The 56,628-nt window shown below is 57.3% G+C and carries 55 protein-coding genes and 1 other RNA gene (2 of these 56 only partly in view); 12 read left to right on the top strand and 44 right to left on the bottom strand.

Annotated features, from left to right (window positions below):
- Nucleotides 1–450 carry the beginning of a transcription termination factor NusA gene (gene nusA, locus ACWPM9_RS19270; protein ID WP_428186236.1) on the bottom strand. Its footprint begins 1,164 nt before the window's first position, so the window shows 450 of its 1,614 coding nt (coding positions 1–450); it begins with the start codon at nt 448–450; its stop codon lies beyond the left edge, outside the window.
- 54 nt (nt 451–504) lie between these two features.
- The gene (gene rimP / locus ACWPM9_RS19265; protein WP_484756185.1) at nt 505–1,104 is read right to left on the bottom strand and encodes a ribosome maturation factor RimP; all 600 of its coding nucleotides are present in this window, start codon (nt 1,102–1,104) and stop codon (nt 505–507) included.
- A gap of 288 nt (nt 1,105–1,392) precedes the next feature.
- Here rimP and ACWPM9_RS19260 point away from each other — a divergent pair, with 288 nt between their 5' ends.
- Entirely contained in the window at nt 1,393–3,021 is a 1,629-nt protein-coding gene (locus ACWPM9_RS19260; protein ID WP_428186234.1) for an MFS transporter, read from the top strand.
- Nucleotides 3,022–3,030: 9 nt separating this feature from the next.
- Here ACWPM9_RS19260 and ACWPM9_RS19255 read toward each other — a convergent pair whose 3' ends face one another.
- Genes ACWPM9_RS19255 through recR form a run of 3 tightly spaced genes read right to left on the bottom strand, consistent with a single transcriptional unit; the run spans nt 3,031 to nt 5,457 of the window.
- Nucleotides 3,031–4,242 carry a lytic murein transglycosylase gene (locus ACWPM9_RS19255; protein WP_484757687.1) on the bottom strand — a complete coding sequence of 404 codons (1,212 nt, stop codon included), beginning with the start codon at nt 4,240–4,242 and terminating at the stop codon, nt 3,031–3,033.
- 37 nt (nt 4,243–4,279) lie between these two features.
- Entirely contained in the window at nt 4,280–4,834 is a 555-nt protein-coding gene (locus ACWPM9_RS19250; RefSeq protein WP_484756184.1) for a hypothetical protein, read from the bottom strand.
- Nucleotides 4,835–4,851: 17 nt separating this feature from the next.
- Nucleotides 4,852–5,457 (bottom strand): recombination mediator RecR, encoded by a 606-nt coding sequence (gene recR / locus ACWPM9_RS19245; RefSeq protein ID WP_428186232.1) that lies wholly within the window; start codon nt 5,455–5,457, stop codon nt 4,852–4,854.
- A 57-nt stretch (nt 5,458–5,514) separates the two neighbouring features.
- On the opposite strand from recR, the gene ACWPM9_RS19240 reads away from it, so the two are divergent.
- A complete protein-coding gene (locus tag ACWPM9_RS19240; RefSeq protein ID WP_484756183.1) occupies nt 5,515–6,129 on the top strand; it encodes an MOSC domain-containing protein in 615 nt (204 codons plus the stop codon).
- 12 nt (nt 6,130–6,141) lie between these two features.
- Here the strand turns inward: ACWPM9_RS19240 and ACWPM9_RS19235 are convergent, their stop codons facing one another.
- From ACWPM9_RS19235 to ffs, 4 genes are all read right to left on the bottom strand, one after another.
- On the bottom strand, nt 6,142–6,756 hold the full coding sequence (locus tag ACWPM9_RS19235; RefSeq protein ID WP_484756182.1) for a LysE family translocator: 615 nt from the start codon (nt 6,754–6,756) through the stop codon (nt 6,142–6,144).
- Between the two features lie 24 nt (nt 6,757–6,780).
- A complete protein-coding gene (locus ACWPM9_RS19230) occupies nt 6,781–7,104 on the bottom strand; it encodes a YbaB/EbfC family nucleoid-associated protein (RefSeq protein ID WP_428186229.1) in 324 nt (107 codons plus the stop codon).
- 37 nt (nt 7,105–7,141) lie between these two features.
- Nucleotides 7,142–9,013 carry a DNA polymerase III subunit gamma/tau gene (locus tag ACWPM9_RS19225; RefSeq protein WP_484756181.1) on the bottom strand — a complete coding sequence of 624 codons (1,872 nt, stop codon included), beginning with the start codon at nt 9,011–9,013 and terminating at the stop codon, nt 7,142–7,144.
- Nucleotides 9,014–9,092: 79 nt separating this feature from the next.
- Nucleotides 9,093–9,189, bottom strand: an RNA gene (gene ffs / locus ACWPM9_RS19220) — signal recognition particle sRNA small type.
- A gap of 59 nt (nt 9,190–9,248) precedes the next feature.
- On the opposite strand from ffs, the gene ACWPM9_RS19215 reads away from it, so the two are divergent.
- Entirely contained in the window at nt 9,249–9,698 is a 450-nt protein-coding gene (locus ACWPM9_RS19215) for an HIT domain-containing protein (protein ID WP_484756180.1), read from the top strand.
- Nucleotides 9,695–10,657, top strand: a complete 963-nt coding sequence (nudC, locus tag ACWPM9_RS19210) for an NAD(+) diphosphatase (protein ID WP_484756179.1) — start codon at nt 9,695–9,697, stop codon at nt 10,655–10,657. The genes ACWPM9_RS19215 and nudC overlap by 4 nt, the downstream gene beginning before the upstream one ends.
- On the opposite strand, the gene ACWPM9_RS19205 is transcribed toward nudC, so the two are convergent.
- Both ACWPM9_RS19205 and ACWPM9_RS19200 read right to left on the bottom strand, forming a co-directional pair.
- On the bottom strand, nt 10,654–11,508 hold the full coding sequence (locus tag ACWPM9_RS19205; RefSeq protein WP_428186225.1) for a prephenate dehydratase: 855 nt from the start codon (nt 11,506–11,508) through the stop codon (nt 10,654–10,656). The genes nudC and ACWPM9_RS19205 overlap by 4 nt on opposite strands.
- Before the next feature lie 13 nt (nt 11,509–11,521).
- Complete coding sequence (locus ACWPM9_RS19200) at nt 11,522–12,277, bottom strand: 3-deoxy-manno-octulosonate cytidylyltransferase (protein ID WP_428186224.1); 756 nt, start codon at nt 12,275–12,277, stop codon at nt 11,522–11,524.
- Between the two features lie 154 nt (nt 12,278–12,431).
- Here ACWPM9_RS19200 and ACWPM9_RS19195 point away from each other — a divergent pair, with 154 nt between their 5' ends.
- On the top strand, nt 12,432–12,992 hold the full coding sequence (locus ACWPM9_RS19195; protein WP_428186223.1) for a c-type cytochrome: 561 nt from the start codon (nt 12,432–12,434) through the stop codon (nt 12,990–12,992).
- Between the two features lie 66 nt (nt 12,993–13,058).
- Here ACWPM9_RS19195 and ACWPM9_RS19190 read toward each other — a convergent pair whose 3' ends face one another.
- Entirely contained in the window at nt 13,059–14,003 is a 945-nt protein-coding gene (locus ACWPM9_RS19190; protein WP_484756178.1) for an AEC family transporter, read from the bottom strand.
- Between the two features lie 352 nt (nt 14,004–14,355).
- Between ACWPM9_RS19190 and ACWPM9_RS19185 the strand changes: the two genes are divergently transcribed.
- Complete coding sequence (locus tag ACWPM9_RS19185) at nt 14,356–15,348, top strand: adenosine kinase (protein WP_484756177.1); 993 nt, start codon at nt 14,356–14,358, stop codon at nt 15,346–15,348.
- Here ACWPM9_RS19185 and ACWPM9_RS19180 read toward each other — a convergent pair.
- The gene (locus ACWPM9_RS19180) at nt 15,341–15,883 is read right to left on the bottom strand and encodes an SH3 domain-containing protein (protein WP_428186220.1); all 543 of its coding nucleotides are present in this window, start codon (nt 15,881–15,883) and stop codon (nt 15,341–15,343) included. The genes ACWPM9_RS19185 and ACWPM9_RS19180 overlap by 8 nt on opposite strands.
- A 190-nt stretch (nt 15,884–16,073) precedes the next feature.
- Between ACWPM9_RS19180 and ACWPM9_RS19175 the strand changes: the two genes are divergently transcribed.
- Nucleotides 16,074–17,078, top strand: a complete 1,005-nt coding sequence (locus ACWPM9_RS19175; RefSeq protein WP_428186219.1) for a 2-hydroxyacid dehydrogenase — start codon at nt 16,074–16,076, stop codon at nt 17,076–17,078.
- Between the two features lie 3 nt (nt 17,079–17,081).
- Here the strand turns inward: ACWPM9_RS19175 and ACWPM9_RS19170 are convergent, their stop codons facing one another.
- Genes ACWPM9_RS19170 through recF form a run of 3 tightly spaced genes read right to left on the bottom strand, consistent with a single transcriptional unit; the run spans nt 17,082 to nt 19,485 of the window.
- Nucleotides 17,082–17,558, bottom strand: coding sequence for a GNAT family N-acetyltransferase (locus ACWPM9_RS19170; RefSeq protein WP_484756176.1), 477 nt, complete (start codon nt 17,556–17,558; stop codon nt 17,082–17,084).
- Complete coding sequence (locus ACWPM9_RS19165) at nt 17,555–18,313, bottom strand: molybdopterin-synthase adenylyltransferase MoeB (protein ID WP_484757686.1); 759 nt, start codon at nt 18,311–18,313, stop codon at nt 17,555–17,557. Before ACWPM9_RS19165 ends, ACWPM9_RS19170 begins: the two co-directional genes overlap by 4 nt.
- A gap of 44 nt (nt 18,314–18,357) precedes the next feature.
- A complete protein-coding gene (gene recF / locus ACWPM9_RS19160) occupies nt 18,358–19,485 on the bottom strand; it encodes a DNA replication/repair protein RecF (protein ID WP_484756175.1) in 1,128 nt (375 codons plus the stop codon).
- Between the two features lie 181 nt (nt 19,486–19,666).
- Between recF and ACWPM9_RS19155 the strand changes: the two genes are divergently transcribed.
- Nucleotides 19,667–19,957, top strand: coding sequence for a hypothetical protein (locus ACWPM9_RS19155; RefSeq protein WP_484756174.1), 291 nt, complete (start codon nt 19,667–19,669; stop codon nt 19,955–19,957).
- 17 nt (nt 19,958–19,974) lie between these two features.
- Nucleotides 19,975–20,184, top strand: coding sequence for a SlyX family protein (locus ACWPM9_RS19150; RefSeq protein ID WP_428186216.1), 210 nt, complete (start codon nt 19,975–19,977; stop codon nt 20,182–20,184).
- Nucleotides 20,185–20,263: 79 nt separating this feature from the next.
- On the opposite strand, the gene dnaJ is transcribed toward ACWPM9_RS19150, so the two are convergent.
- The 7 genes from dnaJ to ACWPM9_RS19115 form a co-directional block, all read right to left on the bottom strand.
- Nucleotides 20,264–21,427 carry a molecular chaperone DnaJ gene (dnaJ, locus tag ACWPM9_RS19145; RefSeq protein WP_428186215.1) on the bottom strand — a complete coding sequence of 388 codons (1,164 nt, stop codon included), beginning with the start codon at nt 21,425–21,427 and terminating at the stop codon, nt 20,264–20,266.
- A gap of 6 nt (nt 21,428–21,433) precedes the next feature.
- Nucleotides 21,434–21,901 (bottom strand): hypothetical protein, encoded by a 468-nt coding sequence (locus ACWPM9_RS19140; protein WP_484756173.1) that lies wholly within the window; start codon nt 21,899–21,901, stop codon nt 21,434–21,436.
- On the bottom strand, nt 21,901–23,814 hold the full coding sequence (gene dnaK / locus ACWPM9_RS19135; RefSeq protein WP_428186213.1) for a molecular chaperone DnaK: 1,914 nt from the start codon (nt 23,812–23,814) through the stop codon (nt 21,901–21,903). Before dnaK ends, ACWPM9_RS19140 begins: the two co-directional genes overlap by 1 nt.
- Nucleotides 23,815–24,132: 318 nt before the next feature.
- On the bottom strand, nt 24,133–26,328 hold the full coding sequence (locus ACWPM9_RS19130; protein ID WP_484756172.1) for a transglycosylase domain-containing protein: 2,196 nt from the start codon (nt 26,326–26,328) through the stop codon (nt 24,133–24,135).
- Nucleotides 26,329–26,539: 211 nt separating this feature from the next.
- Entirely contained in the window at nt 26,540–26,998 is a 459-nt protein-coding gene (locus ACWPM9_RS19125; protein ID WP_484756171.1) for a YbaK/EbsC family protein, read from the bottom strand.
- 360 nt (nt 26,999–27,358) lie between these two features.
- On the bottom strand, nt 27,359–28,750 hold the full coding sequence (locus ACWPM9_RS19120; RefSeq protein ID WP_484756170.1) for a dipeptidase: 1,392 nt from the start codon (nt 28,748–28,750) through the stop codon (nt 27,359–27,361).
- A 104-nt stretch (nt 28,751–28,854) separates the two neighbouring features.
- Nucleotides 28,855–29,271, bottom strand: coding sequence for a MarR family winged helix-turn-helix transcriptional regulator (locus ACWPM9_RS19115; RefSeq protein ID WP_428186498.1), 417 nt, complete (start codon nt 29,269–29,271; stop codon nt 28,855–28,857).
- Between the two features lie 391 nt (nt 29,272–29,662).
- On the opposite strand from ACWPM9_RS19115, the gene polA reads away from it, so the two are divergent.
- Entirely contained in the window at nt 29,663–32,620 is a 2,958-nt protein-coding gene (gene polA / locus ACWPM9_RS19110; RefSeq protein WP_484756169.1) for a DNA polymerase I, read from the top strand.
- A 94-nt stretch (nt 32,621–32,714) separates the two neighbouring features.
- On the opposite strand, the gene ACWPM9_RS19105 is transcribed toward polA, so the two are convergent.
- The 19 genes from ACWPM9_RS19105 to ACWPM9_RS19015 form a co-directional block, all read right to left on the bottom strand.
- Nucleotides 32,715–33,560: an ATP-binding cassette domain-containing protein gene (locus ACWPM9_RS19105; protein WP_484756168.1), complete on the bottom strand. Its 846-nt coding sequence runs from the start codon at nt 33,558–33,560 to the stop codon at nt 32,715–32,717.
- Nucleotides 33,557–34,396, bottom strand: coding sequence for an ABC transporter ATP-binding protein (locus ACWPM9_RS19100; protein ID WP_428186207.1), 840 nt, complete (start codon nt 34,394–34,396; stop codon nt 33,557–33,559). Before ACWPM9_RS19100 ends, ACWPM9_RS19105 begins: the two co-directional genes overlap by 4 nt.
- A 3-nt stretch (nt 34,397–34,399) precedes the next feature.
- Nucleotides 34,400–35,314 carry an ABC transporter permease subunit gene (locus ACWPM9_RS19095; RefSeq protein WP_428186206.1) on the bottom strand — a complete coding sequence of 305 codons (915 nt, stop codon included), beginning with the start codon at nt 35,312–35,314 and terminating at the stop codon, nt 34,400–34,402.
- The gene (locus tag ACWPM9_RS19090; protein WP_428186205.1) at nt 35,311–36,318 is read right to left on the bottom strand and encodes an ABC transporter permease subunit; all 1,008 of its coding nucleotides are present in this window, start codon (nt 36,316–36,318) and stop codon (nt 35,311–35,313) included. Before ACWPM9_RS19090 ends, ACWPM9_RS19095 begins: the two co-directional genes overlap by 4 nt.
- A gap of 55 nt (nt 36,319–36,373) precedes the next feature.
- Entirely contained in the window at nt 36,374–37,978 is a 1,605-nt protein-coding gene (locus ACWPM9_RS19085) for an ABC transporter substrate-binding protein (protein ID WP_484756167.1), read from the bottom strand.
- A 118-nt stretch (nt 37,979–38,096) separates the two neighbouring features.
- Nucleotides 38,097–39,284: a M24 family metallopeptidase gene (locus ACWPM9_RS19080; protein ID WP_484756166.1), complete on the bottom strand. Its 1,188-nt coding sequence runs from the start codon at nt 39,282–39,284 to the stop codon at nt 38,097–38,099.
- 308 nt (nt 39,285–39,592) lie between these two features.
- Nucleotides 39,593–41,155 carry a glutamine-hydrolyzing GMP synthase gene (gene guaA / locus ACWPM9_RS19075; RefSeq protein WP_428186202.1) on the bottom strand — a complete coding sequence of 521 codons (1,563 nt, stop codon included), beginning with the start codon at nt 41,153–41,155 and terminating at the stop codon, nt 39,593–39,595.
- 71 nt (nt 41,156–41,226) lie between these two features.
- A complete protein-coding gene (locus tag ACWPM9_RS19070; protein WP_484756165.1) occupies nt 41,227–41,865 on the bottom strand; it encodes a 5'-methylthioadenosine/S-adenosylhomocysteine nucleosidase in 639 nt (212 codons plus the stop codon).
- Entirely contained in the window at nt 41,862–42,314 is a 453-nt protein-coding gene (locus ACWPM9_RS19065; protein WP_428186200.1) for a PaaI family thioesterase, read from the bottom strand. Before ACWPM9_RS19065 ends, ACWPM9_RS19070 begins: the two co-directional genes overlap by 4 nt.
- A gap of 71 nt (nt 42,315–42,385) precedes the next feature.
- Nucleotides 42,386–42,838: a TspO/MBR family protein gene (locus tag ACWPM9_RS19060; protein ID WP_428186199.1), complete on the bottom strand. Its 453-nt coding sequence runs from the start codon at nt 42,836–42,838 to the stop codon at nt 42,386–42,388.
- Nucleotides 42,839–42,880: 42 nt separating this feature from the next.
- Nucleotides 42,881–43,960, bottom strand: coding sequence for a DUF1513 domain-containing protein (locus tag ACWPM9_RS19055; RefSeq protein WP_484756164.1), 1,080 nt, complete (start codon nt 43,958–43,960; stop codon nt 42,881–42,883).
- A 4-nt stretch (nt 43,961–43,964) separates the two neighbouring features.
- Nucleotides 43,965–45,077 (bottom strand): imelysin family protein, encoded by a 1,113-nt coding sequence (locus ACWPM9_RS19050; RefSeq protein WP_484756163.1) that lies wholly within the window; start codon nt 45,075–45,077, stop codon nt 43,965–43,967.
- A complete protein-coding gene (locus ACWPM9_RS19045) occupies nt 45,077–46,609 on the bottom strand; it encodes a di-heme oxidoreductase family protein (RefSeq protein WP_484756162.1) in 1,533 nt (510 codons plus the stop codon). Before ACWPM9_RS19045 ends, ACWPM9_RS19050 begins: the two co-directional genes overlap by 1 nt.
- 46 nt (nt 46,610–46,655) lie before the next feature.
- Nucleotides 46,656–47,936: an imelysin family protein gene (locus tag ACWPM9_RS19040; RefSeq protein WP_484756161.1), complete on the bottom strand. Its 1,281-nt coding sequence runs from the start codon at nt 47,934–47,936 to the stop codon at nt 46,656–46,658.
- Between the two features lie 136 nt (nt 47,937–48,072).
- Nucleotides 48,073–49,359, bottom strand: a complete 1,287-nt coding sequence (locus ACWPM9_RS19035; RefSeq protein ID WP_484756160.1) for an RsmB/NOP family class I SAM-dependent RNA methyltransferase — start codon at nt 49,357–49,359, stop codon at nt 48,073–48,075.
- An 89-nt stretch (nt 49,360–49,448) separates the two neighbouring features.
- Entirely contained in the window at nt 49,449–49,811 is a 363-nt protein-coding gene (locus tag ACWPM9_RS19030; RefSeq protein WP_428186193.1) for a septal ring lytic transglycosylase RlpA family protein, read from the bottom strand.
- 391 nt (nt 49,812–50,202) lie between these two features.
- Complete coding sequence (locus ACWPM9_RS19025; protein ID WP_484756159.1) at nt 50,203–51,081, bottom strand: SDR family oxidoreductase; 879 nt, start codon at nt 51,079–51,081, stop codon at nt 50,203–50,205.
- A gap of 4 nt (nt 51,082–51,085) precedes the next feature.
- Nucleotides 51,086–52,237 carry a tRNA epoxyqueuosine(34) reductase QueG gene (gene queG / locus ACWPM9_RS19020; RefSeq protein WP_484756158.1) on the bottom strand — a complete coding sequence of 384 codons (1,152 nt, stop codon included), beginning with the start codon at nt 52,235–52,237 and terminating at the stop codon, nt 51,086–51,088.
- 26 nt (nt 52,238–52,263) lie between these two features.
- Nucleotides 52,264–52,956, bottom strand: coding sequence for a glutathione S-transferase family protein (locus tag ACWPM9_RS19015; RefSeq protein ID WP_428186190.1), 693 nt, complete (start codon nt 52,954–52,956; stop codon nt 52,264–52,266).
- A 153-nt stretch (nt 52,957–53,109) separates the two neighbouring features.
- On the opposite strand from ACWPM9_RS19015, the gene ACWPM9_RS19010 reads away from it, so the two are divergent.
- On the top strand, nt 53,110–53,916 hold the full coding sequence (locus ACWPM9_RS19010; RefSeq protein WP_484756157.1) for an undecaprenyl-diphosphate phosphatase: 807 nt from the start codon (nt 53,110–53,112) through the stop codon (nt 53,914–53,916).
- Nucleotides 53,917–54,309: 393 nt separating this feature from the next.
- On the opposite strand, the gene ACWPM9_RS19005 is transcribed toward ACWPM9_RS19010, so the two are convergent.
- Both ACWPM9_RS19005 and ACWPM9_RS19000 read right to left on the bottom strand, forming a co-directional pair.
- Nucleotides 54,310–55,290, bottom strand: a complete 981-nt coding sequence (locus ACWPM9_RS19005; protein ID WP_484756156.1) for a complex I NDUFA9 subunit family protein — start codon at nt 55,288–55,290, stop codon at nt 54,310–54,312.
- 101 nt (nt 55,291–55,391) lie between these two features.
- Nucleotides 55,392–55,679 (bottom strand): DUF1330 domain-containing protein, encoded by a 288-nt coding sequence (locus ACWPM9_RS19000; RefSeq protein ID WP_428186187.1) that lies wholly within the window; start codon nt 55,677–55,679, stop codon nt 55,392–55,394.
- A gap of 291 nt (nt 55,680–55,970) precedes the next feature.
- Here ACWPM9_RS19000 and ACWPM9_RS18995 point away from each other — a divergent pair, with 291 nt between their 5' ends.
- Nucleotides 55,971–56,628, top strand: the 5' portion of a protein-coding gene (locus ACWPM9_RS18995) for a right-handed parallel beta-helix repeat-containing protein (protein WP_484756155.1). 296 nt of this gene lie beyond the right edge of the window; only the first 658 of its 954 coding nucleotides appear in the window; the start codon lies at nt 55,971–55,973; its stop codon lies beyond the right edge, outside the window.

Raw genomic sequence — 56,628 nt, 5'->3', positions numbered from 1 at the left:
GACGCGCTTGACGGTGCCGTTGACGATCTCGCCGATGCGATCCTTGAACTCGTCGAACTGACGGTCACGCTCGGCTTCGCGAACTTTCTGAACGATGACCTGCTTGGCAGACTGCGCTGCGATACGGCCAAAGTCCATCGGCGGCAGCGGGTCGGCAATGAAGTCGCCGATCTTCGCTTCGATGTTACGGTCGCGCGCCAGTTCCAAAGCGATCTGCGTGGAATAGTCCTCGACGGTCTCGACCACTTCCAGCAGACGCTGGAGGCGGATCTCGCCGGTTTTGGAATTGATGTCGGCGCGAATGTTGGTTTCGCTGCCATAGCGCGAGCGGGCGGCTTTCTGAATAGCATCGGCCATTGCCGCGAGCACGATTTCGCGGTCGATTACCTTCTCGCGGGCGACCGCATCAGCGATCTGCAAGAGTTCGAGCCGATTAGCACTGACTGCCATTATCTTAAGTCTCCGTCTTCCTGCCGGGGAGCCCCCTCGGTGGTTGCTGTTCCGTTATTCGGTGTCTTCTTCGCCGTTCTGATTGGCGGCCTGCGCACGGGCAAGCTTGTCTGCCTTCAATGCGTCGCGAATGAGATCGTCGGTCAGGATCAGCTTCGCTTCCGCCAGTGCGGAAAATGGGATGCTGACCCGTGGTTCTTCGCCGTAAGCTACCTGGTCGCGTTCCAGGGTGAAGCCGTCACTGTCGACATCGGCAATCTTGCCGCGAAACCGCTTGCGGTTGTCCACCATGATCGACGTTTCACACTTGACGATGTGACCCTGCCAGCGCCTGAAGTCAGACACACGGACCATGGGCCTGTCGATGCCCGGCGAGGACACTTCCAGATGATATGCCTTGTCGACCGGATCGTCGACATCAAGAACGGGAGAAATTGCCATAGACAATTCTTCGCAGTCCTCGACGGTCATCGTTCCGTCTTCACGTTCCGCCATCACCTGAAGTGTAAGGCCGTTCTGATTCATCAGTCGCGCGCGAACGAGCTTGAAGCCCATTCCAACGACCACAGGCTCGATGATTTCAGCGATGCGCCTGTCAAGTCCGGTTTCGACGATCAGCCGTGGCTCGCCACGTGCAGGGGTTTCGTCAGACAATCGTATTCCTCCTGGACCAGAAGCCCGCTCAGTCTGTTCGCCAAATAAAAAAGAGCGGGTCCTCGCGGCCCACTCTTCATCTGGCGATCAAGAATTTATCGGGCTTATACGCCACGCTTAAATGAAATGCAAGGTTTTCGGGACCGCCCTGAAATCGAGAGTGGTCGCGGATGTCGCGCTGGAAAAGCGACCGGCAGCTGCCGGTGTTTTTGATCGAAATGCTATAGGCGCAGCCGCTTCGATCGTCGTATATCTGAAACATATTGAATCGCTTCGTCGGGAAAAGCCGTGCCAGATAGACGATCTCCCTTGGCGCCTTTGGGCAATCATGTGTTTCTCACCATATGGCTCGCCAGCATCACCTCGAATTTTGGGGCACTCATACAGGACGTCGGTGCTGCCTGGATGATGACCTCCATCTCCTCGTCAAAGGACATGGTGGCCCTGGTTCAGGCGTCGAACACAGCCCCGATCATGTTCTTTTCGCTGATCGCGGGCGCGGTCGCTGACGGGTTCAACCGGCGGCGGGTTTTGTTGTTGAGCCAGCTTTTCCTTCTGATTGTATCGGCATTGTTGGCGATCTTTGCCTTTCTGGGTCACATGACGCCCTGGCTTCTATTGGCGTTCACATTCCTGATCGGATGTGGAACGGCCATGAACAATCCGTCCTGGCAGGCGTCGGTCGGCGATATTGTCGGCAAGGAGGATGTGCCAGCAGCGGTGTCGCTGAATAGCGTCGGCTATAATATTACCCGCAGCGTCGGCCCGGCAATCGGCGGCTTCATTGTTGCGGTGGCCGGCGTTGCCGCAGCCTTTGCCGTCAACGCTGTCAGCTATATCGCGATGATCTTTGCGATATTCCGCTGGAAGCCGGAATATCCCGTAAGCCAGTTGCCCCGGGAAAGCCTCGGTCAGGCAATCGCGGCCGGACTGCGTTACGTTTCGATGTCGCCCAATCTGATGAAGGTGATGTTCCGGGGCTTTCTGTTCGGCTTTGCCGCCGTATCAATATTGTCGCTCTTGCCCATCGTCGCGAAAGATAACCTGAATGGCGGCCCGCTTGTCTTCGGTGGCCTGCTTGGCGCGTTTGGCGTCGGGGCGATCATCGGCGCCTTGTCCAACGGTCGTCTTCGAGAATATCTCTCGAGCGAGCAGATCGTCCGTTGTTCCTTTGCAGGCTTTGCGGTTGCGGCGGCTGTGTGCGGTGTCAGCACCCATTTCTGGCAGGTGGCGCCAGCCTTGGTATTGGCTGGCGGTTGCTGGGTGCTGTCGCTTTCGCTCTTCAATACCGTAGTCCAGCTCTCCACCCCGCGCTGGGTCGTTGGCCGGGCGCTTTCCCTTTATCAGACAGCCACATTTGGCGGCATGGCACTGGGAAGCTGGATCTGGGGCGTGGTTGCGGAAAATCATGGCGTCACAGAAGCGCTGTCCATATCGGCAATCGTGCTCATGGTTGGTGTAGCCGTCGGCTTCTGGCTCGCCATGCCGGCGTTTGCAACGCTGGATCTCGATCCTCTCAACAGGTTCAACGAACCTGCCCTTCGTCTTGATCTTCGACCGCGCAGCGGACCCGTCGTCGTGCAGATCGACTATGAAATTCGCGATGTGGATCTACCTGAATTTCTGCGGTTGATGGTGGAACGGCGGCGCATCCGCCTTCGCGACGGTGCACGCAACTGGACCCTGATGCGCGATCTGGAAAATCCGGATATCTGGACCGAGTCCTATCACACGGCTACCTGGGTGGAATATGTGAGGCATAACCAGAGGCGCACCAAGGCCGATGCCGATACGACAGACAGGTTGCTTGCCTTGCACAGCGGGCCGGAAAAACCGCGCGTGCACCGCATGATCGAGCGTCAGGCCATTCCCCGCGCCAATGACGTCTTTCACCAGGTTCATATCGAACCGCGCTGACGTCCAGGTTTATTTCAGCTTGGATTTCAGCGACGCATCGGGAAAGCATGTGGGCTTCAGGCCGGCCTTTGCCTGCCATTCCCCCAGCGATCGGCGCGTCTTGTAACCTGCAAGGCCGTCCACCGTGCCCACATCATAACCCTTGGCCACAAGCGCCTTCTGCATAGCCAACACATCGGATCGCAACATTTTTCCGACATCGCCCCACCGCGCAGAAAACGATCCTGATCCATAGGTGATACGGTCAGCCAGATTGCCGATGAAAAGCGCATAGAGATCGGAATTGTTATATTCCTTGATCACATAGAAATTCGGCGTGACAACGAATTCCGGGCCGTCTGTCCCGGCTGGCACGAGCATCATGCCGGATGCATTCATCTCATGCGATGGAAATGGCTTTCCTGACACGCGAGAGATTCCCGTTGCCGCCCATCCAGATATCGGCTTGGCCCTGTCAGGTCCTTCCTGCGCGCAGGTGACATGATCGGGTATGCTGACTTCGAAGCCCCAGTCCCGGCCCTTTTGCCAACCGCTCTTGGAAAGATAGTTGGCGATGGAGGCAAGACTGTCCGGCACCGAGCGCCAGATATCGCGCTTGCCGTCTCCATCGAAGTCCACGGCATATTTAAGGTAACTCGACGGCATGAATTGCGGCTGTCCCAATGCACCCGCCCACGACCCCATCATGTTTTCTGCCGCCATATCGCCGCCGCCGACAATATGCAGAGCAGAGATCAATTCCTGGCGAAACATGTCCTTGCGCGTCGACATGAAGGCCTTCGTTGCCAGAACTTCAAGCGCTGGATGAGGGAGTTTGGCACGGCCAAATCCGGACTCACGACCCCAGATCGCAACTATGATCCCCGCTGGAACCCCATAGGTCGCTTCGATCTTGCGCAAGGTCGAAGCGTGTTGCGAGGCAAGCGACCGTCCGGCTGCAGCAAGACCTTGCAGGCGCTTTTCGGAAAAATAGGCACCCGGCGAGGAAAACTCCGCCTGACTTTGTTTACGCGCTTTGGGCGCCGCACTGCCGGGCGGAACGAGATCGGGAAGATCCCAATCCAGCGCCAGGCTCTTGGTGGCCTTGTCGAAGGTTGCGCGGGAGATGCCGGACGCTTGCGCAGACGGCCAAAGGTCCTGCTGAAGCCAGGTGCGAAACTGGCTCTCGACCTCCGCCTTGGAGGCCGCATGCGCGATCGATGGCGTTATCGCCGAAAGCATCGCTATTGCCGCGATGCCGCCGAGCAAAAGCGAGTGGCTAGTCGAGCGGCAGCCACCCATATCGCGCTTCAATCGCGCGCCTGTAGTCCGTATCAGTCTGGCGAGGTGCCCTGCGGATATAGTTTTCTGCAACATCGCGCTTTTCTCCTGTCAGCCCGTCGAGATAGGCGAAGATATCGTCCAGACCGGGTTTCGGTCCGGGTGGTTCAAGTCCGGGCGGCAAACCCGTCCAGATGATGTGGTCAAAGCCGCGCGCCTCAGCCCATTGCGGCAGATGCTCGATATAGAGTGGAGCGGCGTCCCCTTGTGACCAGCGCCCGATATGCTGTTGTCCGAGCGCGGCGGGAATACCTTCCCTTTTGCGCAGGGCGTCACAGGCGGCGTCCAGATCGTTTCCGTTTTCCATCATGGCGAAGAGAGAGCGAACCCGGAAATCCGTTTCCGTCAAAGCCAATGTCAAACGTCCGTCCTTTGCCTTGCGGGCGAACTCCACCTGGATCAGTGGACCATCGGCAAACCATTGCCGACGGATGGGCAGTTCACGCGGGCTCCAGATGAGCGAACCCCAGCCAAGGCATGCAATCGAGGCCATGCGCTCCTCCGGTTCGGTCAGATTGCCGTTCTGGCCCGCAAGGCCGCCGAAAGCGTCCCCTCGTCAAGATAGTCGAGTTCGCCGCCAACAGGCACACCATGCGCAAGACGGGTAATTTTCACATCCATTTCGGCCAGATGATCGGTGATATAATGCGCTGTGGTCTGTCCCTCGACCGTGGCATTGACGGCGATGATCACTTCCTTGACCCCGCCTTCGGATACCCGATTGATCAATCCCCGGATATTCAGGTCTTCCGGTCCCACGCCATCCAGCGGGGACAGCGTTCCGCCAAGCACATGATAGGCGACATTCATGGCGCTGGCGCGCTCCAGTGCCCAGAGATCGGAGACATCCTCCACGACGATGATAGTCGATTGCTCGCGTCGCTCATCCGTGCAGACTGTGCAGGGATCGGATGTATCGACATTGCCGCAACGCGAGCAGATCTTGACCTTGTCGAAAGCCTCGCCCATTGCCGAGGCGAGTGGCCCCATCAATTGGTCTTTCTTCTTGATAAGGTGCAGGGCAGCCCGTCGCGCCGAGCGTGGGCCGAGCCCCGGCACTTTTGCCAGAAGCTGGATGAGTTTTTCAATTTCGGGACCGGTGACTCGCTTTGCCATTGCCTGCTTCTAGCCGATATCATCGACAAACGGAATCGTCGAAAGAAAGAGATCCTTATGAAAATCACCGCCGTCTGTATGGGGCATGCCCAGCGCCTGTCAGGCCTCAACTACAAGACGGGAATAGACAAGTCTCCCATCGGTGGTCCTGTGATGGTGGATTCCGAAGGACTCGTCGGAGACGCCATTTGCAATCGCAAGCACCATGGCGGTGTCGATCAGGCTATCTATCTTGAAGGCGGCGAGACGGTGGCCTGGTGGGCAACGGAATTGGGGCGAGAAATGCCGCCCGGCATCTTCGGCGAGAACCTGGTGATTGACGGTGTCGACAATCGCGATCTGGCCGCCGGTGACCGATTCCAGATCGGCGATATCATTCTTGAGGTCACGTCCGCACGCATACCCTGCAATACATTTGCGGCGCGCATGGGCGACAAGACATTTGCCAGACTCTACAGCAAGGCAGCGCGCCCCGGAGCCTATTGTCGGGTCATTGCAGGCGGCTTTGTGGAAAGCGGAATGGAAGTGTCGCTCCAGCCCTACAGAGGAGACCGGATCGGCTTGCCAGAACTCATGGTCAATTTCGGCCGTAAGCTAGAAGGCGAGGCGAGGGCGCGCTATCTGGCGGCCCCGGTTCATTACAAGATCAAGGCTCTGATTGCCTCAGGCTGACAGATAGCTCGATCAGTTTCGCGCGGCAATGGCCGCTGCCGCTCCGGCCATCAGTCCAGCACTCGTTCGATTGGCGATCCGCATTGCCGGCGTGCTTTTCAGGAAAAGCCGCGCCTTGGCGGCGAGGAACACCCAACTGAGGTCAACCACGGCAAGAACGATCACCATCGTCAGCGTCAGTTCCATCCAGCCGACAAGGCTGACATGGGCAAGGTCCACGAGTGTCGGCAGCAGGGCCACGTAAAACAGCATGATCTTCGGGTTGCCGAGCGTAACCGACATCCCGGCGAGAAACAGTCGCCGCGGCGAATGGGTATCCGGCAAGATTTCTTCTGCAGAGTGGACGGGCGCATTCCACATCTTCCATGCCAGAAACAGAAGATAGGCAACGCCTGCCCATTTGATGCCGACAAAAAGCAGATGGAAGCGCTCGGCAACGGACGAAAGACCGGCAACCGCAAGCGAAAGCCAGATTGCCTCCCCGATCCACATGGCAATTATAAACGGCAGGACATCACGGTAGCCATGGGAAAGTACGCGCGCCACCAGGGCTGCAATGCTGGGGCCCGGTGAGCCCGCAGCAACAACAAGAGCACCTGCGAAGATCAGCAGCGATGCCAGTGTCATGTCTTACCCCCTCGATGCGGGCGATCAGAACGGCAGCTTCATGCCTGGCGGAATGGGCAGGCCGGCTGTCACTTCCTTGGTCTTTTCTGCCGTTACGGCTTCGGCCTTGTCCTTGGCATCCTTGTGGGCAGCCACGATCAGGTCTTCGAGAATTTCGACGTCATCCTCCTTGAAGAGCGATGGATCGATCTTCAGGCCCTTCAACTCTCCCTTGCCGGTCATCGTGACGGTGACGAGGCCACCACCGGATTTGCCTACGACTTCGAGCTCGGCGATTTCCGCCTGCATCTTCTCCATCTTCGCTTGCATTTCCTTGACCTTGCCCATCATGCCCATGATGTCGCGCATGGCTCAATCTCCCTTGTCCTGTTATCGGATACTGATGCTAGAATTCGATGTCGTCGCCCGGCAGGATATCGCCCTCGTCGGATTCCACCACAGCGGGCGCAACGATAGTTTCCTCTTCCAACTCGGCAGCCCGGATGCGAACATCGGTGACCTTTGCACCAGGAAAGCGCGAAAGAATGGCAATGACGTCGGGATCCTGTCGTGCGTCCTGGAACTGCGCTTCGCGCCGCGAGGCTTCAACCTGTGAAAGCGTTGGCTGGCCTTCGGATTTGCTCAGCATGACCATCCAGCGAATGGAGGTCCATTCTTCCAGACGGCGCTGCAGATCATTGGCCAGAGATGCAGGAGCTTCCGGCGGCAGATTGATCTCCAGCTTGCCGGGTTCCAGTCGAACCAGTCGGACATAGCCGCGAACCAGCGCACGCAATTTGGGGTCGCGATTTTTCGAGCAAAGCTCGGATATGTCCTCAAGCGAATTGATAGGCACGCTCATGACGGGTTCTGCGGCCGGACGGGTGTCGGGACGTATCACCTCTAATGGACGCGTCTCGGGACTTGATGGAACCGCCTGAAGTCTCGCGACTGTCGCGCCACCGGAAGGTTGCCCAGCATAGCCGCCCGACGATTGGCCGACGGCTTGCGTCCGCATCATCTGCTGTCCGCCGCCATTGCCGTTTCCGCTCGGACGTTGCGGTGCGCTGGCACCGCTATCGGACGAAATTTCGGCAAGTCGACGTGCAGCATCTTCGGGCGACGGCAGGTTTGCCGCATGCGCCAGACGAATGATCACCATCTCGGCCGCGCCGGCCGGCCGCGCGGAATTTTCAGCCTCGGTAATGCCCTTCAGCAGCATCTGCCACATACGCGACAGCGTCGTGATGGCAACGCCTTCGGCAAACTCGATGCCGCGTACACGCTCCACTTCGCTCAGCGAAGGATCCTGTGCGGCAGTCGGGATATATTTGAGGCGCGTTACCAGATGGGTGAAATCGGCAAGATCTGTCAGCACCACGGTTGGGTTGGCACCGGCTTCATATTGACCCGCAAATTCTTCCAGCGCTGCCGCCGCGTCGCCGGTAATGATGTGATGAAAAAGATCGACAATGCGCGCACGGTCGGCAAGGCCCAGCATGCCGCGCACTGCATCGGCCTGAACCGATCCGCCGCCATGGGCAATGGCCTGATCGAGCAGGGACAGACCGTCGCGGGCCGAACCCTCTGCTGCACGGGCAATCATGGCCAGTGCTTCGTCCTCGACGTCGATCCCCTCCTTGGAGGAGATCGTCGAGAACAGGCCAACCAGATCGGCTGCAGATATTCGGCGAAGGTCGAACCGCTGGCAACGTGAGAGGACCGTGATCGGCACTTTGCGAATTTCGGTCGTCGCGAAAATGAACTTCACATGCTCCGGTGGTTCTTCAAGCGTCTTCAGCAGGCCGTTGAAAGCCTGTGTCGACAGCATGTGAACCTCGTCGATGATGTAGACTTTGTAGCGCGCCGACACAGGGCGATAGCGCACCTGCTCGATGATCTCACGAATATCGTCGATACCGGTATGCGAGGCAGCGTCCATCTCGATGACGTCGACATGGCGGCCTTCCATGATCGCCTGACAATGTTCGCCGGGGATTCTCAGATCGATCGTCGGCTTGTCGATTTCATCGGTTTTATAATTGAGCGCCCGCGCCAGAATTCTGGCCGTTGTCGTCTTGCCCACACCGCGAACGCCGGTCAGCATATAGGCTTGCGCAATACGTCCTGTCTCGAACGCATTGGTCAGTGTTCTGACCATCGGCTCCTGGCCGACCATCAGATCTGAGAAATCCTTTGGGCGATATTTGCGGGCAAGGACGCGGTAACCGCTGGATACGGAACTCTTGTTCGGCGCTGTCGGCTCGATTTCGCTCATGAAGCTGCCGGCATCCTCGTCCGCCCTGTGGTTCCGGGCATAATCGCCGGCGCAATACACCGGCATTCCGAAAGAAAAGGTGGGAGGCTGGCACGATGACCCGTGCCGGGCTCGTTAGGGCTGCTTCCTTCCGGACCTGACCCGGTTGGCGAGTGGCTCGTCCACCACCAACCTCCCGACAGCACATATCGTCAATAACGTTCTCAAATGCAAGCCAAGGCGTCAAAAAACTGCTATGAGAAAAAAATGCTTTAAGGGAATGCCGCCGATGCCATCAAGGTCGTTTGAAATGGATGAAAGGTTGCTGCGCGACAGCAAGCCGCTTGTGACGCTTGAGCTATGCCAGGCTAGACTGATGAATGATTGCCGCTGGCCCTGGGTAATTCTGGTGCCGCAGAGGAAGGGCATCACCGAGTTGTTCGAGCTCACGCCACTGGATCAAGCCGTCCTCACATTCGAGCAGATGACGGTTGCTGCCGCCATGAAAGAGACCACTTCGGCCACGAAGATTAATGTCGCGGCGATTGGAAATATCGTTCGTCAGCTACATATACACGTGATCGCCCGCACTGAAGGCGACGCTAACTGGCCCGGGCCGGTCTGGGGATTTGGAACTGCGGAACCCTATGCGTCAGATCAGGAAGACGAATTCAAAAACAGGTTCCTAAAAGCGCTTCACCGATGATGAAATCCATATTCGATACCGACGCACCTCACCCAGAGGCCAGCAGCCTGACGGCCTTTGCCCAGAACGCCCTGGAAACAAGGTCCGAACTTCGCGACGAGAATTCCCTTGAAGAGGCCTTCAAATTTGATGGGGTGCACGCACTGGCCTTTGCCGGCGACAAACTGATCCTCAAGCATGACCGACAGATACTTGATCCGCTTTTCGCACCTTACGAACTAACGTCACTCGATCCGGATCCCGATAACGCGGTTCTTCTTGGTTACCTGGCAAGCGGTGAGCCGAGGCTTGCGGTTCCGGTCGGCATCGATCCCGAGACACTGCCCGAACTCTACAAGGCCATCGGCGCACGCTCCCTTTATCGTGATGCATTACTGGATGACGGACTGGTGAGCGAAGCAGCCCAAGGCTTTTCCCTGCTCCACTGGAATGCAACCAACCGGTTTTGCGGCAAATGCGGTTCGCCAACGGTTTCGCAATTGGCGGGCTATCGGCGCAGTTGTAGCGCTTGCGGTCATCTGATGTTTCCGCGCACGGATCCCGTGGCGATCATGTTGGTCATTGATGAAGACGCTGATCGATGCCTGCTGGGCCGCAGCCCGCATTTTGCCGAAGGCATGTATTCCTGCCTTGCCGGTTTCGTAGAGCCCGGTGAGACAATCGAAAATGCAGTACGTCGCGAGACACTGGAGGAAGCTGGTATCCCGGTCGGAACCGTGCGCTACCATGCGTCGCAACCATGGCCCATGCCTCATTCCCTGATGATCGGTTGTTATGGCCGAGCGGAAAGCACGGACATCAACTTCGACGGCAATGAACTGGAAGATTGTCGCTGGTTTACCCGAAGCGAAACCGAGGCAATGCTTGCACGAGCTATCGGCGAGGGAAAGGTAGCGCCACCAAAGGGGGCAATCGCGCACCGGTTGATGCGCGACTGGCTGGAATGGAGCGCTTCTTAGAGGCTCTTGCGCATGGGGTGGCCCGGATAGACGCCAAGGATGTGCACCTTCTCGGAAAAGAAGCGCAACTCCTCGAGCGCACGCTTGACCGGAAGGTCGTCCGGATGGCCCTGGATGTCGGCATAGAACTGTGTCGCAATGAACTTTCCGCCAATCTGGTAGCTTTCAAGCTTCGTCATGTTGATGCCGTTGGTAGCAAAGCCCCCCATGGCTTTATAGAGCGCCGCAGGAATGTTGCGCACGTTGAATACAAATGTCGTCACGAACAATTCGTCTGCATGGGTTCTCGTGCGAGCCTGTTCCTTCGGTGAAAGAACAACAAAGCGCGTCACGTTGTTCTCTGTATCCTCGACATTCTCGGCGATGATGTCGAGGCCATAGAGGTCAGCGGCAAGGCGCGGCGCAAGCGCCCCCATCGAGCGGTCACCGATCTCTGCCACCAGTTTGGCAGCCCCCGCAGTATCGCCGGCGACGACCGGTTTCCAGCCATTCGAACGAATGATTTTGCGGCACTGGCCGAGCGCATGAATATGGCTGTGAACGGTCTCGATCTCGTCACGGCCAACGCCCGGCAAAACCATCAACTGAAAGCGGATCGGCATGAAATATTCGCCGACGATATGCAGCTTGGACTCCGGCAACAGATAGTGGATATCAGCAACGCGGCCTGCGATGGTGTTTTCGATCGGGATCATGGCCAGATCGGCATCCCCGTTCTCAACGGCGACGAAGGCGTCCTCGAAAGTGGGGCAGGGCAGGGGCTCCATATCGGGAAACATGTCTCTGCAAGCCATGTCTGAGTTTGCACCATATTCGCCTTGAAAGGCAATTCTGTTCGTCTTGCTGGTCATGTGGGGTTTTCCGTTATTGGGCTTGTGTGCCTAGAACGCGCCGTGCCTTTTCCAGGTCTTCAGCAGTATCGACGCCGAGCGGAATGGAGCGAATGATTTCTGCATCGATCCGCATGCCGGCTTCCAGAGCTCGCAACTGCTCGAGTGATTCGCGTCGTTCAAGCACAGATGGCGAAAGAGACACGAATTTCTCCAGCGCAGAACGGCGATAGGCATAAAGTCCAATATGGTGAAAGAGCGGACCTTTACCATGGGGCGCAGTGGCGCGCGTAAAGTAGAGTGCCTTGAGACGCGTGTCCGAAATGGGGGAACCGACCACCTTCACCACATTGGGGTTGGTCTTTTCACTCTCTTCGGTAATCTCCACCGTCAATGTGGCGATATCTGTTTCCGCATTGTCGAGTGGACGTACGGCAGCGCGAATGGCATCGGCTTCAATTGTGGGTAGATCGCCCTGCACATTGATCACCGTTTCGGCGTGACGATCAGGGTCAATTGCCTGCAAAGCCTCGAAAATGCGGTCCGAACCGGATTGGTGGTCATTGCGTGTCATTACGGCTTCGAAGCCTGCCTGCCGAACAGCGTCACAGATGCGCTGGTCGTCGGCCGCCACAACGATTCGCCCAACATCAGCTTCTGCAGCGCGATGCGCGACCTGAACGATCATCGGCATGCCGCAAATATCCGCAAGCGGCTTGCCTGGCAGTCGCGTGGATGCCATGCGGGCCGGGATAAGCACCAATGTTTTGGCCGAATTCAATTTATGCATCGCCGGTCCTTCAAATGTTGGTAGAAAAGTGGCAAAAGGTCTCAGTGTCGGGACCACAATCGTGTTGCAACTGTCAAGCAAAAGACATAGGTTCCGCCCGATTTCAAGATCGTCCGGCTAGATCTTCGCCGGCTGCAATGGGGAGCGTTTCCATATGAATTCATACGTGAACATGGGCGTTGGGGCGCTGCTGGGCACTGTCTTCGTTCTGATGTCTGTATCTATCCTGTCAGAGGGGATCTTTCATTCGGAAGCTCCGGAAACGGCAGGTTTTGCCATCGCCGCTGCGGAACCGAGCGATGGTGCCGGTGCACCGGCTGCTGTCGAAGAGACGCCGATCGCCGTTCTTCTGGCAAGCGCCGATGCCGGTCGTGGTGAAAGCGTATTTAAGAAGTGTGCGAGCTGTCATGACGCCACCAAGGGTGGCCCAAACAAGGTCGGTCCGAACCTTTGGGGTGTCGTCGAGCGCCCGATCGCCTCGCATGAGGGCTTCAGCTATTCGTCTGCAATGCAGGACTTCTCACAGGGCGGTTCGGTCACCTGGACCTTCGAAAACCTGAACCACTTTCTGATTGCGCCGAAGAAACTCATCTCCGGAACTGCCATGGGCTTTGGCGGATTGAAGAAAGACAGCGAACGCGCCGACCTGATTGCCTACCTTCGCAGCCTGTCTGATTCGCCGGTTGCGCTTCCTGAGCCGCCAGCAACGAACTGATCGCCTTCTTAAAAGCGTGTTCTTTTAAATATGCCCGGCATCGCGTCGGGCATTTTTCATTTTCCGTCAGAGTATCAGCCAGGTCCAGAAGGACACTGTGGCAACACCGACAACGGTGGTGATGGTAATCGTTGAAGCGGTGAGGCCATGCCCGACGCCAAACCGGTTGGCTATGAGCCAGGCATTGATGCCGGTTGGCACCGCAGACGTCAGCACCATGGCCGCAGTCTGATCAGGGCTGAGCCCAAGCAAATGCGATGCGCCCCATACGCAGGCTGGCAGCAGGAAAAGTTTCAGCCCTGAAATGACGCTGGCCAGGCCAATATTTCCGGAAATCCCGTATTTGTTGAGCGCCATGCCAAGAGAGATAAGGGCTGCCGGCGCTGCAATGCCGGCAATCTGTTCGAGAACCGTGTCGATGACATGGGGCAGCGGCAAACCGACAAAGTGAACTGCAAGGCCTGCAGCAAGGCCGATGACCAACGGGTTGCGAAGGAGATTGAATGCGATCTGTTGTAGAAGAAGGGGAAAGCTTCGGGAGGCATGTCCGCTCACCGTGCGGTCGGCATTTTCCATCAGAACGGTGCCCGTGACCATCATCAGCGGCAGGTGAATGGCAAGCAGGATGGACAGAGCAACGACCCCGTCGGGGCCGACAATTCGGCTGATGAGCGGCAAGCCGATGAAAACATTGTTAGCAAACGCACTGGAAACACCCGCCAGCACGCCAGCACGCGCATCTCGTCCGAAAAAGCGCGTGGCGATAATATGTCCGGTTGACCAGGTGATGGCGACGCCGGCGAAATAGGCTGCCCACAGACGGAACGGTGAGACGCCGTGGAAATCGGCGCTTGATATCGTCTTGAACAGCAATATCGGGACCGCAACCTTGAAAACGAATTCGCCGAGCGCGTCGCCGATATGGTCTTTCAGGAAATTTGTTCGGACGAGTCCCCATCCGAGAAGGATGAGCAGGAAGATGGGCGTGACATTGATTGCAATTGTGTACATGAAGTCCGGCCTTGGCGGCGGAGAGGGAAAACCAAGGTCTTACTGCTCAGTGAGCATTCTTGCAATCTCGCCGATGTTGACGCCGTTCGAACGGCCTCGGCTTCGCAGATCGTCCGGTCGCCAGTACATCCGTGGTCAACCTTGGATCTCGAAGCCGTAGCCGCATCATGCGACTGGTGCGCGAAGGCTTCAGAATTGGTGAAGCCATATTCGCGTGGTTTTCGAATAGCGCGCCAAGGTTACAACTGCATGACATCAGGGCATTCGTCTCAAAAAACGCCGCAACGCTTTAAATGCACGGAAAAAACGTTATGAGAGGTCAGACAATCGCAAACGCGGAGATCAAGGTTTCATGAGCAAATACGACGTCCTCACCATCGGCAATGCGATCGTCGATATTATTTCCCGTTGCGATGACAATTTTCTGAGTGACAACGGGATCGTCAAGGCTGCAATGAACCTGATCGATGCCGAGCGCGCCGAGGCACTGTATGCCAAGATGGGGCCAGCCGTGGAGGCGTCCGGCGGAAGCGCTGGCAACACGGCAGCCGGCATTGCCAATCTGGGCGGCAAGGCTGCCTATTTCGGCAAGGTCGCCGAAGACCAGCTTGGCGAGATCTTCGCGCATGATATCCGAGCGCAGGGCGTCTATTACAAGACAAAGGCAAACGGCACATTTCCGCCGACGGCGCGCAGCATGATCTTTGTGACGCCGGACGGTGAGCGATCCATGAACACCTATCTCGGCGCCTGCGTTGAGTTTGGACCGGAAGACGTTGAAGCAGATGTGGTCGCGGAAGCGAAGGTCACCTATTTCGAAGGCTATCTCTGGGATCCGCCGCTTGCAAAGCAGGCCATCGTCGATTGCGCGCGTATCGCTCACGAACACGGTCGCGAAATGTCCATGACATTGTCCGACAGCTTTTGTGTGCAGCGGTATCGCGATGAATTTCTCGAGTTGATGCGCTCAGGAACCATCGACATCGTCTTTGCCAATACCCAGGAGGTTCTGGCGCTCTACGAGACCGAGGATTTCGAGGCGGCACTCGACAAGATTGCCGACGACTGCAAGATCGCAGCCGTCACCATGAGTGAAAAGGGTGCCGTCATCGTGAAAGGTGACGAACGCATCTATGTCAAAGCGACAAAAATCGTGGAGTTGGTGGATACCACCGGCGCCGGAGACCTGTTCGCCTCTGGCTTCCTCTATGCCTATACGCAAGGACGATCACTCGAGGATTGCGGCAAGTTTGGCTGTCTCGCAGCTGGCGTTGTGATCCAGCAAATCGGCCCTCGGCCTTCGACATCGTTGCCGCAGGCCGCCAAGGACGCAGGTCTTATCTGAACGCTTCTCCGGGATAGGCGCCCCAGATTTCTCTTTGCGCCACCCATCCCTCGATTTCACCGGTTTCGGCGCGGCACCAGTTTCCGGTGCACTCGTCGAGCTTCATGATCACGCCTGGCTGCAGCTTGGCGATGATTGCCGCTGTATCCAGCGAATCGCGCCGCATATTGACGAACACATCGTCTGTATTGCCCCGCATCCAGGGGGCGGCCACCGCTGTTCGCTCGCCTGAAAGCAGGCTCTGGCTGACCCAGCCTTCGGTTCCATCGGCATCGCGTACGCGACGCCAATTTTCATATTCCTGGATAATTTCGACGGGCAGGCCGGATTTTAGGTAGAGCCATGACACGGCATAGTCGGTGCCTGGGCCGACACGCAAATTGACGCGCGCGGCTTTAAGGCTGACAAAGCGGGGCAAAGGAAGCCCGCTTGGGCCTTTCGAGGTCGATTGCGCTGCTGTTGGCAGCGATGCGGCGAGCAAGAGAAGGGCCGCTATGGTGAGGCTGGAAACGAATTCGATGAAGTGTTTACGCATGACGAACCCGCTTGATTCAAGAAGGGAAAGGCCACTTCCACGATCGGCGAATGCTGCAGCGCGGTAGGGAAATCCTGTCGCCGCATGCGAGTTTTGTTTGTCTTCGCCGACGGGTTTGGTAGAAAATGGCTCGATAGGCGAATTATCGCCTGCTTTGGTTAACGACTTCTGAACAAGGCCTTTAATCCGTATGACGACCAGGAAAAAGCCGAAGGTTTACATCACCCGGAAGTTGCCGGATGCGGTGGAAACGCGCATGCGCGAGTTGTTCGATGCTGAACTTAACATCGAGGATAAGCCGCGCACGCAGCCGGAACTGGTCGCGGCGATGAAGACGGCTGATGTTCTGGTGCCGACGGTGACAGATCGCATCGACGCCGCGTTGATCGAGCAGGCGGGCCCGGATCTGAAACTGATCGCAAGTTTCTCCAACGGATATGACCATATCGACGTCGATGCCGCTGCCCGCAAAGGTATCACGGTCACCAACACACCCAATGTCTTGACCGAAGACACCGCCGACATGACCATGGCGCTGATTCTCTCTGTCCCCCGGCGACTGGCCGAGGGGTCACAGATACTGACCGACGACGCCGGAAAATGGGCTGGCTGGACACCAACCTGGATGCTGGGACACAGGATCTGGGGAAAGCGCATTGGTATCGTCGGCATGGGACGGATCGGCACGGCGGTTGCCAAGAGGGCCAAGGCATTCGGCCTTTCCATTCACTACCACAACCGAAACAAGGTAAGCCCAGCGACCGAGGATGAGTTGGAGGCAACCTATTGGGATAGTCTCGACCAGATGCTGGCGCGGGTCGACATCGTATCGGTCAATTGCCCATCCACGCCTGCCACCTATCATCTGTTGTCTGCACGGCGTCTCGCGCTGATGCAGCCCAACAGCTATATCGTCAACACGGCGCGCGGCGGAATCATCGATGAGAATGCCCTGATCCAATGCCTGAAAGAAAACAAGATCGCCGGTGCCGGTCTCGATGTGTTTGAAAACGAGCCGGCCATCAATCCGAAGCTGTTGAAGCTGGCAGAACAGGGCAAGGTCGTGCTGCTGCCGCATATGGGCTCAGCGACGATCGAAGGCCGTATCGACATGGGTGACAAGGTGATCATCAATATTCGTACGTATTTCGACGGTCATCGGCCGCCCAACAGGGTGCTTCCTGGTCGCAGCTGATCGTCAGGCCAGCGTCTTCCGCATCTCGATATAAGTCACGCGATCGAACCCATGGTGGCTTCGCTCGGCTGTCTTCTCAAAACCCCAGGCCCCAAAAGCCGCGTGGTTGTTGATCAGTTCGATACGTGTGTGCAGCCGTAGCTGCTTGCAGCCCATACGTTTGCCAAGGCTCTCCGCCTTTGCCAACAAAGCTCTGCCTATGCCCTTGCCTTGCACATCGGGCGAAACGGCGAGCTTGCCGACATAGATCGTGTCAGGCAGCTCCTCCCGGCAGAATATGCAACCGACAATGCTTTCGCCGTCCAATGCGACAAAACCGATCTCGTCCTTGGCCATCTGCTGAAGGCTCTGCACGGTAAGCGTCAACGCAGACGAGGGTGGCTCGATCTTCCCGTTCATATAGGCAAATGACGAGAGAATGAGATTGAGCAACTCCTGCCAGCGATCGAATTCCGGGTCGATCGCAACTATGGTGATCATATCGTCTTCCGCCGTTTGTATCGAATTGTGTCGAAGCGCGCTGATAGCGCGTCGTAAAGCAAAAGCTTGCCAACCAGCGGCGCGCCTGTGCCTGTCAGAAGCTTGATGACCTCCATGGCCATCAGCGTGCCGATAACGCCAGTCAGCGCACCGATAACGCCGGCCTCCGCGCAGGACGGCACAAGTCCTTCCGGCGGCGGTTCTGGGAAGAGATCGCTGTAGCGCGGATTATGGTTCCCCTCGCAGTCCTGCTCGTACGGCTTGAGCACCGTCAGCGAACCATCGAACCGCCCGACAGCGCCGCTCACCAAGGGAATATGTGCAGCCTCGGCAACGTCGGCAGCCACGTAGCGCGTCTCGAAATTGTCAGAGCCGTCCACCAGCAGGTCGTAGCTGCCGATGATCGATGGGGCCAACTGCAAGGTGAAACGATCATCGTAGGTAACAACACGGATCTCAGGATTGAGCCGCATAAGGGCTGCCCTTGCGCTCGCAGTCTTGGCATCCCCGATGGTGCCTGTGTCGTGAATGACCTGCCGCTGCAAGTTGGATAGCGATACACCGTCGTCATCAACAATGCCGATAGTGCCGATGCCAGCCGCCGCCATATACTGAAGCACCGGAGATCCAAGCCCGCCAGCTCCGATCATCAGAACGCGGGCAGCTTTCAGCTTCTGTTGTCCTGTTCCGCCGATCTCTGGCAGCAGGATGTGACGCTTGTAGCGCTCGATTTCGTCTGGGCTTAAAGGATCCATACCGCTCATTCTGACATTCTTTGAGGCTGTGCGTGAAGGCTTTATCAGACAGATAATGTCCCATCGCTGACTGTCACGAAGTGAGCGCGGTCGCCAAGTGCAGAAAACATGCTTTGATCCGTACCCGTCATGATGGCCTGCCCACCGATCGCATCTATGCGGTCGAACAACATTGCGCGCCGCGCCTCGTCCAGATGGGCGGCGATCTCGTCCAGAAGCAATATCGGCGCATGCCCGGTCAGGTTCGCGACAAGCCGTGCATGGGCGAGGATTAGCCCGACCAGCAGCGCCTTTTGTTCGCCCGTCGAACAACGCGCAGCCTCCATGTTCTTTTCGCAGTGGCGGATTAACAAGTCGGCGCGATGTGGCCCATCGAGTGTCCGCCCTGCGGCCGCATCGCGAAAACGTCCATCGGCCAGCATGTCGAAATAGCGGTCTTCAAGATCGATGGCCGGTTGATCAAGCTCGCCATCCAGAAATCCGCTTACGGTGAGTTCGGCTGAGGGAAAATCATCTGCGTCATCATCATGCTGGGCAATCAGGCCCGTTAGCAGCCCGAGCATCTCTTGTCGGGCAACGGCCATGGCAATTCCGAGCGATGCCATCTGCCGTTCGATTCCAGATATCCAGGTGGGATCGTACCGGCCTTCGCTCAAAAGCCTGTTTCGGCTGCGCATGGCGCGCTCGAAGTCACTCGCCCGGCGCCCATGGGCCGGGTCCAAGGATAAAACCAGCCGGTCGAGAAATCGTCGCCGGTCCGCCGAAGGCCCCGTGAAAAGGCCGTCCATCGCAGGTGTTAGCCATAACACACGCAGGTGATCCGTTAGTTCGTCATTGGACTTGGTCGGGGTTCCATTGATCCGCAATCGGCGAACCTGACCTTCTTCACCACTCTCTGTGCCTGTCCCGAGTTCGACCGAACCGTCCATGCCTTCAATTTCCGCAAAGACAGAAAATCCACCCGACGCCCCCACACGGGCGACATCAGCAAGAACTGCGCGTCTCAGCCCGCGTCCCGGTGACAGAAAGGACACCGCTTCCATCAGGTTCGTCTTTCCCGATCCGTTGGAGCCGGTCAGCACAACATGACGCGCATCGAGCGCCAGAGAGGCGTGCACGTAGTTACGAAAGTCAGTGAGTTTCAGACGGCGAATATGGACCTTGTGCGTCATGAGGCTCTGCAATTGGTAATGTCCATGAGCTAGGCCGATTGGCAGGTAAAAGCAAGTTTACCTCAGATCCAATTCATGGATTGCCGGGTGACTTGTGTGCGCCCGGTAGGCTTGATTTGAGATTGTGCCACATGCGTTCCCCGATATAGAATGTGAGTCATCACCCGCTGGGAATTGGCTTATGGGCAGTATGCATGAGGATGAGCTGACACCCGAAGAGGCAAGACTTGATCACTGGCAGATGTTGCGGTTTCTCGCTCTTAATGCAGCATTCGGCGCGGTGCTGGGTCTGGGTGTCGCTGTCGCGCTGATCTTTCTCGATCTGGGCGGTCTGCAAACCCATCTGCGACGGGTGTCCAATCCGGCTCTGCCGGTCATCATGATTGCTGGGCCATTAGCACTCACCTTTTCAGCAGCCGTGACCGGTTCGGCGATCATGTTGATGCCCTACAGGAAAAAGAAGCAGCGTTAAACGCTGGGAAAGACAGTATGGACGAGCAAGACAACCCGATCACACGGCTTGAGGAGACGGTGGCGCATCAGGGTCGCGTTATTGAGGAATTGTCAGATCAGCTGGCCGAGCAGTGGAAAGTGGTCGAGCAGACCAGAGCGAAACTCGACCGCCTCACGGAACGCTTCCTGTCGATCGAGGAGCAGGTCATCGACGCGCCTGCCGATACAAGGCCCCCCCACTATTGATCGACAGGGTAGCGGTGGTGAAGACAGAACTCGGCACAAAAAAAGCGCCCCGAAAGGCGCTTTCTTACATATGACTTGATTATTCGCTGAGCGTGTCGAAGAAATCCTTCATCCGGGAGAAGAAGCCGGTCGATTCCGGATTATTCTCCTTGGATGAAAGCTGCTCGAATTCCTGCAGCAATTCGCGCTGTTTCTTGTTCAGCTTCTGCGGTGTTTCAATCCGGATCTGCACATAGAGATCACCAGTCTGCGCGGACCGCAAGATCGGCATTCCCTTGCCCTTCAGACGGAACTGCTTTCCGGCTTGGGTGCCGTCGGGAACCGTCACACGGGACTTGGTTCCGTCGAGCGTGACGACATCGAAGGTGCCACCAAGGGCTGCCGTCGTCATCGAAATAGGCACGGAGCAATAGAGGTCTGCACCATCACGCTGGAAGAACTCATGTGGTCTCACCGACAGGAAGATGTAGAGATCGCCTGCCGGGCCGCCTCGAAGACCTGCCTCGCCTTCGCCTTGCAGACGAATACGTGTCCCATCGTCGATGCCGGCCGGAATGTTGACCGAAAGCGAGCGCTCTTCGGTGACGCGGCCCTGACCATGACACTTGGTGCACGGATCGGAAATCGTCTGGCCGCGACCGTGGCAGGTCGGGCAGGTGCGTTCGATCGAGAAAAAGCCTTGCGCTGCGCGTACGCGGCCCGATCCTTGGCAGGTGCCACAGGTAGTCGGCTGTGTGCCGGGTTTGGCGCCTGAACCCGAACAGACGTCACAGGTGATCGAGGTTGGAACCCGGATCTGCGCTGTCTTGCCGGTGAAGGATTCTTCCAGCGAAATTTCCATATTGTAGCGAAGGTCAGCGCCACGTTCGCGTCCACCGCTCGCCCGACCCCGTTGACCGCCGCCGCGGCCGCCGCCCATCATCTCGCCAAAGATATCTTCGAAGATGTCGGAGAAACCGCCACCGCCGCCAAAGCCACCGCCCTGGAAGCCGCCGCCACCGCCGCCCATTCCGCCTTGCTCGAAGGCGGCATGGCCGAAGCGATCATAGGCAGCCCGCTTCTGCGGGTCCTTCAGCGTTTCATAGGCTTCGTTGATTTCCTTGAACTTCTTTTCCGCCTCGGTATCGTCCGGGTTCTTGTCCGGATGGAATTTCATGGCAAGTTTGCGGAAGGCACTTTTCAGTTCCTTTTCATCCGCCGTCTTGCCAACCCCGAGGGTCTCGTAAAAATCTGCTTTTGCCATGGTTTTTTATAAAGCTCTCAAAGCTTTCCCCACACTCGCGTGGCTGCCAATCTTGTGGCCGGTCAATTTTTCACAAGCCTGCATGTCCTTGCGGAAATCCTCAGCTGCGGATTTGGCGTCGCCAAGAAGTAACTGGCGTTCCTGTTTACCGTGTGCAAGGCCTTCCAGTGTGGACACCGCTACAAATGCAAGAGAATGTGCTGACATATCGCAGGCCGTGACTGTCTCGCCACGCTCCCGACGCGCCATGGCGCTGTCTATGAGCTTGCCCAGCGCGCCGACTGAGCGCTTGAGTGCTGCGCCGTCACTGGCCTTGAGGGCCTTCAGGACACGCGCTTCTTCGCTCGCAACCTTCCGATAGACATCTTCGTCCTTGCCCGTCTGGGCACTGGCACCAAAGCCATAGGCCAGCACGAACACGGCTGGCCCTAGGGCCAGCCGCTTCAGAACTGTGCGAAACAGTTGCCCTTGCATCAGGCAGACTTCTTCGTGTCTTCGTCCTTTACCTCTTCATAGTCGGCGTCAACGACATCATCCTCGGCACTGGCTTCCGAAGCGCTTTCGCCGCCTTCAGCCTGCTGTGCCTCGTAGATGGCCTGACCAAGCTTCATGGAAACCTCCATGAGAGACTGGGTCTTGGCCTGAATGTCGTCTGCATCCGGTTCGGAAGCTTCGATTGCAGTCTTCAGAGCAGCAACGCCGTCCTCGATCGCCTTCTTGTCTTCTGCGGAAACCTTGTCGCCATACTCGCTCAACGACTTTTCCGTGGAATGGATCAGGCTCTCGGCATTGTTTTTGGCTTCTACCGCTGCACGACGCTTTTTATCCTCATCGGCGTGCGATTCGGCATCCTTGACCATCTTCTCGATGTCGGCATCCGACAGGCCACCGGAGGCCTGGATACGGATCTGTTGTTCCTTGCCGGTGCCCTTGTCCTTGGCCGAAACCTGAACAATGCCGTTGGCATCGATATCGAAGGTCACTTCAATCTGCGGAATACCGCGTGGTGAAGGCGGAAGGCCGACAAGGTCGAACTGGCCGAGCAACTTGTTGTCCTGAGCCATTTCGCGTTCGCCCTGGCTGACGCGGATGGTGACGGCATTCTGGTTGTCTTCGGCAGTCGAGAACGTCTGCGACTTCTTGGTCGGGATCGTCGTGTTGCGATCGATCAGGCGGGTGAAGACACCGCCGAGCGTTTCGATGCCGAGCGACAGCGGGGTCACGTCGAGCAGAAGAACGTCCTTGACGTCGCCCTGCAGAACGCCGCCCTGAATGGCCGCGCCCATGGCAACCACTTCGTCAGGGTTCACACCCTTGTGCGGTTCCTTGCCGAACAACTGCTTGACGACTTCCTGTACCTTCGGCATGCGGCTCATGCCGCCGACAAGCACGACTTCATCGATTTCGGAAGCCGATACGCCAGCGTCCTTGAGAGCTGCCTTGCAAGGTGCAACGGTGCGCTGGACCAGATCGTCAACCAGCGTCTCGAACTTCGAGCGCGTCAGCTTCATGGTCAGGTGCTTCGGACCGGAAGCATCAGCGGTGATGAACGGAAGGTTGATTTCGGTCTGCTGCGAGGAGGACAGTTCGATCTTGGCCTTCTCGGATGCTTCCTTGAGGCGCTGCAGAGCAAGCTTGTCACCCTTGAGGTCGATGCCCTGATCCTTCTTGAACTCGGCTGCAAGGTATTCGACCAGACGCATGTCAAAGTCTTCACCGCCGAGGAAGGTGTCGCCGTTGGTCGACTTCACTTCGAAGACGCCATCGCCGATTTCAAGAACCGAGATATCGAAGGTACCGCCGCCCAAGTCGTAAACGGCGATGGTCTTGCCGTCCTTCTTGTCGAGGCCGTAAGCCAGAGCGGCAGCCGTTGGTTCGTTGATGATGCGCAGAACTTCAAGGCCTGCAATACGACCGGCATCCTTGGTGGCCTGACGCTGGGCATCGTTGAAGTATGCGGGAACGGTGATGACGGCCTTTTCGACCTTTTCACCGAGATAGGATTCAGCAGTTTCCTTCATCTTTTGAAGGATCATGGCCGAAATCTGAGCCGGGGAATAACCCTTGCCCTGCGCTTCGACCCAAGCATCGCCATTGTCGCCGCGAACGATATCAAAAGGTACGAGACCCTTGTCCTTTTCGACGGTCGGATCTTCGTAGCGGCGGCCAATCAGGCGCTTGACTGCGAAGAGGGTATTGGTGGGGTTGGTAACCGCCTGGCGCTTGGCCGGCTGGCCAACGAGGCGCTCGCCATCGTCAGTGAAGGCGACCATTGAAGGCGTGGTACGTGCGCCTTCGGAATTTTCGATGACCTTCGCGTCTTTACCATCCATGACAGCGACGCAGGAATTTGTCGTTCCAAGGTCGATACCGATTACTTTAGCCATGTCATTCTCTCCTTGAAGCAGACTGTCGGAACCCGGTTGAGGCATTCATAGACAGCCCCTTGACGTGGATTGCCGTTAGGGTTGTGCAGTCGTGACTGCTCTGTATGCGGCGTATATAAGAAGCGAATTTTCCGACTGCAAGTCTTCAAATCCGGCGTTATCCAGTAAAAATAAGATATTGCGGCTCGATCGTGTTCCGTCAACGGTTGCATGCTCGCATCCCCGAGCGCTCCGGCGCCGGGCGTTATGGAGCGATAGCCTTGCCCAAGGCATGCCACCAAACCGGATTCCCGCCTCTGCAGCGGGCAGAGGGTGACCTTAACCTCCCATAATCAGATCGAGAAGTGTCGTTTTTCGCGGCGCTGAAGGTGTGGGTTGGGTGCCGATATCTCCCGGTGGAACCGGGCCGGTCGTACCGGTCTTGCGCCCGTCTGTGCCAATTGTTGCCGGCGCGTTGGGGAAGCTGTCTTTGCCGGTAAAGACCTCGGAAATGATCTGGCTGATGGACGCAGGCTCTTCGGGTTCGCCACCTCCGCTAAGCGGCACGGATCTCAGACCCGAATGCGCCGCGGTCATGAATTCGTGCCAGGCCTTCGCCGGCAGTCCTCCGCCCGTCACTTTCTTCATCGACGTACCGTCGTCATTGCCGAACCAAACGCCGGTGGTGAGGTTGCTGGTATAACCTACAAAAAGTGCATCTCTGAAAGATTGCGTCGTGCCGGTCTTGCCCGCTGCCTGCCAGCCCGACAGCCGCGCATTTTTTCCGGTTCCTTCCGTGAGGACCCGCGTCAGCATGCTGTTCATCTCGTTCACAACAGTACCGCTGAGAACGCGGGGAGGATTGGCGTAATCTGTCTCGTAGAGCGTCTTGCCAGCGGTCGTGGTGATGCTCTTGATCACATGGGGCGTTGCCTTGTAGCCCCCATTCATGAAGGGCGCATAGGCCGATGTCAGCTCGACAAGTGACACTTCAGACGTTCCAAGCGCGATCGAGGCATTGGCCTGAAGATCCGACTCGATGCCCAAGCGGTGTGCGAGCTTGACCACGCGCTGCGGTCCAACCTCCATCACCAGTTGAGCTGCAATCGTGTTAAGTGAATGCGTCAACGCATAGGAAAGCGTTACCGGTCCACGGTAATTCTTCTCGTAGTTTTCCGGTGTCCAGTTTCCGATTTTCACCGGCGCATCGTTGCGCACCGATTCCGGCGTATCGCCGATTTCCATTGCAGCAGCATAGACGAAGGGCTTGAAGGAGGAGCCGGGCTGACGCTTGGCGGTCACGGCACGATTGAACTGGCTGGTCGCATAATCTCGCCCACCGACCAGTGCGCGAATGGCGCCTGTCCCGTCGACTGAGACAAGTGCGGCCTGTCCCGCGCGGAATTTCTTGCCATCCTTGGCGAGACTGTCGGCGATCGCCTCTTCGGCCTTTTTTTCGAGAGTCATGTCGATGGTCGTCTGAACCACGAGGTCCTGATTGACCGTGCCGATCAGGTTTTTGACGTCACTCATGACCATGTCGGCAACATATTGCCCGGCACCTGACCAGTAGCTTCGCGCCTTGGTCGGTTTTTGCGACATCGCGGTCTTCACTTCACTTTCAGTGATGAAGCCGACTTCGCGCATGGTCCCCAGCACCACCTGCGCACGCTCCTCCGCAGCCTTCGGATCACGCGCCGGCGAAAGCCTTGAAGGGGCCTTTAAAAGTCCGGCGAGAAGAGCCGCTTCGCCAAGGTTTACGTCTCGTGCAGACTTGTTGAAATATCGCCGGGATGCCGCCTCGACGCCATAGGCATTAGAGCCGAAATAGACTCGGTTCAGATACATCGCCAATATCTGATCCTTGGAGAACTTGTGCTCCAGCCAGAAGGCGAGCAGCACTTCCTGCACTTTCCGCTCGATGGTCCGCTCAGGCGACAGAAAAAGGTTTTTTGCCAGCTGTTGCGTAATCGTCGATCCGCCCTGAACCGTATGCCCGGTCACAAGATTAGTGACGATCGCACGAGCGAGTCCCAGCGGATCTATGCCGAAATGAGAGTAGAACCGTCGGTCTTCGATTGCCACAACCGCTTCCGGAATGAAGGGAGACATCTCGTCAAGCGAAACCGCTTCGCCGCCGGTGATGCCGCGATTGGCAATCACGGTCCCGTCCACGGACACGATCTTGATGTTGGGCGGCCGGTCGGGAATAGACCAAGTGCTGGCGCTTGGCATGCGCGCGCCATAATAGACAAGAATACCGGCAACGCCGATACCGCCCCAAATACCCAGAACCACGCACCAGTAGGCCAGCCGCTTGAACAACCCGAAGATGCCACCCGAAGAGTGCCGACGCCCGCCCTTTGCTTTGCCCTTGCGAGGTTTGGAACCGGATCGGGACGACTTCGTGGTCTTCTGTTTCGAAGAACCATTCCCTGCCACACGGTCACTGGCATCCAGCCTCAAGTCGCTGCTGCTGCGGCGTCCATCAAGGGTGGGTTCGATGCGTTGTCTTGGATTGCGTTTGCCAGCCATTGCGAGCGGATCTTGCTCCTTGAGGATAATCGCCGCGTGACGCAGCGTCTCGATGGGAAGTTCGCCGAGACCCGAAAGCCTCGAATTTGAGGTGAACTTTAATTGCGGCGATTTAAGGGGACGTTAAACCTGGGTTAACCGAGCGGTTTTCAGGCGCAGCCGTGCGTGATTTTCAACGCGCCTCGTGTTTGTCTTGCGGGTTGGTGCTGTCTCAGTTGCAGACATCGACCCAGGTAGCCCCCACCAACTCCGCCATTCTTTCGGGGGAAATACGGATCGCCGAATTTGTGGAACCGGCTGCTGGTACCACCTCGCCATAAGCCTTCAACGATGTGTCGCAATAGATTGGCAATACCGTCGCCAACCCGAAAGGGCACACGCCGCCGACAGGATGACCGGTCAGTGACGCAACGTCTTCTGCGCCCAGCATTCGGGGCTTTGCTGCGAACTGATCTTTGAATTTCCTGTTGTCCAGCCGTCTCATGCCTGCCGTGACAACAAGCATTGCCTGATCGCCAACGCGTACGCAGATCGTCTTTGCGATCTGGTCAGGCTCAACGCCATGGGCATCTGCTGCCTCAGCAACGGTCGCCGAACTGGCTTCTGTCTCGATGATTACAGTGTCGGGCGCGCGGTCAGCAAAGAACGCTTTTACGGAATCAAGGCTCATGCAAGTTTTGTAAAAAATGGAACCTCTTTGAGCAAGCCCAAACCCCGTAGATCGTCTTGCGTCTTGAAATTGGGGTCGGGAATAACCACCTCATGCCTATTGCGATGCTCCCTGGGTTTCCAGGATCGTCACGTAATGTTGCAAGAGCGTTTCAGTGAATAACGATTTGTTAATCACATCGCGGCAACATGAAGACGTCAGATAGGGAATTGAAGGCCGACCGGCCACAGGAACTGTCTGGAAGTATTACAGCGTTCATCGCGAGTCTGACCACGGATGTACTGGCAGGTCGTTGAATGAACGGAGGAAAGGTCGGGCTTGCCCGGCCTTTTTGCTTTTCCGGGCTGCCCGAAAGATCTGTTACTTCTTAGCCAATGCGTCCAAAATGCGAATCCATGACCGGATCCCCTTGTGGAAGGATTTGAGCTCGTATTTTTCATTCGGCGAGTGGATGCGATCATCGACCAGTCCGAAACCGACCAACAATGAATCCATGCCGAGCGTCTTCTGGAAATTGCCCACAATCGGGATAGAACCACCCATGCCGATCACAACGGCTGGATTGGGCCATTCTTCCGAGAGCGCATTCTTTGCTTTTGTAAGCACAGGCGAATCATAGGACAACTGGATGGCAGGCGAGCCGCCATGTTCGTGAAACTCGACCGAGCAGTCACCGGGAATGTGCGAACGGACATAGGCGCGGAAACTTTCGCGGATCTTCGCAGGATCCTGTTCACCGACAAGCCTGAAGGACACTTTCGCGGATGCCTTCGCCGCGATGACGGTCTTGAAGCCTTCCCCGGTGTAACCGCCGGTGATGCCATTCACCTCCGCAGTGGGGCGTGCCCATGTCAGTTCCAGGATGGAGCGTCCCTTTTCTCCCGACGGAATGGAAAGGCCCACCTCGCCAAGGAAATCGGAGGAAGAACGTTCAAGCGTCTCCCACGACGCCTTGATGTTGGATGGTGTTTCTTCGACCCCATCGTAAAACCCGTCCAGAGTGATGCGGCCATTGTCGTCATGCAGTCCCGCCAGGATCTTGGTCAGAATATGAATGGGGTTGGCGGCAGCGCCTCCAAAAAGTCCGGAATGCAGATCGCGGTCGGCCGCGATCACGGTCACTTCCTCGCCAACAAGACCGCGCAAAGCTGCAGCGATTGCAGGTGTATCCTTGTCCCACATGGACGTATCGCAAACGAGGGCGAAGTCTGCCTTCAGTTCGTCCGTATTGGCCGTGAGAAACGGCATCAGCGATGGCGAGCCCGATTCTTCTTCGCCTTCGAACAGGATTGTAATCTTGATCGGCAGAGATCCATGCGTGTCCTTGTAGGCACGGCAGGCCTCAACGAAGGTCATCAACTGACCCTTGTCGTCCGATGTGCCACGACCGGTGATCACCTTGCGTCCGGGCTCCAGTTCCTTGAGTGCCGGCGCGAATGGATCATTTTCCCAAAGATTGAGCGGATCAACCGGCTGAACGTCGTAATGCCCGTAAAACAGGGCATGCGGCGCGTCTGGTGAAGCGGCATCATGATGCGCGACCACCATCGGGTGACCGGCGGTCTCGCGTATAGATGCCTCGAAACCGATATCGTTCAGCGTTGTCACCATATATTCGGCAGCCTTTCGGCATTCCGCCTTGTAGGCGGGGTCCGTGGAGATCGATGGAACTTTCACAAGCTCGAACAGACGCTCAAGGCTCTGGTCGAAATTCGTGTCGGCACGCTGAAGAACGGCGGAAATGTCAGTCATGAGGGAGGTCCTGCTTTTTCGAAGGTCGCGGGACGTTATCGCAAAGCAGTGCGCGTTGCGAGACTGTTAGCCGAAAATCCCCGGCATCCACCGCAGCAGAGGTGTCAGAGTTTCTTGGAGTTCTCGATCGCCCAGCGGATATATTCCAGCATCAGTTCTTTTTCGAATCGTCGAAAGCCGGCAAACAGAAACTCGTCTGCCTCTTCGGCTGTGCTCATGGCCTCTTCACGCATGGCGCGCGCCTTCTCGGTCAGGAATACAAGTTGCGCGCGCTTGTCTTTTGGATGAGGGCGCCGCTCCACCAGACCGTCGCGCTCCATGCGTGACAATGTGTTGGCCATCGTGGCCTGCTCGATGTCGACCCGGTCCAGCAACTGCTTTTGCGTCAGGCCTTCTTCCTCCCAGAGTTCGATCAGGATGGGAAACTGGCCAGGGGAGAATCCCAGACGGGCAGCCTTCATCTGCAAAGAGCGGTTAAAGCCTTTGGCGAGTTGTGCGGCGAGATAAGTGGCGGATTCCATGCTGTCCCGGGAAATTGCTTTCATTGCCGCGAGTGTCTCCGCGAAAGGATAATAAATCGCTAGCGATGCATTTTATTTTCGGTCGCTCGGCTGAAAGCGGGCATGCAAAAGCCGCCATGGCATTGGGGGGAGGACCATGGCGGCTTGAGATGAATTGGACAAAGGCCCGGAGAGGGGGATAAGGCCTTTGTCCTAGCCTGAAGCGGCGGGGGACGAGCCAACTTTCAGACGGCGGCGTGATCAAGCGCCGGTGACTATGAAATGCGCCGCCAAATGTGTTTTTTCAAGGGATAGGTCGATTACAAATCGGTAACATTGGCGTGACGCTATCTGACGCCTTCGGTCCAAGTTTGTATGGACGAGCAACACGGCCCACGCTATCCATGCAACCATGAAAAAAGGCGATCATCTATTCCTCGTTGACGGCTCGGGATTTATCTTCCGTGCGTTCCATGCCCTACCGCCGCTGACGCGGAAATCCGATGGCTTGCCGGTGGGCGCCGTTTCGGGCTTCTGCAACATGCTCTGGAAACTCCTGACAGATGCGCGCGATACCTCTGTCGGTGTCACGCCCACGCATTTTGCTGTTATCTTTGACTATTCCTCAAAGACGTTTCGCAAGGACATCTATCCGGAATACAAGGCAAATCGTTCCGCACCACCGGAAGAGCTGGTCCCACAGTTCGGTCTCATTCGCGAGGCCACCCGCGCCTTCAACGTGCCCTGCATCGAAACCGAAGGCTTTGAAGCGGACGATATTATCGCCACGTATGCCCGCAAGGCGGAAGCAACCGGAGCAGATGTCACCATCATTTCTTCCGACAAGGATCTGATGCAGTTGGTGACCGACAATGTCCACATGTATGACAGCATGAAGGACAAGCAGATCAGTATCCCTGAGGTGATCGAAAAATGGGGCGTCCCACCGGAAAAGATGATCGACCTGCAATCGCTGACCGGTGATTCCACCGATAATGTCCCAGGCGTTCCAGGCATCGGTCCTAAAACCGCAGCTCAGCTTTTGGAAGAATATGGCGATCTGGACACGCTTCTTGAGCGCGCCGGCGAGATCAAGCAGGCCAAGCGTCGCGAAAACATTATGGCCAATACTGAGCTCGTCCGTCTGTCGCGCCAACTCGTCACATTGAGAACCGATGTTCCTCTGGAACTGGAGCTCGATGCACTGGTGCTGGAGCCGCAGGATGGCCCGAAGCTGGTCGGCTACCTGAAGGCCATGGAATTCACCACGCTGACGCGCCGGGTTGCCGAGGCGACCGAGACGCAAGCCAATGCAGTGGAATCTGCGGAACTGACGGTCGAGTGGGGCGATAAGGCACATGGGCCCGATATCGATGAATCGGAAGGTGGCACTACAACTGAAGGCGGTGCCGCAACGGGTGATGCCGGGGGGGCAAAGTCACCGACGGTTCTCGCCAACGCGCGCGCAGCAGCCTTGCGCGATCAGGAGATAGACCGCTCAACCTATGTGACCATCCGTGATATGCCGACCCTGATGGAATGGGTCGCATCGGCGCGCGAAACAGGGCTCGTGGCCTTCGATACGGAAACGACATCGCTCGACCCGATGCAGGCGGAACTTGTCGGCTTCTCACTGGCCATTCAAGCCAATGACGCGGCACCCGACAGCAGCAAGATCCGCGCGGCCTATGTGCCGCTGGCCCACAAGAACGGACATGGCGATCTGCTCGGTGGCGGTTTGGCCGAGGGGCAGATTCCGTTTGACGATGCCCTGGTGGTGCTGAAGGATCTGCTGGAAGATCCATCCATTCTGAAGGTCGCGCAGAACCTGAAATACGATTATCTGGTGATGAAGCGCCACGGTGTCGCCATTCAGAGTTTCGATGACACCATGCTCATCTCCTATGTGCTGGAAGCCGGCAATGGCACCCACGGTATGGATGCCTTGTCCGAGCGCTGGATCGGCCACAAGCCGATTGCGTATAAGGATGTGGCAGGCTCCGGCAAGTCGGCGCTCACCTTTGATCTGGTCGAGATCGACAAGGCCACCACCTATGCCGCTGAAGATGCCGATGTCACACTGCGCCTCTGGCTTGCCTTGAAACCGCGCCTTGCGGCCGATCGCCTGACAACAGTCTACGAACGTCTGGAAAGACCCCTGGTGCCCGTTCTGGCCGATATGGAAGCGCGGGGCATTTCGGTCGACCGTCAGATCCTGTCGCGCCTTTCCGGCGAACTGGCGCAAAAGGCGGCAGCCTTTGAAGACGAAATCTACAAGCTGGCGGGCGAGCGTTTCAATATCGGTTCACCGAAGCAACTGGGCGATATCCTGTTCGGCAAGATGGGGCTGCCCGGCGGAAGCAAGACCAAGACCGGCCAATGGTCCACTTCGGCGCAGGTCCTCGAAGATCTCGCCGCAGAGGGCGAGGAACTGCCCCGCAAGATTGTCGATTGGCGCCAGCTTACCAAGCTGAAATCGACCTATACCGACGCGCTTCCAGGCTATATTCATCCGCAGACAAAGCGTGTTCATACGTCCTATTCGCTCGCATCGACCACGACCGGGCGCTTGTCATCGTCAGAACCCAATCTGCAGAACATTCCAGTGCGCACCGTCGAGGGTCGAAAGATACGGACGGCCTTCATTTCAACGCCCGGGCATAAGCTTCTGTCTGCAGACTACAGCCAGATCGAACTGCGTGTGCTGGCTCATGTGGCCGATATTCCGCAGCTTCGTCAGGCGTTTGAGGATGGCATCGACATCCACGCGATGACCGCGTCCGAGATGTTCGGCGTTCCGGTCGAAGGCATGCCGTCGGAAGTTCGTCGGCGGGCAAAGGCCATCAACTTCGGCATTATCTACGGCATTTCCGCCTTCGGTCTGGCCAATCAGCTTGGCATTGAGCGATCCGAGGCCGGCGAGTATATCAAGAAGTATTTCGAGCGCTTTCCCGGTATCCGCGATTATATGGATCAGACCAAAGCCTTTGTCCGGGAACACGGATATGTCGAAACCATCTTCGGCAGGCGTGCGCACTATCCGGAGATCAAGTCGTCCAATCCGTCCATGCGGGCTTTCAACGAACGCGCAGCCATTAATGCCCCGATCCAGGGCTCTGCTGCCGATATCATTCGCCGGGCCATGGTGCAGATCGAACCCGCCATTGCGCAGGCGGGTTTCGCCGAAAAGGCGCGCATGCTGCTGCAGGTTCATGATGAATTGATCTTCGAAGTCGAAGACGAGGCCGTCGAGGTTGTCACGCCATTGGTGGTCAGCGTCATGGAAGAAGCAGCAATGCCTGCCATTTCCATGAGGGTGCCACTCAAGGTGGATGCCCGCGCTGCCCATAACTGGGACGAAGCGCATTAGCACCATCGCCCATAGAAATTCAGCCGACAAGATGTATTGCATCTCGTCGGCTGTCCACGACACAATCAATTTTTAACAATCTGCGGCAGATCTTTTAGCCGGTTTTGCCCATGCGAAGCGCGCGTCGTCGCTCCACCCGGGCCCGGATCGCTTCGATATTCGTCACCGGTGTCGCTGCAAAAAGCTGTTGGGTGTAGGGATGTGTCGGATTGGCAAATACCTCTTCCCGGCTTCCCTTTTCGACCACTTCCCCTTGCGACATCACCATTACATCGTCAGCGATGTATTTGACCACAGAGAGATCATGGCTGACGAAAACATAGGTCAGGTTAAACTCTTCCTGAAGGTCGGCGAGCAGGTTCAACACCTGTGCCTGCACAGAAAGGTCAAGCGCCGACACAGGCTCATCCAGCACCAGAAGCGTCGGATTAAGCATCAGTGCACGGGCGATGGCGATGCGCTGCCGCTGTCCGCCCGAAAACATGTGCGGGTAACGGTTAAAATGCTCCGGGCCAAGGCCGACTTTCACCAGCATGGCTTCTGCGCGCTCCTGGCGTTCAGCGGTGGAGACGGATGTATTGATTACCATCGGCTCCATCAACACGTCGCCGATCTTCTGGCGAGGATTGAGGCTGCCATAGGGGTTCTGAAAGACCATTTGCACCTTGGATCGCAGTCCCGGACCGGGACGACGGCGGCTGATATCCACCACGTCTCCGTCCATCCGTAGTTCTCCGCTGGATGGCGCGTCGATCAGCGCGATGATACGGGCAAGGGTCGACTTGCCCGAACCGCTTTCACCGACAATCGCGAGGGTCTTTCCCTGCTCAACCGCAAAGTCCACGCCTTTCAGCGCCCGAACGGTCTTCGCGCCACCAAACATGCCGCCGGGAACATGGTAATCTTGGGTGATGGCCTTGCCTTCAACGGTGAAGTTCATTGCACGCCCTCCTGCCCGAAGAAGTCTGAAACGGTCGACAGACGATCACCGGTCGCATGTTCCGGCAGAGAAGCCAGCAAGGCCTTGGTATAGGCGTGCTGCGGCGCTTCAAACAGGCTCAGTACATCGGCCTCTTCCATCTTGCGTCCCTTGTATTGCACAACGACACGGTCGGCTGTTTCTGCAACCACGCCCATGTCGTGCGTGATGAGGATCAGGGCCATGCCATATTCTTCCTGCAAGTCCATCAGCAGGTCGAGGATCTGTTTCTGGATCGTCACGTCGAGCGCGGTGGTCGGTTCGTCGGCAATCAACAGGCGCGGTTTGGATGCAATCGCCATTGCGATCATGACGCGTTGGCATTGCCCACCGGACATCTGGTGCGGATAGGATTTGAGCTTGGTCTCCGGTTCGGGAATGCCGACGGATTTAAACAGTGCAAGCGCTTGCGCACGCGCGTCTGCTCCTGACAGTCCGAGATTGAGACGCAGGACTTCCTCGATCTGGAAACCGACCGTGAATGATGGATTGAGCGAGGCAACCGGTTCCTGGAAGATCATGGTGATCTCCCGTCCGATCAGCCTGCGCCGATCCTGTGCCGACATGTGAAGTATGTCCTGACCGTCAAACGTCATCTCGTCGGCAGTCACGGTCGCGGTATCCGGCAAAAGGCCCATCACTGCGAGCATGGAAACAGATTTTCCGGAGCCCGATTCGCCAACGATGGCCAGAACTTCGTGCTTGCTGACGGACACATCGATGCCGTCGACAGCGGTAAAAGCTCCGGCAGCGGTGGCGAACTTGACAGTCAAATTCTTGATATTGAGCAGGCTCATCGCTTAGCTCCGCTTCAGTTTGGGATCGAGCGCATCACGCAAACCGTCGCCCATAAGATTGATGGCAAGCACCGCGATCAGGATCGCCAGACCCGGCAAGGTCACCACCCACCACGCGCGCAGAATGAACTCGCGCGCTTCGGCCAGCATCGTGCCCCATTCCGAAGCCGGCGGCTGTGCGCCCATGCCAAGGAAGCCCAAGGCTGCGGAATCGAGTACGGCCGACGAGAATGACAGCGTTGCCTGAACGATCAGAGGTGAAAGACAGTTGGGCAGAATGGTCTTGAACATCAGGCGCAGATTGCCGGCACCGGCAACGCGGGCGGCGGTCACATATTCGCGCTGAAGTTCGCCCATCACCGCAGCGCGTGTCAGGCGCGCAAAATGCGGTTGGTAGACGATCGCGATGGCGATCATCGCATTGGTGAGTCCGGGTCCCAGAATGGCCACCAGCACAAGAGCCAGCAGCAGCGACGGGAATGCCAGGATCACATCCATCACACGCATGATGACCGTATCGACCCATCCGCCGAAGAACCCTGCCAAAAGGCCGATGAAAATGCCTCCGACAAGCGCGATCGATACCACCACGATACCGATAAACAGCGAATACTGGGCGCCGTAAATCAGCCTTGACAGCATGTCGCGGCCGACAGCGTCCGTGCCAAGCAAAAATTCGGCGCGCCCACCTTCTTGCCAGAACGGCGGCAAGAGAAGGAAGTCACGATACTGCTGGGTCGGGTCGTGTGGCGCCAGGATCTGGGCAAAGAGCGCCACAAAGACCAGCAATGCGAATACAGCCAGACCGACGACCGCACCGCGGTTCTGTCGGAAGTAGAACCAGAAGTCGGCCAGCATCTGTCGACGGATGGCAGCACTTGAGAGCTTGACGCCCGTCTGTGTCGTCATATCGCTCATTTGTGACGAATCCTCGGATTGATGAGGCCATAGGTGAGGTCGACAAGCAGGTTCACGATCATGACCAGTGCCGCAATCAGAAGCAGGCCGCTCTGCACCACCGGATAATCGCGGCGGGAGATGGAGTCGATCATCCACTTGCCGATACCCGGCCAGGAAAAGATGGTTTCTGTCAGGATGGCACCGGCCATAAGCACGCCGACCTGAAGGCCGATTGTGGTGATGACAGGGATCATGGCATTGCGCAGTGCATGGATGCCGACAACACGGGAGGGCGGCATGCCCTTGGCGCGCGCTGTCCGCACATAGTCTTCCCCCATCACTTCCAGCATGGCCGAGCGCGTCTGCCGCGCGATGACGGCAAGCGGAATGGTGGCCAGCACGACGGATGGCAGGATGAGATGCGACAATGCCGAAGCAAAGGCGCCCTTCTGGCCTGACAGCAGGCTATCGATCACCATGAAGCCCGTCACCGAAGGGAAATAATACATCAGCGAGATGCGGCCCGAAACCGGCGTCCATTGCAGGATGCCGGAAAACAGGATGATGAGAAGCAATCCCCACCAGAAGATTGGCATGGAAAAGCCGATCAGCGCACTGGTCATGGAGATCTGGTCAAACCACGAGCCGCGCTTGATGGCGGCAATCACGCCAACGGGAACACCGATCAGCGTGGCGATCAGGATCGCCGCGATGCCAAGCTCAGCGGTCGCTGGAAACAGCGCCAGGAACTCAGTCAGAACGGGTTTCTTTGTCACCAGGGAATAGCCGAGATCGCCATGCAGCAACCGGCCCAGAAATTCGAAATACTGTGCCCAGATCGGCCTGTCGAAGCCCAGGATGGCTGACAGTTCCGCATGGCGCTCAGGCGTAATACCGCGCTCGCCCGCCATCAGCAGCACTGGGTCTCCCGGCAGCACGCGGACAAAGGCGAAGGCAATGATCGTTATCCCGAGGAATGTCGGGATCAGATAAAGAAGTTTGCCAAGAATGAACCGGATCATGGACCTATCCTGAAAAGAGCGCGCGGGCAGAACCCGCGCGCTCCGTAAGCGGAAATTACTCTGCGATATCGACGTTGTCGAAGGTGAAGTCACCAAGCGGGCTCATTGTGAAGCCTGTAACCTTGGCAGACATCGGCACAAACTGTGTCGAATGCGCAAGCGTGGCCCATGGAGCCTGTTCCTTGAAGATCACCTGGGCCTGTTCGTAGAGCTTGGTGCGCTCTGCGACATCAGTGACCTGCTTGGCCTTGGAGATCAAATCGGAAAAGTCTTCATTGCACCACTGTGCACGGTTCGAGCCACCTTCGCCGGCAGCAGCGCATGACAGCAGAACGCCCATGAAGTTGTCCGGGTCACCGTTATCGCCGGTCCAGCCGAGAATGACGGCACCGTCACGGTTCACTTCGGTCGACTTCTTGAGATACTCGCCCCATTCGTATGAAACGATTTCCACCTTCACGCCGACCTTGGCGAAGTCTTCCTGCAGCAGTTCAGCCGTACGGCGTGCGTTCGGCATGTAAGGACGCTGAACAGGCATCGCCCAGATCTTCATTTCAAGATCCTTGACGCCAGATTCTTCGAGCATCTTCTTGGCGGCTTCCGGATCGTATGGATCGTCCTTGATGGACTCGTTATACGACCACATCGTCGGTGGGATCGGGTTCTTTGCAACCTGACCGGCACCCTGGAATACGGCGTCGATGATGGCCTGCTTGTTCATCGCCATGTTGAGCGCCTTGCGCACCTTCGGATTATCGAAAGGAGCAACAGTGGTGTTGTAGGCAAGGTATGCAACGTTCAGACCTGGCTGCTCATCGAGCTTGAGGTTGGAATCGGCGCGGATCGAGTCGAGGTCAGCCGGAGCCGGATATGGCATCAGGTTGCACTCGCCAGCCTTCAGCTTCTGCAGGCGAACGGCAGCATCCGGCGTGATCGCGAAAATCAGATCGTCGATCTTTGGCGCGTCGCCCCAGTAGTCGGCATTCTTCTGGTAGCGAATGACCGCGTCCTTCTGATAGGCGACGAACTTGAACGGACCTGTGCCGATCGGCAGGTTGTTGAAGTCTTCCTTGGTGCCGGCCTTGTCGAGCGTGTCGGCATATTCCTTGGAAACGATCGAAGCAAAAGGCATCGCAATATTGGCGATGAAAGGTGCTTCCGGGCGGGTCAGCATGAACTTGATCGTGTAGTCGTCGACCTTGACGATTTCCTTGATCAGCGACGGCATTTCCATGGCTGTATAGTATTCGTAGGTGATGCCCGCGATATACTGGTTCCACGGATTGCTCGTGTCGCCCTGACGGTTGAAGCTGAAGATCACGTCATCGGCATTGAAGTCACGTGTCGGCGTGAACTTGTCGTTAGACTGCCACTTGACACCCTTGCGCAGATGGAAGGTGTATTCCAGACCGTCTTCGGAAACGTCCCAGCTTTCTGCCAGACCAGGCTCAACCTCGGTCGTGCCCTTTTTGAATTCGGCAAGACGGTTGTAGATAGGGTGTGCGGAGGCGTCAAAAGTGCCGCCTGCTGTGTAGGGAGCCGGATCGAAGCCTTCAGGAGACGCTTCAGAGCAGTAGACAAAAGTCTTTGCCATCGTCGGCATGGCCGAGGCCAGCATGATCGCGGAAGCCGCGAGCAGGCTACGGGTTAGCAGTTTCATTTTATTGTTCCTTTCCCTCTTATTGATACAAGTCCGATCTCATCGGACCTTCCTTCTTCGTCTCTTCCTCGCAACCGCGGCTTGATTTCAAGTTCTGCGGTACGCGACCATCAGTTCCTTAATCGGATCCTGATGCGAAGAGACGATCGAGGCTCGTTTCCGGCGGGCAGAACCATTTGGGTCCCTCCGCCGTCATATAGGCGATATCTTCCAGCCGGACGCCGCACTCCCCATAAACGCACAGCATCGGTTCGATGGAGAAGCACATTCCGGGTTGAAGCTTCGTGGTGTTGCCAGCGACGATATAAGGTTCCTCGTGGATGTCGAGTCCCAAGCCGTGGCCTGTGCGATGCGGCAGACCGGGCACCTTGTAGCCCGGGCCAAAGCCGGCATCGCCCAGCACCTTGCGTGCGGCAGCATCCACATCGGCGCATGCTGCATCCGGTTGCGCGGCTTCAAACGCCGCGGCATGGGCATCGCGTTCGATGTTCCATAGAAAGCGCTGCCGTTCGCTCGGCTGCCCGAAGACATATGTTCGCGTGATGTCGGATCTGTATCCGTGCAAGATGCCGCCCATGTCGATCAGTACCATGTCGCCGTCGTTCAAGGTCTGTGCATATGGCACGCCATGCGGATATGCGGTCGCCTCACCAAACTGTGCAGCATAAAACAGCGGCTTCAAGCCTTGAGCGCTGTGGGCAGCGGTGATGAATTGTCCAACTTCCGTCGTCGAGATCCCGCGACGCAATCCGGCATAGACGGCCTTTTGCACGCGGTAACTCGCATCCATGGCTTCCTGGATGATCGCGATTTCAGCTGCCGACTTGATCTGGCGCTGGGCGGCGATGATGGCCTGTGCCGAAATGATCGGCCGGCGCAGTTGCTGCATGTAGGCTGCTGCAAACGAAAAGGGCGTTGCTGGGTCTATGGCCAGCGTCTCTCCGGCGCAAGAAAATGCGTCGATCCGCTCTGCCGCCAGTGCGAAGGGGCTCTCATCCTCTTCCCATACGAGAATTTCACCATCGATACGCAACAGGCTCTTGAGCTTGGGCTCTTCGAAGGCGGGGCTGACATAGGTAATTGGGCCACTCGCTGGTATCAACGCGCCATGAATGCGCTCTGACAGACCGAGAGAAATGCCGGTGAAATAAGTGAGGGATGAGGAAGCGTCGAGCCAAACGGCCTTCACACCATCCGTCATCATTCTGGCTTGAAGCGAGGCAATCCGCTGCCGCAATTCTGCGTCACCGATGGCCTGGGCACTCACACGATGAAAAAGCCCGAGAGCCTTCTGGTAATCCGTCATATTTCCTTTCCGTTGCCGGGTCATCTGGCATTGAAGACCGGGCTGAACGGCTGATATCGATAGTTCTATACACGGTTGCATAAAGCTCCAAAGCGTTGCACGCAACTCATTGTTTTATGTTAGAAGCTTTATCGCTAGGGTTTTTTAGCCGCACGCCGGGAAACGAACGCCAAAGTTTCGCGTCATGAAATACTTGCGACTGGAACAGCGCACCGTCGCACAGACTGGCAGCGCCCAGGCGCAAAAAAGGACACCCTCGCAGATGCCCTTTTGTAGCTCGCTCAATTTGGCAAGTCAGGCCACAGCCATCATTCCCACTCGATCGTGCCAGGTGGCTTGGATGTCACATCGTAAACCACGCGGTTGATGCCGCGAACTTCGTTGATGATCCGGGTCGCGGCACGGCCGAGGAATTCCATGTCGTAGTGATAGAAATCCGCTGTCATACCGTCGACCGACGTGACGGCGCGAAGCGCGCAGACGAATTCATAGGTGCGTCCGTCGCCCATGACGCCGACAGTCTGCACCGGCAGCAGCACGGCAAAGGCCTGCCAGATGGCGTCGTACAGCCCGGCCTTGCGGATCTCGTCGAGATAGATGGCGTCGGCTTCGCGCAGAATATCGAGCTTTTCACGGGTTACGCCACCTGGGCAGCGGATCGCGAGACCCGGGCCCGGGAAGGGGTGGCGACCAATGAACGAATCGGGCAGGCCAAGTTCCTTGCCGAGCACGCGCACTTCATCCTTGAACAATTCGCGCAATGGCTCCACCAACTGCATGTTCATGCGCTCGGGCAAGCCACCCACATTGTGGTGGCTCTTGATGGTGACCGACGGTCCGCCAGAGAAGGAAACGCTCTCGATGACATCAGGATAGAGCGTTCCCTGGCCGAGGAAATCGGCGCCGCCGAGCTTCTTGGCTTCGTCTTCGAAGGTTTCGATGAACAGGCGACCGATGATCTTTCGCTTGGTCTCAGGATCAGCAACGCCTTCCAGCTCGCCAACGAACCTGTCGATCGCGTTCACGTGGATCAGGTGAAGATTATAATGCTCCTTGAACATGGCAACGACATCCGCCGCCTCGTTCTTTCGCATCAGGCCGTGGTCGACGAGAATGCAGGTCAACTGGTCACCAACGGCTTCATGGATCAGAAGGGCTGCGACCGAAGAATCGACGCCGCCGGACAATGCGCAGATGACGCGCTTGTCGCCGATCTGGTCACGGATCTGCTGAACGGCCTTGGCACGATAGGCAGACATTGACCAGTCGCCCTTGATGCCTGCGATCTTGTGCACGAAATTGCCGATCAGCTTGGCGCCATCGGGTGTGTGCACCACTTCGGGGTGGAACTGAACCGCGTAATATTTGCGCTTTTCGTCAGCAATGAAGGCAAAGGGCGCGTTGGAGGACGTTGCAACAACTTCGAAGCCCGGTGGGATCGCGGTGACGCGGTCGCCATGGCTCATCCAGACCTGGTGCCGGGAGCCGACCGACCAGAGGCCATCGAAGAGTGGGCAGTCCTTGTTGATTTCGAGGAAGGCACGTCCGAATTCGCGGTGGTGACCGCTTTCCACCTTGCCGTCGAGCTGCATGCACATGGTCTGCTGACCATAGCAGATACCGAAGATCGGCAATCCGCTTGAGAAAATGATCTCTGGCGCGCGTGGGCTTCCCTCGTCAAGCGTCGAGGCCGGGCTGCCGGAAAGGATGATCGCTTTCGGCTGAACGCGCTTGAAGCCCTCTTCGGCGGATTGGAATGGAACGATCTCGCAATAGACACCGGCTTCGCGCACGCGGCGTGCGATCAGCTGGGTAACCTGGCTGCCGAAATCGATGATGAGGACGCTGTCTGGATGTTCTATCTGGGTCATGGCGAGCCTTTAATGAAATGCGTCCATTCTTTCAATCGGAGAATTGTCGCGATTGTCTGCAATTGGGCGTATCAGAGCGGAAAAGTGGTGTTCTCGATGGAATTCAGCAAGCTGTCGATGGCGACCGCCAGCTTTTGATCGATCACATGCAGATATTCGGTCCAGTCGTTTACATGGGTGAGCTCGGCCTTGCCGTCCGAGATTCCTCGGATGCCGACCATGGGCAAATCAAAGGCCTGGCACGCACGCAACACTGCAAATGTTTCCATGTCGACCATATCGGCATCAATCGACGCGTAGGCAGCGCCCGACACGATATTGGCACCGGTCGAAAGTCTGGCCTCGCCAACACCTGGAATGCGATGCGGAAGTTCCACTGATACCGGCAGGTCGAGAAATGGCGTTCGCCCTTTCTCAAAGCCGAGGGGTGACGCATCCATATCTCGGTAGGAAACGGAGATCGCCTGATACACCTCTGTCTGCTCCAGTGTACTGGAGCCGGCAGATCCAAGAGAGACGACGAGATCCGGCTTCTTGTCCTCGGCCGCAAGCGTGGTCAGCGCGCGCGTCAGCGTAACGGCAGCTTCAACCGGTCCAACTCCTGTCATCAATGGTGCTATTCGAGCCCGCAAATGCGGCCCATATTCAGCGTCGACAGCCATCACAAACAACAGGGATTTGCCGGCAACCTGCTTCAGTTCAAAACTCATCCGCTAATTCCCTCTCGGCCGCGAATGACCATCATGGTGCTGGTCATCGAGGCGATCAGTTTGGCCGGTCCGTCGCCCATTGCATAACCGCGTCCGTCGGCGACGATAATAGTCGAGCCGGGCTTCGTGATCTCGCCGCGGAATAAGAAGCGTTCACCTCTGCCGGGGGACATCAGATTGACCTTGAATTCGATGGTGAGGATAGAGGCTTCGGGCTCAATCACCGAATAGGCGGCGTAGCTGCAGGCGGTATCGAGAGCGGCAGAGATTACGCCTGCATGAAGAATGCCATGCTGCTGTGTCAGCTTGGTGTCGAAAGGCAATTCGATCTCGACTGCACCTTGATTGATGCGAGTCAGTTCGGCACCCAGGGTGCGCATGGCCCCCTGTCGCTCAAAGCTCAAGCGGATGCGTTCGCGAAAGTCGCCACTGTCCGTTTCTTCGTCCATCGTCCACCGCCCTATTTGCAGATGCGAAATTTGCATTTTGGCGACCGGGCGGCAAGCGTGCCCGAGGCAAATCAGTTCAGAATGAAGAGCGAAAGATTGAGGATGCTGGCAAACCCCACCCATGCGACATAGGGCAGAAAGAGCAGACTGGAAATCCGGTTCTGCTTTCGGGCTGTGACGATAAAGGCGATGACGCTGGCAAGTAGCAGCGCGATGATGGCAAGTCCAAGCGCTGGATTTTGCATGCCGAAAAAGGCCGGGGACCACAGGAGGTTCAAGACCAGTTGCACAAACCAGATCTGCATCGGCAGGGACGAAGGCGCGCGCAGCCATACCCGCGCACCGGCGATGCCGATCAGTACGTAAAGGGTGGTCCAGACCGGCGCAAAGAGCCAGCTGGGTGGATTGAACACTGGCTTTGTCAGGGTCTGATACCACTCGCCAGGCGGATTGGTGAGGCCGGAGAAAATGCCAAGCCCGACGGTGAGGGCGATGAAGAGGGTGTATATGACTATCTTGCGCATGAGCTTCATATAGCGTGCCAGCGGGTCAAGCCAAGTCTGCGCCTAAGCAAGCCTGACAATATGTTGGTCAAAGGCCACCGGCTGGTGGTTTGAGGCAAAGGTGCCGCGGTAGCTCGAAACGGCAAATCCATGTTGGGCGGGCGCAATGCCGGCGGCATCCGGCACGGCTGCTTGATCGATCACCTTGCCCGAAACCGCATCCAGCGTGACGGAAACGCCGCCCTTGGGCGAGGCAAGTCCCACGAGCCCGTCACGACGGTTGACTGCAATCGCACCGACATAGTTCGCAAGACCTTCGGTGACGGTGTGGGGCAAATCCACGAAGGTCATCTCTTCACCGGGGGCAAAGTGCCCGACAAGGGGAGGCAGGTCGTTTCGCGGGCCTTCATACTGGCAGGCGAACCACACACGTCCGCTTTCCATCGTATCGAGATGCCGTGTTGAAACCTGTCTGAGTGCCGGCGGCAACACGTGTTTTTCAACAAGTTCCCCGGTCTTGGCATCCGACAGAACGAGCGACGGCTCCATATGGTCGATATTGAGTTTCGTCCGGCCAAAGTCCGGATGCGTCTCAATGCCGCCATTTGCGATGATAAGATAGCGACCGTCGTCGCTGACGGTCATGTCGTGGGTTCCTATGCCGTGAGCGGGAAACTCGCCGATACGGCGAAAGCCGTCTGTCGCATCATAAAGGCCAATCACGCCGTGCCCGGCCCCGAAGTCATTTTCGCTCGCATAAAGCAGGCGTCCATTAGGAGAGAAATGGCCGTGGCCGAAGAAATGCCGGCCTTCCGGCGAGGATATGATGACCGGCTCGGCCTGCCTGCGGACGTCAAAGACGACGGCAAACGTTCCAGGGCGCCGGGCAAAGGCGACGGCCATCCCCGATGCTGGGCTGTAACCGAGACCGTGGATACGGTCAGGTAGGTCTATTCGGTCGATGATGTCGCCGCTCTCGGTCAGCAAGGCGATGCCGAACCGGCCGTCGGGCGATCGAAACCCTGAGGCAAAGACGGCATTAGCGCGCTCAAGCGCAAAGGCGGCTTGTGGTGAAAGGCCGGCAAGGAAAGCAATTCCCGCAGCCTTCACAAATCCGCGCCGGTCGATAAGCGCGCTGCGCATGCCGTTAATCTCCGTCGGAAAATGAAAAGCCTGAGCTGAGACCAACCGCGCCGCCATATTCATCGTTGAGACGAAGGATCAGGTCCTTTGCGTTGAGGATCAGGAAGTCGAGCTTGGCGCGTGCGGCCTTGTCTGTCACCGCCAGTTCCACGTCAGATTTGACATCCGCATCAAGGCTTCGGGTCGTCCGCTTCAGCGACTTCAGTACGAATTCTATCGAACTGACAACCGACCGCACTTCGGGATCGAGCAGCTCGGCCATATCAGAGCGGTCCAGAAGGGTCTCGATCCCGATGAAGTTGTCTTCGATGGATGTGAATGTGAGGCCCGACCGACGATAGATAGCCTGCAGCGGGAATGGCCGAGCATCGGCTCCCTTGTAGAAGGTCTCGATGCGCTGATCGCGGATGGCCTCGGCGCCGTGAACGAGAACGCCGAGAAGGGCCGTGACCGCCTCGGCATTGGTCCTGAAGGCCGGATTGTCTTTGCCCGGATGTTTCCACGCGGACTGGATGCCGTCCGGCTGGTCCCAGGCTGCGACCAGTTCGCCAGCCAACCGCTTCAGATTTTCCGAAACGGCCATGCCGTAGCGGCAACGATAGCCATCATGGCTGTCGAGCAGATCCTCGTTCCCGGTGCCGTAGAGAATGAATTCCAGCGCGCCAAGACCCTGCATCGCAACACTCTTGCGCTGAAGGGTGTCCACTGATGTCGCTGTCTCATCCTGGCTCGCGAGGGCAGCCTGAACCTGTTTCAGGCCGGTGCTCTTTCGATCCGGATAAAACAGGATGCGTTCAAAACGGTTGTCCTCGAGAACTGGCCCCACGCGAACGATCTCGATTTTTGACCATGCCTCGACAGTGGATGCAAAGGCGTGCCGCGCAGCATCGAGGTTCTTGGGAAACGGCTCGGCACACAGCCCGCCGACATCGGCGACCAGCTTGTCAGTCGATTTCAGAAAGTCGCTGTAGCCCGGGCGGATGAAGTCATCCACGGCCTTCGCCATGACGTCCGGTACTTTCTCGGCGTTGAACTCCGGCGGCGGAAGATTGGCATCCTGGGCAAGGACGGGTACGGCAAGGGCCGTTCCAACGAGGAGAGCGAGAACAAAACGCATCAGAGGGACTCCAGAAATGTAATGAGCGCTTCGCGATCATCAGGTTCCATCGCGGCGAACGCATTGCGTGCCGCTTCCGCTTCGCCGCCATGCCACAGAATTGCTTCCTTGAGCGACCGCGCGCGGCCGTCATGCAGGAAATTTGTGTGGCCGCTCACGGCATCGGTGAGACCGATACCCCAAAGTGGAGCCGTGCGCCACTCGTTGCCATTGGCAAGCCCAACCTCTTGGCCGTCAGCCAATCCGTCGCCCATGTCGTGCAACAGGAAATCGGAATAGGGCCAGATGAGCTGGAAGGCATGGGCCTTGTTCGCGGCCTTGCGGCTTGTGACGAATTTGGGCGTATGACAGGCCGCACAACCGGCCTCGTAAAAGGCGGACTTGCCTTTGAGTACATCGGGACTGTCGACATCGCGGCGCATCGGGACCGCGAGGTTCTCGGCGTAAAACGTTATGAGATCCATGACAGGATCGGGTGCCTCTGTTTCACCGAGGCGCTTCTGCACGCCATTTTGCATTTGACGACATTGAATTTGCGCTTCAGTGCAGTCTCCCCAATGGCGCGGTGCATCCGGGGAAGATATACCTATGTCGCCGGCAAGGGCCCCGGTGCTCTGGTCTCGGACAGACGCATTTTGCGCCTTCCAGCCGAAACGTCCGATCTGGATGTCACGGCTTCGATGGTCTCGGACCTTGGCGAGCTTTCCCGAAATGCCGTCGCCGTCATGATCATCGGGATCTGCAAGTCGTTCGAGGTCCTCATCGGCGATGGCCTCTATCAGGCCGAGGCCGATCATGGGATTGGCAACGCGGGGCGAAAGCGTTGTGTCCGGATCGAGCGGACCATATTGCGCGCCGCCGACGTCGTAGTGGGGTTCGCGCAGGGAAACCGTTTCCCCGCCCGCAAGCGTGACTGATCGCTCGGCATATCGGATCTTTATCTCGCCTTCAGAGGCAAGTCCTGGCACGGCGAAATTTTGAAGTTGCTCCCCATAGACCGGGTCGGGAAAGTTGAGGACTTGAAGATCGGATACGGCTTTTTTCTCTTCTGCGGTTCGCGCGGGCCGCGCAAGCCTCAGAAACATCGACGTCGCGGCTTCGCCTGCCATCGGCGGCTGTCCGCGGCCATCCTTCAGGTGGCAGCTTTGGCAAGCGCGCGCGTTGAACAATGGACCGAGGCCATCGGATGCTTGCGTGGAGGAGGGCGATGAGACCCAGAATTTGCGAAACAGCGCATTGCCCAGCTTGAAGGTTTCTTCTTCGGCAAAGGTAATGTTGCTGGAGAAATGCGAGAAGGAATCGGCGTTGACCGGTTTTGCCGAGGTTGCAGCGCCGCCTTGCATAGCCTCGAAACTCTCCGGCTTGGAGAAATCGCTGGTCGGACGTGTCACGCTCTCGACCCGTGCGGCATCCTTGGGATTGAGATCGCTACGGGCGGGCTCAGCATCGGCCAAAGCCGTTGAGACGATTGACAGGGAAGAAAGGGCGGCCAGAACGACCGCGCCCGCAGGTCCAGATTTGACCCTGATCATATTGGCATCGGGCTGCCGATCAAACGACAGACAGCCCGCCTTTTGCTTATTGGAACACAGCGTTAGGATTATCGAGGCTGTCAGAACCTTCAAGGGCAATCGTGCCAAGATCCAGTGACGCAATGACGCGCTCGATGGTCTTGGTCTGGTCGATCAAACCGTCAATGGCGGCCTGGACGGTGGCATTGCCCTCGTCATTGCCTTCACCGATCATCTGGTCATAGGCCTCAACAGTCTCCGCACGCTTCACCATGGCAGACATGGCATCCATCGTCGCTGTCAGCTTTGCCTGCATTTCTGCGTCAAGCTCGGGGTTCTTGGCCTTCACCAGTTCGGAAAGCGAAGGACCGGTCATCTTGGTGCCGTCGGCGCGGGTATATCCGCCGGTATAGGCCGACTGAATGCCCAGCGCGTCGTTGTAATGCGAGGCATGTGTGTTGTCGGAGAAGCAATCATGCTCTTCTTCGGGATCGTGCAACAGCACGCCAAGCTTCATGCGTTCGCCAGCGAGCTCGCCATAGGACAGCGAACCCATGCCGGTCAGTATCGTCGAAATGCCCTGACTTGGGTCTGCTTCAACCGTCTTCGTTGCTTCGCCTTCCGGCGCCCACGCATCCACCATCTCCTTGAGATCGGAGACGAGCAAGGTCGAGGCAGACTTCAAATAGTCAGCGCGACGGTCGCAATTGCCATGGGTGCAATTTGCTGTGTCATAGTCCGTGTAAGGTCGGTTGCCTGCGCCCGGGCCGGTTCCGTTCAGATCCTGGCCCCACAGCAGGAATTCGATGGCATGATAACCGGTGGCCACATTGGCCTCGACTTCTCCGGCTTCATGAAGCGTATTGGCCAGGAAGTCCGGCGTGATCTTGCTTGCGTCAACCTCTTCACCATTGATCTTGATGGAAGGGTTGGCAATCACGTTAGCGACGTAAAGGGAATTTGAATCGCTCTCGCTGCCGTAGGATGCATCCACGTAGTCGATCAAGCCTTCGTCCAGCGGCCACGCATTGACCTTGCCTTCCCAGTCATCGACGATCGGGTTGCCGAAACGGTAGACTTCGGACTGCTGATAGGGAACGCGCGCTGCGATCCATGCAGCCTTGGCAGCCTCCAGTGTCTCTTCGCTTGGTGTGGCAATCAGTGCTTCGATGGCGGTGTCGAGCTTTTCAGCTGTCGCCAGCGAGTCGGAATATTTCGCTTCCGCCATTTCTGCATAGTATTTCACGACCTCGGCGGGCGTCGTGTCTGCCCAGGCCGAAGTCGCTGCAAACGCGGTCGTTGCCGCCAGAAGCGCCAAGGTAGCGCGCAAAGGGCTTGTCCGTCTCATGATCTCTCCTTTGACGCTTGAAAGCGCCATATCCTCAAATGAACGGCCCTTATTCGCGTAAAAATAAACTGGTGTCAAATAGTCCAGTATAAAAACTGGCGGATTTGCACTTCGTCAATTTTACGCGAAAGCAAGCTTAAGTAAGTTTTGTCATCCGGCAGAAGAAGAACCCGTCGGTGTTGGTGCGGGCAGGGGTCAGAGTGATCGTTCCCTCATCGCTGAAATGTGGCTTGGGGGCCGCGGGGAAGAGAGTTTCCCAGGATGTCTGCGCCGATGTGATCGAGAAATCGGAATGCTCTTCGCAAAAGCGACGGACCTGATGCTCGTTTTCGGTCGGCAACATCGAGCAGGTGATGTAGATAAGCGAACCACCGGGACGAACATAGCGACATGCCTGTTCCAGCACTTTTTTCTGCTGATCGACACGCTCCTGCAGTGTGCGCTCGCTCAGCCGCCACTTGGTATCAGGACGCCGACGCCATGTTCCGCTTCCCGTGCAGGGGGCATCAACAAGAACGCAATCAAGACGACCGGCCAGCGATTCCAGTTCCTGAGCATTGCCATGAACCTGAACATTTCGAGTGCCTGCTCGTTTGAGGCGCTCGATGATGGGGGCCAGGCGACGCGCTTCTGCATCGTAGGCATGCACCTGTCCCTTGTTTTCCATCGTTGCGGCCATAGCAAGCGTCTTGCCGCCGCCGCCGGCACAATAGTCGAGCACCTGATCGCCAGCCTTGAGGTCTGCCAGATCGGCGACGATCTGCGATCCCTCGTCCTGGATCTCGAACCAGCCTTTCTGGAAAGAAAGTTCTGCCGTAACATTTGGAAGACGTGATGCGCCTTCTCCGGCCGGCACACGAAGACCCATGCGGGCAATGTGAGCCGGAACAGCGCCTGCGCGGTCCAGCGCCTTCATCACTCTTTCTGGACTGGATTTCAGGCTGTTGATTCGCAGGTCAAGAGAAGGCCGCGCTGCAAGCGCTTGCGCTTCTATGATCCATTCCGAACCGAACCGCTCTTCCATGAGCGCCGCAATCCATTGCGGCATGTCAGCCTGTATATGCGGTGCGGCATCTTCAAGCTTTCGTTGCGAGAAGGCTTCCAGCCGAGCCGCGTCGAGAGGTGCCGGGGCATGTGTATCCCCCTCGAGTTCTGCGGCCAATGTTTCGGGCGTATAACCCCATTGCCGCAACATCACGGCAAAAGCCAGAGAATGCGCGCTGTCGTCATCCATAAGCCAGGCGTGAGACAGTTTCATACGCAAGGCATCGTAAACGATATTGCCAATTGCTGCCCGGTCGCCCGAACCCGCAAATCGGTGCGCAAGGCCCCAGTCCTTGAGGGCTTCGGCAACCGGACGTCGCCGTCCCTCAATATCGTCCAGAACCTCGATGGCTCCGGCAAGACGCCCACCCATTCGCATGTCATGCTCTCCTGATCAAAGTCCGCGTCGTAAAGCCGAACGGTTCACGGAGCAAGCGAATAGGCGTGAAGACCGCCTTCATTCGAAAATTAGCCGATGATCTGGTAGCAGACCTTGGCCGTACCGGAACGGATCATGCCGATGTTCTGTGCAGCAGCTTTTGAGAGATCCAGAACACGTCCGCGGATGAACGGACCACGATCATTGATTCTGACGACGACACTCTTGCCGTTCGTTCTGTTGGTCACTTTCACCTTGGTGCCGAATTTCAGCGTCTTGTGGGCGGCAGTAAGCTTGGCCGGGTTCATGCGTTCACCGGAAGCAGTCTTCGAGTGCAGGGCATACCACGAAGCACCACCGCATGAGTCAGACGCATTTGCATCTTGCGCAGCGATTGAAAGGCCGAGCGCCATTGCTGCGACGCCAATGATGGATAGTCGGTTATTCGCCAATTTTGTTTTCCCTAGTCCTTCGCCTGAGCACAGTTTTGCTCTGCAGCGCTTAAACGAGGGAAAAAATGGCAAAAACGTGCCTCAGGCGATCACGAGGTATTACAGAGCGTAACATTCGTGATCGAGGACTACTTAATTTTTGGTGAGGGAAAAGCTGCCTGAGCGGAAGAAACCGTAAAGATTCTAGACAGCTAGGCAAATTCCGCGGTAATGCGCGAAAACGCCTTTGCCGTTCACGAAAAAAATGCGTTCAGCAAACGACCAAGGCCCGATTTTTCGGGAAATTTGTGACGTTTGAAGGCTTCGGGACATCGGATCTGACAGATTGAGGGGACGACCTACCGTCTACGACATCCCGAAAACCTTCATACGTGCAGCAGAGAAACGAGCCTCATGGCATTTTGTTCCAGCTTTCGTTAGCCCAAAGTTCGGCCAGCGATTGGCGGTAGTCCGGGAAGCAGAAGCTGAAACCGAGAGATTTTATCTTCGCATTGGAAACGCGCTTGTTTTCTCCATAAAAGGAGCGCGCCATCGGGCTGAGCTCGGCGCTTTCGAAATCCTGCTCAGGTGGTGGCGCGAGACCCATGAGGCGAGACGCTTCCTCGACAACAGTCTGCGGAGGGGCAGGTTCATCATCCGTGACATTGAAGATGCCGGCAAGATTGCCCGCCATGAGAAAGCGAGTGGCTGCAGCGATGTCCTCGACACGGATGCGATTGAACACTTGCCCCTCTTTGATCAAGCGTTTCGCCGTTCCCTTTGAAAGATTGACGAAGCCGTTCTGCCCGGGGCCATAAATGCCGGACAGCCGAAGGATGGCGAGCGGTATGCCGTTATCCTTCGCAAGCGATGCCCAGTCCCGCTCGGCCTCGACACGTTCCACGGAACGCTGCGATTGTGGTTGGCACGCCGTCTCCTCGTCGACCCAGGCCCCATCATGGTTGCCGTAGACCCCTACCGTCGACAGATAGCCGATCCACTCAAGGCGCGGCATGAGGGTCGCAAGATCGGCTGCAAGCAACGGGATCAAGGGGTCGCCGGAACGTCCGGGAGCAATGGATTGGACCAGATGGGTTGTCTGGGCAAGCGCACCGCGTAGATCGTCCGTGAGCACGTCACCATCAAACAACAGCGGTGTTAAACCGGCTTTCTCCAAATGCTGGAATTTATCGTGAGATCGGGTCGTGCCGAAAACTGTTTGTCCACTTGATGCGAAGAGTTGGCCTATCGCCTTGCCAGAATAGCCGGCACCAAAAATCATGAGCTGCATGGGGTCATGCTCCTCTTGCCCATTCCCGAACGACTCCGGGATCTGTTTCATGTTTAGCCCTTGCCCGCAGATCGTTGAATTCCGCACCGGCAAGCAGTTGTGAGAGCGCCCAAACCGCCATGGCGCGAACAACAGGGGAGCCGTCTTCGAGCAGTAACCTGCAGGGTTCAATCAAGGCCGCCTGACCGGAATTTCCAGCGGCGATCAGGACATTGCGCACAAAGCGGTCGCGACCGATGCGCTTGACCGGTGAGCCGGAGAAGAAGCGCCGGAACGTCGGATCGTCGAGCGTGAGCAGAAATTCGATGTCCGGCTCCTTGAGATCCTCGCGCGCCGAGAGTTTGGCCTCCTGGGCAAGGCTTGCAAACTTGTTCCAAGGGCAAGCTGCAAGACAATCGTCGCAACCATAAATGCGGTTTCCGATCAGGGGACGCAATTCGGGATCAATCTCACCCTTATGCTCAATTGTGAGATAGGAAATACAACGGCGCGCATCGATTTTGTAAGGTGCCGGAAAAGCGTTGGTCGGGCAGGCGTCGAGGCAGGCGCGGCAGGAGCCGCAGTGATCGGTCTCCGCAATGTCGACGGCGAGCGCTGCGGTCGTGAAAATGCTGCCCAGAAACAGCCACGACCCAAATTCGCGACTGACAAGATTGGTGTGCTTTCCCTGCCAGCCAAGGCCTGCTTGTGCCGCCAGTGGCTTTTCCATCACCGGCGCGGTGTCGACGAAGACCTTCACGTCCGCTTCAGACCGGGCGGCAAAGCGCGTGGCAATTTCCTTCAAGCGTCCCTTGATCACGTCGTGATAGTCGCGATTGCGCGCATAGACCGAGATTGCGCCCTTTTCCGGCTGGTTCTGCAGTAACCGAGGGTCGGCATCCGGACCATAGTTCATGCCCAGCATGATGACAGAGCGCACGTCGGACCATAATGCGTCTGGACGCGCACGCCGATCACGGGTCTCTGCCATCCATTCCATCGTGCCGTGATGGCCGGCTGAGAGAAAGCCATCAAGCCCGGCTTCTATCTGTGGTGAAGATTGCGGAAGCGTAATGCGGCAGACATCGAAGCCCTGAGCCGCAGCCTCCTGCTTCACGAAAGCAGTCAGTTGACCGCAGATCCGGGCACTCGTGTCGATGGGGGCGCCATGCGCCATATTTCCTCCGTCAGACGATCGGACAGTCAGAAGTCCAGATCGGCATAATGCGACACGGGTGTCAGGCCGCGTACGCGCTCGGTCAGCAGCGGGCGGAAGGATGGCCGCGACTTCAGCCGCTGATACCATTCCTTGGCCGCAGGCAGGTCGGCCCAGTCGATCTCACCCATATAGTCGAGGATGGAAACGGCGGCGCCCGCTGAAAGGTCCGCATAGCTCAAACGGTCGCCCGCCAGCCACTGCCGTGATCCGGCCAGCCACGACAGATACTTCATATGTTGGCGAACATTGCCACGGGCTGTCCGCAACACTTTGGAGTCGGGTGCGCCGCCGCCAAGCGATGGCGGCATATGCACCTTGTGCACCAGTTCCCGCACCAGCGGGCGGGTGACATCTTGTTCCAGCTTCTGCAGGAACCATTCGGTCAGCCTGCGGATTTCGGCCCTGTGGAACGGATCTTCAGCCAGAAGCCGCCTGTCTCTTTTGAGGATGCCGTGAACCTCATCAAGGAACTCGGAGATCACAGTCGCGCCACATAAGGCACGCATGTTGTCGTCAATGTAGACCGGGATCGTTCCTGCGGGATTGATGGCCAGAAACTCCCGGCGCATCTCCCAGGTCTGCTCCTCGACGAAATCGACCTGGAAGCCGTATTCTGAGAGCACAAGCCGGATAAACCGAGACGCGGCGGACATCGGATGATGATATAATGTTGGCATGAGAACTTAAATTCGGTTTCGTTCAGTGTCGCTCGGCGCACATGATGAATGTGCCTCTGGCATCGCTATCAGCTTCCAAGCTATAGGAGCTTGGCACTTACAACACAAGTCAGTCCCATCTGCACACCTTGCCAAAAATTTTAAGGATCTTTTATGGACGCTCAATCGATTATCAGCGCGCTGGTGCTCGGCCTGATAGAGGGCCTGACCGAGTTTATTCCTGTTTCATCGACCGCGCACGTCCTGTTGGCGGGTCACTTCTTGGGCTTCGAATCGCCAGGCAACACCTTCGCGGTGCTCATTCAACTAGGTGCCATCCTTGCGATCCTGAGCGTTTACGCGACAAAGCTCATATCATTGGCCACAAGTCTTCCGTCGAGCCAGAAAAGCCGACACTTTGTCGGGGCGGTTCTGCTGGCCTTCCTGCCTGCGGCAGTGATCGGTGCCCTGGCGCATGACTTTATCAAGACGGTTCTCTTCGAGACGCCGATGTTGATCTGCGTTGTTCTGATCCTTGGCGGTTTTGTCCTGCTGTGGGTCGATCGGCTGGACTTGAAGCCGAAATATCACGATGTCATGGACTACCCGCTGCCATTGGCACTCAAGATTGGTCTGTGCCAGTGTGTGGCCATGATCCCCGGCACGTCGCGTTCCGGGGCAACGATTGTCGGCGCATTGCTGATGGGGACTGACAAGCGGTCGGCTGCAGAATTCTCGTTCTTCCTGGCCATGCCGACAATGGCCGGCGCCTTCGTGCTCGATCTTTACCAGAACCGCAATGCGATCAGCTTCGACGACGGCAGCCTGATTGCTATCGGCTTCATCATGGCATTCGTGTCAGGAGTTTTCGTGGTACGCAGACTTCTCGACTTTATTTCAAGACGTGGCTTCATGCCGTTTGCCATCTGGCGCATTGCCATTGGCTTTATCGGCCTGGTCTTGTTGTCGCTTGGTCATTGAGGAGATGGCGCCCTTCTTGAGGGCGCCTCATCCAGCCGTCAGTTGGCGGCGGCCGGGATAGAGCTGGTGCTGCAGGGGTCGATGCCGTAAGCGGGTGCGCAGTTGCCTTTGCGGGCTGCGAGAGTCGTCGGAGCCATGAATGAACCGGCGAGGATTACCATTGCCGCACACGCGAAAAAGAGTGCGATAGACTTGCCCATGTATAAGTCCTTCAAGGTATAAAATGCTGCCAGCCTCTGGCCAGCAGACGATCCAAATTGTGTCGCGCTGTTTACGAATTGCTAACGAAAACATCAATAGCGGTTTTTGATAAATCGCCCGTTAACAGAGCTAGGTTGTCGCTGCGATATTTTTGCAACGCAGGGCGATCCAGCATTCAGTTTAAGGCCGTTCTTATGCCGCTTTGCCGGAGCCGGTATATTGTCCCTGAGGACGGTACTGCACCAGATAAGAAGGCAAAATCGACGATAGAAGCGTCGGCGTGATGCCCATCCCTTCAAGTGTCAGACCCTTGGATTTGGCGTCCTCGGAGACAACATTGTTGCTTTTCAGCAGTGTCACCTGGTCAGAGGTCAACGGTGGCGTAATCAAAGGGATGGCAGACGCTATGCTGCCCATCAGAGAGGCAATTCCAAACGGCAGAGAAACCAGCGGGTTTTTGCGACCGATCGTGTGCAGCATAACCTCAAGACATTCGCGGAAGGTCAGCACTTCTCGTCCACCGAGTTCATAGGTCTCGCCAGCTGCAAGCTTTCCATCGACGGCGCGACCGACAGCTTCGGCGACATCCTCGACATAAACGGGCTGGAACTTCGTTTTGCCACCGCCGATCAGCGGCAGGATAGGTGAAAGGCGTGCCATGGCGGCGAATTTGTTGAAGAATCCGTCTTCTGGCCCGAAAATGATCGACGGGCGCAGGATAATCGCATCCGGCTTGATGCTCTTGATGGCCTGCTCTGCCTGACCCTTGGAGGCACCGTACACTGATGCTGAATTCACGTTTGCACCGATTGCGGAGATATGGGTCAGCGTAGCGCCGGCGGCACGCGCGGCTTCCGCGACGGCGCGCGCGCCGAAATCCTGTACGGAATCAAACGTGTTGCGCCCGCTTTCAAACAGGATGCCGACACAGTTGACCACATGATCGGCGTCGCGGACTGCGGCGTCTACGGAGTTGCGGTAACGCAGATTGGCTTGAACAAAAGAGATCTGCCCCACATTTCCCAAGGGCTGAAGAAAGCCCGCAAGATCCGGTCGGCGCACTGCAACGCGGATACGATATCCGCGCTGTGCGAGTGTTCGCACCACGTGACGCCCAACAAAGCCTGAACCGCCAAAAACAGTGACGAGTGGCGGAAGATTGGACAGTGTCATGATGTGTTCTCCGGAATGGCTTGACGGTCTGGCAATTCGACTTGCCGTTTCTTAGCCGAATCGCGTTGTCAGGGGAAGCCGCAAAGGATGCGGCCTTGGCGTCAAATACCTTCGACCACCATCATCTGCGCATCCGCGACTTCCTGGCGGATCTTGGCGGCGATCTGATATTCGGGCGAGTTATAGCAATCAACCGCTGCCTGCATGGACGGAAACTCGATGATCACGTTACGGGCGCGTGCCTTATCCTCCAGCGCGGTCACCGGACCACCGCGCGCGAGGAAATTGGCGCCGTATTTCTCGAAGGCCGGTTTCGCCGCAGCAACATAATCCTTGTAACGCTCGGTGTCGCGAACGTCGACATGTGCAATCCAGTATCCCTTGGCCATGATTTTCCTCCTGCTGGCATTTTCGCCGAATTTCTCAGCCAATTGTGCGCCCGGGTCAAGCGCGTTCATTTTGTGGTCAGCTTGATGGGTTACCTTGCCGTCAAGTTGACTTGAAAGCCGAAGTGACAAACTGCCATGCCAGTTCAGAAAAAAAGTCTGCGAAACTCACTTGTTTTTGCGGCAGTATGCACAGCTTACTGTCTCGCGCCTGCAGGCGGTTGGGCTGATCAATCCGGTTCCAGCGAGGTCAAGGCCTGCAGCGCCGATTTCTATGCCAAACTGCGGTCTCCCGTGAAGAAAGACGACAACACCATAAAAGTCGATTGCAACATCGATCTCAAACCAGGCGAAGTCATCGCCCGCAAGCTGGACTTTGCCGGTGCCGAGGCGTCCGGCACCTCGCTGGATTGTCATGGAGCGACGCTGGGCACCAAGGCCTCGAAGCCAAGCTCCAAATCTCCGATCATTGCCATCCGGTCGGTGAAAAAACGGAAGGGTGACGGTAACGGTGACGGCTGGAGCGTGCCGCAGGGGATTACGATCCGCAATTGTAAGATCGTTGGCAATCTTCGCCTTATCGGTCTGGGGATCTCGGGCGAGGCTGAGGAAGTGCGGAAGTCTTCGCTTCATCGCAACCACACCGAAAATGCCCAGGCAAATGCGCCGTCCGATATCCTGATCAGCAAGGTCACCATCGAGGCGACCGGCGGCATTCCACTTTACTTCGGTCCAGGGGTCACCCGAACGACCGTGGAAAAATCGACATTGCGCGGCAAGAGCAGCAAGACCGCCGTCTATCTGGATGCAGAGTCGGCCAACAATGTCCTCGACAGAAACACCTTCGCGGTAAAGACGTCACTGCGCGAGCAAGTGGCGATTGATGGATCCGCGAAGAACCGCATCACCAACAACCGGTTCGATGATCCGGTGAGAGGCGGTATTTATGTCT

It is taken from the genome of Agrobacterium sp. H141 (assembly GCF_057158725.1).
This window is presented reverse-complemented; position numbering and strand designations above follow the sequence as displayed.

Coding starts and splice junctions, on each gene's coding strand:
- ACWPM9_RS19240 (WP_484756183.1), top strand. CDS start 5,515: ATGAAAATCACCGCCGTCTGTATGGGGCATGCCCAGCGCCTGTCAGGC.
- ACWPM9_RS19015 (WP_428186190.1), bottom strand. CDS start 52,956: ATGCCAACATTATATCATCATCCGATGTCCGCCGCGTCTCGGTTTATC.
- guaA (WP_428186202.1), bottom strand. CDS start 41,155: ATGACCCAGATAGAACATCCAGACAGCGTCCTCATCATCGATTTCGGC.
- ACWPM9_RS19215 (WP_484756180.1), top strand. CDS start 9,249: ATGAGAAAAAAATGCTTTAAGGGAATGCCGCCGATGCCATCAAGGTCG.
- ACWPM9_RS19085 (WP_484756167.1), bottom strand. CDS start 37,978: ATGAAACTGCTAACCCGTAGCCTGCTCGCGGCTTCCGCGATCATGCTG.
- ACWPM9_RS19105 (WP_484756168.1), bottom strand. CDS start 33,560: ATGAACTTCACCGTTGAAGGCAAGGCCATCACCCAAGATTACCATGTT.
- ACWPM9_RS19120 (WP_484756170.1), bottom strand. CDS start 28,750: ATGACTGACATTTCCGCCGTTCTTCAGCGTGCCGACACGAATTTCGAC.
- ACWPM9_RS19000 (WP_428186187.1), bottom strand. CDS start 55,679: ATGGCCAAGGGATACTGGATTGCACATGTCGACGTTCGCGACACCGAG.
- ACWPM9_RS19225 (WP_484756181.1), bottom strand. CDS start 9,013: ATGAGCGAAATCGAGCCGACAGCGCCGAACAAGAGTTCCGTATCCAGC.
- dnaK (WP_428186213.1), bottom strand. CDS start 23,814: ATGGCTAAAGTAATCGGTATCGACCTTGGAACGACAAATTCCTGCGTC.
- ACWPM9_RS19255 (WP_484757687.1), bottom strand. CDS start 4,242: ATGCTTTCGGCGATAACGCCATCGATCGCGCATGCGGCCTCCAAGGCG.
- ACWPM9_RS19060 (WP_428186199.1), bottom strand. CDS start 42,838: ATGCGCAAGATAGTCATATACACCCTCTTCATCGCCCTCACCGTCGGG.
- ACWPM9_RS19250 (WP_484756184.1), bottom strand. CDS start 4,834: ATGGCCTCGATTGCATGCCTTGGCTGGGGTTCGCTCATCTGGAGCCCG.
- ACWPM9_RS19150 (WP_428186216.1), top strand. CDS start 19,975: ATGGACGAGCAAGACAACCCGATCACACGGCTTGAGGAGACGGTGGCG.
- ACWPM9_RS19230 (WP_428186229.1), bottom strand. CDS start 7,104: ATGCGCGACATCATGGGCATGATGGGCAAGGTCAAGGAAATGCAAGCG.
- recF (WP_484756175.1), bottom strand. CDS start 19,485: ATGACGCACAAGGTCCATATTCGCCGTCTGAAACTCACTGACTTTCGT.
- recR (WP_428186232.1), bottom strand. CDS start 5,457: ATGGCAAAGCGAGTCACCGGTCCCGAAATTGAAAAACTCATCCAGCTT.
- ACWPM9_RS19195 (WP_428186223.1), top strand. CDS start 12,432: ATGAATTCATACGTGAACATGGGCGTTGGGGCGCTGCTGGGCACTGTC.
- ACWPM9_RS19155 (WP_484756174.1), top strand. CDS start 19,667: ATGGGCAGTATGCATGAGGATGAGCTGACACCCGAAGAGGCAAGACTT.
- ACWPM9_RS19115 (WP_428186498.1), bottom strand. CDS start 29,271: ATGGAATCCGCCACTTATCTCGCCGCACAACTCGCCAAAGGCTTTAAC.
- ACWPM9_RS19175 (WP_428186219.1), top strand. CDS start 16,074: ATGACGACCAGGAAAAAGCCGAAGGTTTACATCACCCGGAAGTTGCCG.
- ACWPM9_RS19130 (WP_484756172.1), bottom strand. CDS start 26,328: ATGGCTGGCAAACGCAATCCAAGACAACGCATCGAACCCACCCTTGAT.
- queG (WP_484756158.1), bottom strand. CDS start 52,237: ATGGCGCATGGCGCCCCCATCGACACGAGTGCCCGGATCTGCGGTCAA.
- ACWPM9_RS19070 (WP_484756165.1), bottom strand. CDS start 41,865: ATGAGTTTTGAACTGAAGCAGGTTGCCGGCAAATCCCTGTTGTTTGTG.
- ACWPM9_RS19035 (WP_484756160.1), bottom strand. CDS start 49,359: ATGCGAATGGGTGGGCGTCTTGCCGGAGCCATCGAGGTTCTGGACGAT.
- ACWPM9_RS19010 (WP_484756157.1), top strand. CDS start 53,110: ATGGACGCTCAATCGATTATCAGCGCGCTGGTGCTCGGCCTGATAGAG.
- ACWPM9_RS19205 (WP_428186225.1), bottom strand. CDS start 11,508: ATGACCAGCAAGACGAACAGAATTGCCTTTCAAGGCGAATATGGTGCA.
- ACWPM9_RS19040 (WP_484756161.1), bottom strand. CDS start 47,936: ATGAGACGGACAAGCCCTTTGCGCGCTACCTTGGCGCTTCTGGCGGCA.
- ACWPM9_RS19095 (WP_428186206.1), bottom strand. CDS start 35,314: ATGAGCGATATGACGACACAGACGGGCGTCAAGCTCTCAAGTGCTGCC.
- polA (WP_484756169.1), top strand. CDS start 29,663: ATGAAAAAAGGCGATCATCTATTCCTCGTTGACGGCTCGGGATTTATC.
- dnaJ (WP_428186215.1), bottom strand. CDS start 21,427: ATGGCAAAAGCAGATTTTTACGAGACCCTCGGGGTTGGCAAGACGGCG.
- nudC (WP_484756179.1), top strand. CDS start 9,695: ATGATGAAATCCATATTCGATACCGACGCACCTCACCCAGAGGCCAGC.
- ACWPM9_RS19165 (WP_484757686.1), bottom strand. CDS start 18,313: ATGGATCCTTTAAGCCCAGACGAAATCGAGCGCTACAAGCGTCACATC.
- ACWPM9_RS19140 (WP_484756173.1), bottom strand. CDS start 21,901: ATGCAAGGGCAACTGTTTCGCACAGTTCTGAAGCGGCTGGCCCTAGGG.
- ACWPM9_RS19200 (WP_428186224.1), bottom strand. CDS start 12,277: ATGCATAAATTGAATTCGGCCAAAACATTGGTGCTTATCCCGGCCCGC.
- ACWPM9_RS19125 (WP_484756171.1), bottom strand. CDS start 26,998: ATGAGCCTTGATTCCGTAAAAGCGTTCTTTGCTGACCGCGCGCCCGAC.
- ACWPM9_RS19080 (WP_484756166.1), bottom strand. CDS start 39,284: ATGACGGATTACCAGAAGGCTCTCGGGCTTTTTCATCGTGTGAGTGCC.
- ACWPM9_RS19055 (WP_484756164.1), bottom strand. CDS start 43,960: ATGCGCAGCGCGCTTATCGACCGGCGCGGATTTGTGAAGGCTGCGGGA.
- ACWPM9_RS19235 (WP_484756182.1), bottom strand. CDS start 6,756: ATGACACTGGCATCGCTGCTGATCTTCGCAGGTGCTCTTGTTGTTGCT.
- ACWPM9_RS19090 (WP_428186205.1), bottom strand. CDS start 36,318: ATGATCCGGTTCATTCTTGGCAAACTTCTTTATCTGATCCCGACATTC.
- ACWPM9_RS19050 (WP_484756163.1), bottom strand. CDS start 45,077: ATGCGTTTTGTTCTCGCTCTCCTCGTTGGAACGGCCCTTGCCGTACCC.
- ACWPM9_RS19185 (WP_484756177.1), top strand. CDS start 14,356: ATGAGCAAATACGACGTCCTCACCATCGGCAATGCGATCGTCGATATT.
- ACWPM9_RS19100 (WP_428186207.1), bottom strand. CDS start 34,396: ATGAGCCTGCTCAATATCAAGAATTTGACTGTCAAGTTCGCCACCGCT.
- ACWPM9_RS19045 (WP_484756162.1), bottom strand. CDS start 46,609: ATGATCAGGGTCAAATCTGGACCTGCGGGCGCGGTCGTTCTGGCCGCC.
- ACWPM9_RS19065 (WP_428186200.1), bottom strand. CDS start 42,314: ATGGACGAAGAAACGGACAGTGGCGACTTTCGCGAACGCATCCGCTTG.
- ACWPM9_RS19025 (WP_484756159.1), bottom strand. CDS start 51,081: ATGCAGCTCATGATTTTTGGTGCCGGCTATTCTGGCAAGGCGATAGGC.
- ACWPM9_RS19005 (WP_484756156.1), bottom strand. CDS start 55,290: ATGACACTGTCCAATCTTCCGCCACTCGTCACTGTTTTTGGCGGTTCA.
- ACWPM9_RS19170 (WP_484756176.1), bottom strand. CDS start 17,558: ATGATCACCATAGTTGCGATCGACCCGGAATTCGATCGCTGGCAGGAG.
- ACWPM9_RS19180 (WP_428186220.1), bottom strand. CDS start 15,883: ATGCGTAAACACTTCATCGAATTCGTTTCCAGCCTCACCATAGCGGCC.
- ACWPM9_RS19190 (WP_484756178.1), bottom strand. CDS start 14,003: ATGTACACAATTGCAATCAATGTCACGCCCATCTTCCTGCTCATCCTT.